Genomic DNA, 54336 nt, shown 5'->3' with positions numbered 1-54336 from the left:
GTCAGGGGGCGCGTCAGCGGATGGAAGGCGTGCGCCGCCGCTCCCGCGAACAGTGCCCGGGCCTCCTCGCCGCGCCAGCGCCGGGCCACCACCGTGGCCGGCTGCAGCGCCCGCACCCCGAACCGGCCGAGGCGGACCGGATGCGCCGGCAGGTGTAGCACCGGCCGCAGGACGTCCTCGAGCAGCGCGTCGAACCCCGCGGTCAGCGGCGCGAACAACCGCTCCCAGGCCGGGCCGTCCGCGCCGAGCCCACGAGACTGCAGAAAAAAAAAGATCGCGAAGGACGAGCCGGCCGGCGCCGCCTGGATGGCCTTGACGATGAAGTCCGTGGACCCGGAGGAGTCCGCGGCCTCCACCACGGGCAGGGGGCACTCGGGGTGGGCAGGAGGCGTGCGACGGCCGGGTCGGCGGGGGCCGAGCGCTGCGGCTCCGGGTCCTGGCCCAGGTGCAGCCCGGAGACCAGCCCCCAGAACGCGGCGTCGGACGCGTCCAGCCCGGCCACGGGGCGCCGCCGTCCGTGGTCCGCGCAGGTCCGCGAGTGCGACGAGGAGCGCGAGCGCCATGCACCCCGCCACCAGGGTGAAGGCGGCCATGAACGCCCCGTCCCAGTCGGCACCGGAGGCGACGCCCAGGAACACCCCCACGATCACGGCGGTGCCGACGGCCGTGCCGACGCGCTGGCCGGTCTGCAGGACGCCGCCGGCCGTGCCGGAGTGCCGCGGCGGGACCTCGGCCAGGCTGAGGGTCTGGTTGGGGGAGACCACCAGCCCCTGCCCGGCACCCAAGATGGCGAGGGTGAGCAGCAGCCACCACGGGCTCAGGCCGAACTCCCGGTTGGCCCACGCCACCCCGATGGAGCCCACGACGGCGAGCAGCGCCAGCGCGATGCCGAGGACGACGATCTTCCGGCCCGTGCGCAGCACCACGCGACCGGCCACGGTGGACATCACGCTCGACATGACCGCCGAGGGAAGGCCGATGAGTGCGGCGTGCAGCGCCGGGTAGCCCAGCCCGTTCTGCATGAACATGGCGATCACCACGAACATGCTGGTCGAGCCGGTGAAGTAGATGGCGATCAGCAGGGCGCCGCACGCGAAGCTGCGGGTCTGGAACAGGCGCAGGTCCACCATCGGGGCGCGGCCCCGTCGGGCGTAGCGGGCCTCCCAGCGTGTCCAGAGGGCGGCCAGGCCGATGCCGACGGGCACGAGCACGAACCGCCACGGCCCGAGCTCACGGTCCAGGAACGGGAGCATGACGGCCACGAGGGCGCCGGCCAGCAGGACGACGCCGACCGGGTCCAGGTCCGGACGCCGCGCCCGCTCGGGGGCGGTGCGCGGCAGCCACTGGCGGGCCACGATCAGGGCGCCGAGGGCGATGGGCACGTTCACCAGAAAGGTCGCGCGCCAGCCGAGGTCGCCGCCGAGCCACGCGATGAGCCCGCCGCTGAGCAGCGGCCCCACCGCCACGGACACCCCGACGACGGCGCCGAGCGCCCCGAACGCCCGGGCGCGGGAGGCGCCGGAGAACTCGCCCTGGATGAAGCCGGTGACCTGCGGGTTGAGCAGGCCCGCGCCCACGCCCATGACCAGGCGCGCGAGCACGAGCAGGACGCCCGTGGGCGCCAGGCCGGACAGGAGCGCACCGAGCGCGAACACGCCGAGGCCCACCAGGAACAGCCGGCGGCGGCCGAAGAGGTCACCCGCCCGGCCCGCCGGCACGAGCACCATGCCGAACACGAGGGTGTAGCCGGAGATGGCCCACTGCAGCTCCGCGTCGCTGGCGTCCAGGCCCCGCTGCAGGGCGGGCAGGGCCACGTTGATGCTGGACACGGCCAGCAGGGACATGAAGATCGGGATGAGGAGCACCGCGAGGATGCGCTGCTGGTGCGGGGTGAAGACCGAGGACGCGGCGCCGTCGGACGGACGCGGGGCGACGGGCATGCGGTCTCCTTCACAAGGGTGTCTCGGGCGCTCTCCAGGATCGGCCCTCGTCCCGCATCGTGCCAGGTCCGAGGGTCCTCGGCCCGGTGCGGCGCACGGAGGCCATGACCGCGACCGTCGCCCTGCCGCCCCGTCGCTCACTTCGCGTCCGCGTACGACCCCACGCTGGAGACGGTGAGCGGGAAGTCCACGGGGGCGGGACCGAACAGCAGGCGGCCGGCGGCGCTCGCGGACTCCGCCACGACCGTCCGCACGGCCTCGACCTCCGTGGCCGGGCCGTGCAGGACGACCTCGTCGTGGACGAAGAACACGAGTTCCGTGCGCATGCCGGCCGAGCGCAGTCGACGGCGGATCTCGCCCATCCAGCACAGCGCCCACTCGGCCGCGGTGCCCTGCACCACGAAGTTCCGGGTGAAGCGGCCCTGGGAGCGCCGCCGTCGCCGGGCCGCGGACTCGGCGGCCTGGGTGCCGACGTCGGACACGGACTCCTGCCACTTCCGCCCCGGCGCGGGGGACCAGCGGCCCAGCCACGTGGACACCTGGCCGCCTCCCTCGCCGACGGAGGCCGCCCGCTCGAGCAGGCCGATCGCTCGGGGGTAGAGCCGGCGCAGGTGCGGCATGAGCGCCGCGGAGTCGCCCGTCGTCGAGCCGTACATCGCACCCAGCAGGGCGATCTTCGCGCGCCCGCGGTCGGCCAGCGCGGTGCCGGCCGCCCGGCCCTGCTCCGCCACCTCCCGGTACAGGTCGGGCGTGGTCCCGGCACGGGCCAGCGCCTCGTCGGCGGCCATCGCGGCGAGGATGCGCGGCTCCACCTGGGAGGCGTCGGCCACGGTCAGCGTCCACCCGGGGTCTGCGCGGACGGCGTCGCGCACCCCGGCCGGGACCTGCATGGCCCCACCGCCGTGGGCGGCCCACCGCCCGGTCACCACGCCGCCGACCAGGTAGGCGGCGTGGAACCGGCCGTCGTCGCCGATCCACTGGTCCAGCCAGTGCCAGCCGTTGGCCGTCCACAGCCGGGCCAGGGCCTTGTACTCCAGCAGCGGCGCGAGCAGCGCGGCCCGCGCCTCGCGTTCCGCGCCGCCGGCGTCGATCCAGTGCTTCAGGTCCCACTGCCGCGTGGACTCCACGGCCACGCCCGTCGTCTGCAGCGCCCGCAGCAGGCTGGGCTGCGAGTCGGGGCTCAGCCCGGGGGAGCCCAGGACGTCGGCGATGCGTTCGGCCAGGGCCTGCAGGCGGGCGGGACGCTCGCCCGGTGCAGGCCGGGGGCCGAGCTGCTCGGCGAGGAGCGCCTCGTGCACGCCCCGGTCCCACGGCAGACCCGCCGCCCGGATCTCTGCGGCCACGAGTGCGCCCTGCGACTCCGCCGCCGCGAGCAGCCGCAGCCGGTGCGGGTGGGCCGAGCCCTCGACGGCCGCCCGCTGCGCGGCCAGCTCGGCCGCGAGCACGGTGACGTCCGGGGTGGGGCCGGACTCGTCCGGCAGGTCGAAGAAGGACTCCTGACCGGCGGGCACCCGCGCCGGGCGCTCGGGTTCCGTCGGGTCGGCGACCTCGAGCTGCGCCACGGGCGTGTAACGCACCCCGCTGCCCGGCGCCGTTGCCGCGTGCCGCAGGATCCGCTGGACGAGGGCCAGGTCCCAGCACCGATCCACCCGCACCCCCGCCACCAGCCAGGCGGCGTACTCCGTCCCGACGTCGGCGAGCACCCAGCGGACCGTGCTCGGGTCCACGCCCAGGCGGGCGGGCAGACCGGCCACGAGCCCGGCCACGGACCCGGCGGCGCAGGATCCCAGGGGAGAGGCGCCGTCGCCTTCCCCGTCCAGGGCCCACCAGGCGCCGGGGCTGCCGACGGAGGCGGGGGCGGGGCCCAGGACGACGAACATGGCCCTCATTCTGCCCCGTGACCCGAGGCGCCGTCTGCCGCAGCCCTGTGCGGCAGACCTCCCGGCACGGCGGCGACCACGGCGGGCGCAGCGGGCACGGTTCCCCCTGATGTCCCGCCGCCTCCTCGGGGGGCGGGGAGAAGGGCTGTGCGACTTGCACGCTCGCTGAGCGGAGAACACACTGTGCGGACGCACCGGCGCGCAGCGGGCCGTCGGGCGCCACCCAGAGAGGACCCACCATGACAGCGACCCGGTCCGGCGGCGCCGCGACGTCTCGCCTCAACGCCAAGGTGGTCGGCATCTCGGTCGCCGCCGCGCTCGGCGGCTTCCTGTTCGGCTTCGACACCTCGGTCATCAACGGTGCCGTGGACGCCCTCGCCGGGGAGTTCGGCCTCGGCGCCGGTCTCACGGGCTTCGCCGTCTCCTCGGCGCTGATCGGCTGCGCTCTCGGCGCCTGGTTCGCCGGGCCGATCGCCAACCGCCGCGGCCGCGTGCCCGTGATGGTAATCGCCGCGATCCTGTTCCTGGTCTCCGCCATCGGCTCGGGTCTGGCGTTCGGCGTGGTCGACCTGATCTTCTGGCGCATGGTCGGCGGCCTGGGCGTGGGCGCCGCGTCCGTGATCGCTCCGGCGTACATCGCGGAGGTCAGCCCGGCCCATGTGCGCGGTCGCCTCGGCTCGCTCCAGCAGCTGGCGATCGTCCTGGGCATCTTCGCCGCGCTCCTCACGGACGCGCTCTTCGCGACGATGGCCGGGGGAGCGGCGCAGCCGTTCTGGCTCGGCGTCGACGCCTGGCGCTGGATGTTCCTGGCCGAGGCCGTCCCGGCGGTGCTGTACGGCCTGTTCGCCCTGAAGCTGCCGGAGTCCCCGCGCTACCTGGTCGCCCGCGGCCGCACGGACGAGGCGGCCGAGGTCCTGCACGAGTTCACCGGTGTGGACCGGGTGAACCTGATGATCGAGGACATCCGGCGCTCGCTGGACTCGGAGCGCCGCGAGTCGTTGGCGGACCTGCGTGGACCGTCGGCGGGCCTGCAGCCGATCGTGTGGATCGGCATCCTGCTCTCCGTCTTCCAGCAGGCCGTGGGCATCAACGTGATCTTCTACTACTCCACCACCCTGTGGCGTTCGGTGGGCTTCGGGGAGTCGGACGCCCTCACGGTCACCGTGATCACCTCGGTCACGAACATCGCCGTCACCCTCATCGCGATCGCCCTGGTGGACCGCGTCGGCCGTCGCCCCATGCTGATCGCCGGCTCCGCCGGCATGACGGTCAGCCTCGGCCTGATGGCACTGGCCTTCTCCTTCGCGCAGACGGGCGGCGGCGAGTCCGTGTCCCTGCCGCAGCCGTGGTCCACGGTGGCGCTGGTGGCCGCGAACGCCTTCGTGGTGTTCTTCGGCGCCACCTGGGGGCCGCTGGTCTGGGTGCTGCTGGGCGAGATGTTCCCGAACCGCATCCGCGCCGGCGCGCTCGCCGTGGCCGCCGCCGCGCAGTGGGCGGCGAACTTCACCGTCTCCACCACGTTCCCGTGGTTGGCGGACATCGGACTGACCCTCGCCTACGGCCTGTACGCGGTCATGGCGGCGCTGTCCCTGGCCTTCGTGGCGGCCTTCGTGCCCGAGACCAAGGGCAAGACGCTCGAGGAGATGAGCGACGTCGTCGTGCGCTCCCCGGGGCAGCGGCGCGCGGTGCGCGCCGAGGCGGAGCGGGACCTGCGCGGCTGACACCGCCCGTCCCGACGACGGCCCCCTCCCTGAGCTGCGGACAGGGAGGGGGCCGTGGTGTGTGCGGGGCGGGTCAGCCGGCGTCGGCGCCGGTGGCGACCTCCTGGTCGTCGCGGCGCTCCAGGCCCTCGTCCGCGGAGTCCTCGATGAGACGGTCTCCGGCGATCTTGTCGACGATCATCGCGATGGCGGCGTCGCCGGTCACGTTGGTGGCGGTGCCGAAGGAGTCGATGGCGATGTACGTGGCGACCATGAGCGCGACCTGCGGCTCGGTGAAGCCGAGCATCGAGGTCAGCAGGCCCGAGGCCGCCACGATCGCGCCGCCGGGCACGCCGGGCGCCGCGACCATGGTGACGCCCAGCATGAAGATGAAGCCCACGAACACCGGGACGTCGATCGACTGGCCCGAGAGGAACAGCACCGCGATGGAGAACGAGACGATCTTCACGGTGGAGCCGGCCAGGTGGATCGTCGCGCACAGCGGCACGACGAACGAGGCGATCGGCCGGCGCACGCCGAGCAGCAGGGTCTGGCGCAGGGTCACCGGGATGGTCGCCGCCGAGGACGAGGTGCCCAGGGCCGTCGCGTAGGCCGGCAGCATCGTCTTCAGTGCCGTGAACGGGTTGCGGCCCGCGATCGCGCCCGCGACGACGTACTGGAGGAGCAGCAGCACCACGGTGAGGCCGAAGACCAGCAGGATCACGCCGAGGAACGTGGTGATGACCTTGAAGACCTCGCCGGCGGCGGTCATGTTCAGGAACACGCCGAAGATGTAGACGGGCAGCAGCGGCACGATCAGGCCCATGACGACCCGCTCGATGATCGATCGCAGCTGGTCGAAGCTCTCGTGCAGGGCGCCGCGCGGCAGCATCGTCAGGCCGATGCCGAGCACGAACGCGAGCAGCAGGGCCGTCATCACGCCGAAGGGCGGGTCCATCTGCACCTCGAACAGCGGGTCGAGCAGCGCGTCCTCGGGGTTGGCCATCCCCTCGAAGGACCCGGGCGTGAGGATCAGCGGGAAGACGAGCAGGCAGACCAGCAGGGCGCCGAAGCCGCCGACCAGGGTGGAGCCGTAGGCGATGCCGCCGGTCAGGGCCAGCAGCTTCCCCGCGCCCCGGCCGATGTCGCCGATGGCGGGGGCGACGAGCGCCAGGATCAGCACCGGGACGATGAAACCCAGGAAGTTCGAGAACAGCCCGTTGAAGGTGGCGAAGGCCTGCACGAGCCAGGTCGGCGCGACCAGGCCGACGAGGACGCCGGCCACGATCGCGACGAGGATGCGGGGCAGCAGGCCGAAGCGGCGGCGGGGCACGGCGACGGCGCCCCCGGAGTCGGGGCCGGACGCGTCGAGGGCGTCGGAGTGGGAGCGAGACATGGCCGACACGCTAGCGCAGGCCGTCCTGCCCGTCGCCCGGTCGGTAGGCCATCCTTGGCGGTGCCGGTGACCCCCTTCGTGGCGCAGAACACAGGGAGCGCCACCATCTCGGGGAGCGTGCAAGAGCACGCCCGACCCACCCGGACCGAAGGAGACGACGATGACGGTCCTGCCCCGCCCCGCAGACGCCCGGGCCGCCCAGGGGTGCGCTGCCGGCGTGGAGGCCGCATGAGCGAGTTCCTCGCCTCACGCTGGCCCGACATCCTCTTCCGGGCGTGGCAGCACGGGTGGCTCGTGCTGCAGGCGCTGGCCATCGCCACCGTGCTCGCCATCGCGCTGGCCGTGATCGCCACGCGGATCAAGGCCCTGACCCCGATCGCGAACGCCTTCACGGCCGTCGGGCTGACCCTGCCCTCCTTCGCGCTCATCGGCGTCCTGATCCCCCTGGTGGGCATCGGGACCGTCCCGGCCGTCGTGGTGGTGGTCTTCTATGCCCTGCTGCCCATCCTCCGCAACGCGCTCGTGGGTCTGCGCGGCGTGGACCCGGAGGTGCTGGAGGCCGCCCGGGGGATGGGCATGGGGCCGGTGGCGCTGTTCACCCGGGTGCGTCTCCCGCTGGCCTGGCCCGTGATCCTCACCGGCATCCGGGTCGCGGGCCAGCTCGGCATGGGCGTGGCCGCGGTCGCGGCCTACGTCCTGGGGCCCGGACTGGGCTCGTACATCTTCACGGGGCTGGTCTCCCTGGGCGGCGCCAACGCGTTGAACTACGCCCTCGTGGGCACCCTCGGCATCGTCGTCGTCGCCCTCGTCCTGGACGGGCTGCTCGTGCTGCTCGGCCGGCTCACCATCTCGAAGGGACTGCGCGCATGAGCACCGACCGTGACGCCGGGGCCGAGATCCGTCTCGAGTCCCTGACGAAGCTCTATCCGGGGCAGGACCGTCCCGCCGTGGACGCCCTGGACCTCATCATCCCCGCGGGGGAGACCGTGGTGTTCGTCGGCCCGTCCGGCTGCGGCAAGACCACCTCGTTGAAGATGATCAACCGCCTCATCGAGCCCACCTCCGGGCGGATCCTGATCGGTGGGGAGGACATCACACGCCGCGACCCCACCCGGCTGCGCCGTCAGATCGGCTACGTCGTGCAGGGTGGCGGGATGATGCCCCACCTGTCCGTCGCCGAGAACGTCGGCCTGGTGCCGCGCCTGCTCAAGTGGGACCGCCGGCGCATCGCCGACCGCGTGGACGAGCTGCTCGACCTGGTCGGCCTGGACCCGGCGATCTATCGAGACCGTTTCCCGCGCGAGCTGTCCGGCGGACAGCAGCAGCGCGTCGGCGTGGCGCGGGGCCTCGCGGCGGATCCACCCGTGCTGCTCATGGACGAGCCCTTCGGCGCCGTGGACACCCTCACCCGCCAGCGCCTGCAGAAGGAGATGCTCGACATCCAGGCCAGGGTGGGCAAGACCATCGTGATGGTCACCCACGACGTGGACGAGGCCGTGCTCCTGGGCGACCGGATCCTGGTGCTCGAACCCGGCGCGCACGTGGCCCAGTACGCCACCCCCGAAGAGGTCCTGGCGCGGCCGGCCACCGAGTTCGTGGCCGACTTCGTGGGGTCGGGGGCGGGGCTCAAGCGGCTGGGGCTGCGGTCGGTCGACTCGCTGCCGCTGCGCCCGATCGCACAGCACCCGACGGGCACGCTGCCGGGCGGGCCCGTGCTCGACGCGGCCACCCCGATCAGCGAGGCCCTCGCCGCGCTGGTCATGGCCCCGGCGGAGGAGATCGCCGTGGTCCGTGATGGCACGGTCATCGGTCTGCTCGACTATCCGACACTGCGCGCGCACGCCCGCGCCGGCGACGAGCAGGCTCGGCCATGATCGCCCGGCTGCGTGCGGCCTCCGCCGAGGACCGCCTGCTCCTGATCGGCCTGCCGCTGCTCGTGGCCACCCTGCTGATCGGGTGGACCGTCTGGGTGCGCGGAGCCGCCCTCGACGACGTCGAGGCCCGGCTGCTGACCTGGCCCACCGTCCTGCGCCTCACCGCCGAGCACCTGGCCCTCGTCGGCGTGTCCACCGTTCTGGTCGTGGCGACGGCCGTCCCGCTCGGCGTGCTGCTGAGCCGCCCCGCCGCCCGGCGGTTCACCCCCGTCGCCATGGGGCTGGCCAACGCCGGCCAGGCCGCTCCCGTGATCGGTGTGATCGTCCTGCTCGCCATGGCGTGGGGGTTCGGCTTCCGGGTCGCGGTCCTGGCCCTGTCCCTCTACGCGTTCCTGCCCGTGCTGGCCAACACCCTGGCCGGGCTGCGGGGCGTCGACCCCACCGTCGTCGAGGCGGCCCGCGGCATGGGCATGTCGCCGCTGCAGACCCTGCTCCGGGTGGAGCTCCCCTTGGCCCTGCCCGTGATCATGGCGGGTCTGCGGACCGCCCTGGTGCTGCTGGTGGGCACCGGGGCGTTCGCGACGTTCATCGACGCCGGCGGCCTCGGCCTGCTCATCCAGACCGGGATCGTCCTGTTCCGCTTCCCGCTGCTCGTCTCGGGGGCGATCCTCGTGGCCGCCCTCGCCCTGATGATCGAGTGGATCGGCCGCCTCGTCGAGACGCTGGCCACCCCGAGGGGGCTCGCATGACCACCCCGCGCGCGACCATCCCATCTCGCCGCCGCGGCCGGACCCCCGCTCGCGCCGTGCTCGCCGTGCTCGGCCTGGCGGCCTCCCTGGTCCTGTCCGGGTGCGGGCTGAGCACCGCCGGCGGCTACCTGCCCTCGGGCACGCCCGCCGGCGACGTCGCCGGGATCGACCTCGAGGGCGCCCACGTGGCGGTGGGGTCCAAGAACTTCAACGAGGGCGTCGTGCTCGGCAAGATCACCGCGATCCTGCTGCGCTCCGCGGGGGCCGACGTCGAGGATCTGACCAACATGCCGGGTTCGCTCAGTGCGCGCCAGGCCCAGGTCGCGGACGTCGTGGACGTCGAGTGGGACTACACGGGGACGGCCTGGATCACGTACCTGGGCCACACCGATCCGATCCCGGACCCCCAGGCGCAGTGGGCCGCGGTCCGGGACGAGGACGCGCAGCAGGGCCTGGTGTGGCTGCCGCCGGCCGAACTCGACAACACCTACACCTTCTCCGTGCGCCAGGACCGGGCGGAGGCGCTCGGCCTGGAGACGCTCGCGGACATCAAGGACCTCCCCACCCAGGACCAGTCCTTCTGCGTGAGCGCCGAGTTCGCCGCCCGCAACGACGGGTTCCTGCCCATGCTCGAGGCCTACGGGATCGAACGGCCCACCGGATCCCGGCTGCGCCAGATGGACATCGGGGCGGTGTTCGCCGCGGTGGCGGACGGGTCGTGCACCTTCGGGGAGGCGTACGCCACGGACGGGCGGATCGCCGCGCTGGACCTGACGACCCTGCAGGACCCGCTGAGCTTCTTCCCGAAGTACAACGCGGCCCCCATCGTGCGCGAGGAGGTCCTGGCCCAGCACCCCGAGATCGCCGACCTGCTGGCGCCCGTGACCGCGCGCCTGGACAACGCGACGGCCGCGCGCCTGAACGCGCGGGTGGACGTCGACGGCGAGGAGCCCACCCAGGTCGCGTGGGACTGGCTCCGCGAGGAGGGCCTGATCACCGACTGACGGTCCGCCGACGCCGCCGACGCCGCCGACGCCGCGGGGGACGCCCCGTTGGGGGTGCGTCACCCGCCGCGTGGCACGGCGGATCAGGCCGCCGTCAGCGTGCGCGAGTAGACCGTCCGGCCGGCGGCGTTGATCAGACGCACCCGGAACTCGCGGCCGTCCTCGGGGATCTCGACGTGGCCGAAGTACTGGTGCTCGCCGGAGCGAGGCGAGCCCATGACCGGTCCGTGCGCCTCGAAGTCCAGGCGCGGGCCGAAGGTGCCGTCCAGCGTGTTCGGGCCGAACGATCCGGCGTTGATGGGGCCGGCCACGAACTCCCAGAACGACTCGAAGTCGGTGAACGCCGCGCGGTCGGGGGAGTAGTGGTGCGCCGCGCAGTAGTGGACGTCGCCGGTGAGGAACACGACGTTCTTCACGCCGTGGTCCTTGATCGCCTTCAGGAGGCGGGCGATCTCCAGCTCGCGGCCCAGCGGGGCGCCGTCGTCGCCGTTGGACAGGGACTCCTGCCCCGTGCCGTCGGGCTGACCCTCGGGTGAACCTCCGACGCCGGCCCCCGGCGGCATCGGGGTCGACCGGTCCGGGCCGCTCAGCGCAGGGCGCTGACCGTCCGGACGGCGTCGACGATCGCGTTCGCGGCGGCGTCGAGCAGCGGGGCGTCGGCGTCCGGGCCGAACGTGCAGCGCAGGGCCGTGCGGGCCTCGTCCTCGCTGAGGCCCAGCGCGAGCAGGGCCGGGGACGGCTCGGCGTCGTGGGCCGAGCACGCGGACCCCGCCGAGGCCAGCACGCCCCGGCGGGCCGCCTCCTCCAGCACCGACTCGCCGTTCACACCGGGCAGCACGAACGAGGCGTGACGCGGCAGCCGACGCGCGGGATGGCCGGTCAGCCGCGCGTCGGGCACGAGCTCCCGGACGCCGTCGAGCACGCGTGCCGCGAACCGGTCCCGCAGCCCGGACCACGCGTCCGCGGCCGCGGCGCGCTCCGCCTCGGCCTCCTCGAAGGCCGCCGCGAACCCGGCGGCACCGGCCACGTTCTGCGTCCCGGACCGCCGGCCCCGCTCCTGGCCGCCACCGGGCACGAGCGGTTCCAGGGCGTGACCCGGGCGCACCCACAGCGCGCCGACCCCCTTGGGCCCGCCCACCTTGTGCCCGGACAGCGCCACGAGATCCGCCCCGAGGGCGCGCACGTCCACCGGGATCTGCCCCGCGGCCTGCACCGCGTCCACGTGCAGCGGCACGCCCGCCTCCCGGGCGACGGCGGCCAGCTCGGCCACCGGCTGCACCGTGCCCACCTCGTTGTGGGCCAGGTGCACGCTGACCAGCGCGGTGTCCGGGCGCAGGCGGGCGGCGAGGTCGTCCGCCGAGGTCAGGCCGTCACGGTCCAGCGCGAGGTGCTCGACCTCGACGCCGTGCAGCCGGGCCAGCTGGTCGCAGGACTGCCGCACCGCGCTGTGCTCGATCCCCGTGGTCAGCACGTGGTTCGCCGGGCGGCCGGCGAGGATCCGGGCGCGCACCGTGCCGAGCACGGCGAGCGCGTCGGCCTCCGTGCCGCCCGAGGTGAACACGACCTGCCCGGCCCGGGCGCCGATCGCGCGGGCCACCCGCGCGCGGGCGTCCTCGAGCAGGGCCGCCGCCGCCCGGCCGGCCTCGTGCGCCGAGGACGGGTTGCCGTAGACGCCGGTGAGCGCGGGCCACATCGCCTCGAGCGCGCTGCGTCGGACGGGGGCGGTGGCCGCGTGGTCCAGGTCGAGGGTGGTGCTCATCGGCGCGCCGAGACCTCCTCGACCACGGCGTCCAGGCCCAGGTCCAGGGACCGGACGGTATGCGTCAGCGCCCCCACCGAGATCACGTCCACGCCCGTGGCCGCGATCGCCCCGATCGTCTCGAGGCTCACCCCGCCGGAGGCCTCGACGACGGCGCGGCCCGCCACGAGCTCGACGCCGGCCCGCAGCTCGGCCGGCGAGAAGTTGTCCAGCATGATCGTGTCGACCCCGGCGGCGAGCACCGCCGGGATCTGCTCGAGCCGGTCGACCTCCACCTCCACGTGGGTGGTGTGCGGCAGGCGTGCCATCCCGGCGCGCAGGGCCGCGGTGAGGGCCTCGCCCGGGTCGCCGGCGCCGCCGAACCCCAGCGCGGCCAGGTGGTTGTCCTTGAGCATCACGGCATCCGAGAGGCTGGAGCGGTGGTTGTGCCCGCCTCCGTCCCGCACGGCCTGCCGTTCGAGCACGCGCAGACCCGGGGTGGTCTTGCGGGTGTCCACCACCCGCGCGTGCCCGCCGCCGGCGCGCACGGCGGCCACGTGGGCGGCCGTCGTCGTGGCGATCCCGGACAGCCGCTGGACGAGGTTCAGCGCCACGCGTTCGGCGCGCAGCACCGAGCGGGCGGGGCCGGCGACCTCGGCGACGACGGCGCCGGGGGACAGGTCGGCGCCGTCGGCCAGGTGCAGGGTGACGGACACGGCCGGGTCGACGAGCCGGAAGGCGGCCTCGAGGGCGTTCGTGCCGGAGAGCACCCCGGCCTCGCGGGCCACCACGCGCGCGGTGATCCGGGCCTGCTCCGGGACGAAGGCCTCCGAGGAGACGTCACCCCAGGGCGCGTCCTCGGCGAGCGCTGCGGCCACGATCCGCTCCACGTCCGGCCGCGGGGCCGGTGTCGTCGGGGCGCGGTCGGCCGGGGTCACGTCCCAGCCCCGGCGGACTGCGCGGCCGACTGCTTCGGCGCGACGGCCAGCATTCGCTCGAGCGCGGTGCGGGCCGGGTCGGCGACGGACGCGGGCACGGTGATCCGGTTGACCACGCGGCCGGCCACGAGCTCCTCGAGCACCCACGCGAGGTAGCCGGGGTGGATGCGGTACATGGTGGAGCACGGGCAGATCACGGGGTCGAGGCAGAAGATCGTGTGCTCGGGGTGCTGGGCGGCCAGGCGCTGCACGAGGTTGATCTCGGTGCCGATCGCGAAGGTCGAGCCGGCCGGCGCCGCCTGGATCGCCTTGACGATGAAGTCGGTGGACCCGGAGGAGTCCGCGGCCTCCACCACGGGCAGGGGGCACTCGGGGTGCACGATCACCTGGACGTCCGGGTGCTCGGCGCGGGCCTGCTCGATCTGCGCCACGGTGAAGCGGCGGTGCACCGAGCAGAAGCCGTGCCACAGCAGGACCTTCGCGTCCCGCAGGGCGTCCTCGGAGTTCCCGCCCAGCGGCAGGCGGGGGTTCCACGTCGGCATCTGCTCGAGTGGGATCCCCCGGGCGCGGCCCGTGTTCCGGCCCAGGTGCTGGTCCGGGAAGAACAGGACGCGTTGGGCACGCTCGAACGCCCAGTCCAGGACGGCCGAGGCGTTGGAGGACGTGCACACGATGCCGCCGCGCTCGCCGACGAAGCCCTTGAGGGCCGCGGAGGAGTTCATGTAGGTCACGGGCAGCAGGGGCACGCGCCCGTCGTCGTCCGGTTCGGTGCCGTAGACCGCCTCGAGCTGCTCCCACGCGTCCTCGACCGAGTCCAGGTCGGCCATGTCCGCCATGGAGCAGCCGGCGGCGAGGTTGGGCAGGATGACGGCCTGGCCCGGGGTGGAGAGAAGGTCCGCGGTCTCCGCCATGAAGTGCACGCCGCAGAACACGATCGCCTCCGCCTCGGGCCGGCCCTGGGAGGCCCGCGCGAGCTGGAAGGAGTCGCCCACGAAGTCGGCGTGCTGGACGACCTCGTCGCGCTGGTAGAAGTGGCCCAGCACGACGACGCGTTCGCCGAGCGTCTGCCGCGCCGCGCTGATCCGGGCGTGGAGCTCCTCGTCCGAGGCCCGCTGGTACTCCTCGGGGATGCGGCCCTGCACGGGGGCGTCGGCCGGGACGGCGTCGTCCTGCGATGCGCCGGGGCCGTAGGCGGGCAGGCCGGCGTCGAACGCCCAGGGGCCGCGGGTCAGGTCGGGGGAACACGAGGAGCCGCGCGCGGCGTCCTTGTCGATCAGGGTCAGGGTGCGGGCCACCGAGGCGGTGGTCCCGGTCGGGGTGGTCATGGGTGACTCCTGGGTCGGGGCTGGTGGGTCAGCGGCGGGCGTCCGGCCCGGCGGGATCGGGGTCGGTCCCGGGCCCGGCGGGCCGGTACCGGTAGAGCTTGGGCGGGCGGTGCGGGGTGCCGCCGCGGACCTCGCCGGTCTCCTCGAGGGTGGCGCGGCGGAAGTTGGCGGCGTCGAGGCCGCGGCCGAGGACGGCCTCGTGCACGGCGCGCAGCTCGGCGAGGGTGAAGGAGGGCCCCAGCAGCGCGTGCCCGACGCCGGTTCGCGGCAGGTCCGCGCGCAGGCGCGCCACGGCCGCCGCCAGGATCTGCGCGTGGTCGAACGCCAGCGCGGGCGGCGCGTCGGCCCGGTGCCAGCGCACATGGACCCCGATGGGCAGCCCGGCCACGTCCGGGTCCGGGCTGGACGCCGGGGCGGCGCCGTCGTCGTCCAGGGCGGGGCTGAGCGCCCAGTGGGCCACCGTGAGGACGCGTCCGGTGGGGGAACGGTCCACGGCGCCGAACGCCGCCAGCTGCTCGAGGCGACGGACGGGACCGGGCACGCACTCGGCGGCCACGCGTGCGGCGACGTCGGCCAGCTCCTCGTCCGCGCCGAGCCACGCGCCCGGCAGCGCCCACCGGTCCAGGAACGGTTCGCGCATTCGCGGGACGAGGGCGACGCAGAGGCGGGGCACGCCGTGCGGATCCGGGCGCACGCCGAAGACGGCCGTGGACACGGCGACGCTGACGCGGGCCTCAGCGACCGGCATGGGACCTCCCGGGGCGGACTGGCGGGGCTGTTCGGGTCAGTATGACACTGTTCGCGCCCATCTCAGAGAGTCGAGATGACTGTAAGGCGGGGGAGGCGCCGGCGCGGTCCCGCGCTAGCCTGAGTCGAGTGAACACGACCGCCGCCGCCTCCGCCCCGTCCGACGCCCCCCTGGCCTCCACCCGCATCGGGGAGGGCTCGCGCCGCGTCGCGTTCCTGCACGGCCTCATGGGCCGCGGCCGGAACTTCACCGGCCCGGCCAAGGAGCTGGGGGACGACTTCACGGTGGAGCTGATCGATCTGCCGGACCACGGCGCCTCGCCCTGGACGGACCGGGTGGACTACCGCGAGATCGCAGACCGGGTGGCCGCCCACCTGCGCACCGGCCTCGCCGCCGACGGGCCGGTCCACCTGCTGGGCCACTCGATGGGCGGCAAGGTCGCGATGGTGCTCGCCCTGCGGCACCCGGAGCTCGTGGACCGGCTGATCGTGGAGGACATCTCCCCGCGGCTCTCACCGCAGGCCACGGACGAGTTCGTGCACCTGCTGGGCACCATGCTGCGCATGGACCTGGACGCGTACGACTCGCGGGCCGAGGCCGACGCGGCCATGGCCGAGCACGTCCACGACGCGCGGGTGCGCGGCTTCCTGCTGCAGAACCTGCGGCGCACGGCCGGCCACTTCGCATGGCAGCCCAACGTGGCCATGCTCTTCGAGCACCTGCGGGAGATCGGCTCGTTCCCGGACCCGGTGGTCCCCGAGGATCCGGAGCGCGTGTTCGACCATCCGGTCCTGTGGCTGGCCGGCGCCGAGTCGGACTACGTCCAGGACGAGGACGTGCCGCGGATGAAGGAGCTGTTCCCGCGCGTCGTGCGCGTGACCGTCCGTGACGCCGGCCACTGGCTGCACGCCGACCAGCCCGAGGCCTTCGTCTCCGCGGTGCGCACCTTCCTCACCGCCGACTGACGGGGCCCGTCGGGAGACGGAGCCAGCGCCGAGGCCCGCAGACGCGCCGCTACGTTCCGTGCGTAGCGGCGCGTCTGCGGGCCTCAGCGTCGGGCGCTGGTGGGGGCGGACCCGTCAGCCGCCGCATCAGTGGGCGGGCGCGGCCTTCTTTCCGCGCAGGCGTCCGACGAGCAGGACCACCCCGAGCGCGACCGAGCCCCAGAGCAGGCCCCACACAGCCGACGTCGCGGTCTCCGTGAGCCAGCCGAGGAACGCGCCGGCGGCGTGCGTGACGGGCTCGACGATCCCGTGCTGCACGGCGTAGGGCCACGGCACGCCCAGCGCGTCCAGCTCCACGAGGGCGATGTGGCCGCCCACCCAGAGCATCGCCACGGTGCCGATGACGGTCACCACGCGCAGCACGTGCGGCATGGCCTTGACCAGCCCGGCGCCGAACGAGCGGCCGCCGGAGGTGGAGGCGTTCTGGTGCAGGTGCAGGCCGACGTCGTCCATCTTCACGATCAGCCCCACCACCCCGTACACGCCCGCGGTGATGACGACGGCCACCACCGCCAGGATCGCCGCCTGCATCCAGAAGCCCAGGTCGGCCACCTCGTTCATGGAGATGACCATGATCTCCAGGGACAGGATGAAGTCCGTGGTGATGGCCCCGCGCACCACGGTGTCCTCGGCCTCCGGACCCCGCTCGACGGCGGGCTCCTCGTCGTCGGCATGCCCGTGGCCGGTGAGCTTGCCCCACACCTTGTGCGCGCCCTCATAGGACAGGTAGGTGCCGCCGGCCAGCAGCAGCCACGGCAGGATCCAGGGGGCGAGCCAGTCGAGCAGCAGCAGCGCGGGCAGGATGAACACGAGCTTGTTGCGCAGGGAGCCCTTGGTGATCCGCCAGATCATCGGCAGCTCGCGGGCCGCGGCCGCGCCGGCCATGTACTGCGGGGTCACCGCGGCGTCGTCGACCACCACGCCCGCCGCCTTGGCCGCGGCTCGTCCCGCTCCGGCGGCCACGTCGTCCACGCTCGCGGCGGCGAGGCGGGCGAGGGCGGCGACGTCGTCGAGCAGGGCTACGAGTCCGACCATGGTTCCTCCTGGGGTGGGTCCGACGGGCGCGCCGGTGCGCGGGCAGGGCGCAGGTTGAGCATAGCGGCGAGGACGGACACGCACCGGCCCGGCCCCGTGGGGGACCGGGCCGGTGCGCGCGCGGCCGACGAGGCCGCCGGTGGGCTCAGGCGTCGTTCTCGGTGGTCTCCACAGGACGGGAGCCCAGGCGGCCGTCGATGCGGAGCAGGCCCGAGCCGTCGTCGCCGACGAGCTCGAGCTGGCCCACGATCTCGGAGACGGTGGCCTCCTCCTCGATCTGCTCGTCCAGGAACCAGTTCAGCAGCGGGCGCGAGTTGAGGTCGCCCGCGGACTCGGTGGCCCGGTACAGCTCGCGGATCGCCTCGGAGACCTTCTGCTCGTGCGCGAGCGCGGCCCGGAAGATCTCCAGGGCCGACAGGCCGGCCTGCACGGGCGGGGCCGGGATGGCGCCGATCGTCGGGAAGCTGTCCCGGTCGGCGACGTGGTCGATGAACTTGTTCGCGTGGACGATCTCCTCGTCCGCCTGGTGCCGCAGCCACGCGGCCATCCCGGACAGGTCCAGGTCGTCGGCGGCGATCGCGAGCTGGCGGTAGACCATGGACGCCTCGAACTCGAGGGTGATCTGGTCGTTGAACTTCTGCAGCAGGTCATCGGTGAGCTTCATGCCTCGAACTCTAGGCAGGCGGCCGGGGCGCGGTGAAGGCGCGCCCGCCCCGTGGCCGAGGCACGACGACGGCGGGCGGCCGGTTCCGCCGGATTCGGCGCCCTGCGGTGCCAGCCCTAGGCTGGGCGCCGTGTCCGAGACCCGCCGCGCCCGCCCGGGCGTCGACCCCGCGTCGACGCCGCCCTCCGACGTGCCGCGGGGCCCGGGAGGCCGGGACGCGCTCGTGCGCCGCCGCGTGTTCCGGACGCCCCTGCTGCGCCGCGTGGTCTACGCGGTGGTCTTCGAGCTGCTCGCCATCCTCTTCACCACCGTGATCCTGGCGGCGCTCGGCAACGGCGGCGGGCCCTCGCTCGCCGTGGCGGTCGTGTCCTCGACCGTGGCCCTGCTGTGGAACATCGTGTTCAACTCGGTGTTCGAGACCCTCGAACGCCGCCTCGGCATCACGGGCCGGCCCTGGTGGGTGCGCGTGGCCCACGCCGTCGGCTTCGAGGGCGGTCTGATCGTGTTCCTCGTGCCCGCGGTGGCGCTGATCCTCGGCGTCGGGCTGGGGGAGGCGTTCCTCATCGAGGCTGGCCTGCTCGTGTTCTTCCTCGTCTACGCCGCGGTGTACGCCTACGCGTTCGACTCGGTGTTCGGCCTGCCGGACTCGGCCGCCCGCGCCGAGGCCTGACCCGCCGATCGGATCAGGCGCGGCTCAGCGGGACGCCGGCAGCCCCAGGAACGCGCGGATCGCCGGCATCTCGCGGCGCACCTGGTCCAGGCCGAGCTCGTGGGCGGCGGCCAGCTTGGCCACGGACCGCTCGCCGTTGGCGATGGGCATGGTCTCGGGCGCGAACAGATAGGCCCGTCCCTGCCGCTCCATCTCGAACAGGCGCTCGCGGGTCGCGTTGTACCGGCGCCAGCGCGTGAGCAGGGCGTCCGCGACGGCGGGGTAGCGCCGGAAGGTGCGCTGGTAGAACGAGGGGAACCGTTCGGGCCGTTTCACGTACCCGCGCTCCCGGGTCAGGACCACGAGGACCTTCTCGAACCCCGCGTCCTCCGCCGCGGTCAGCGGGATCCCACCGTCCACGCCGAGGGCGCCGTCCACGAACACGGTGCCCTCGGCGTGCACGGGGGGCATGAGGACCGGCATCGTGGACGACGCGCGGACGCGGACCATCAGGTCGGTCAGGGTGGTCATGTCGGAGCGGTCCCACCAGCGGGTCTCGCCGCTCGCGGCGTCGAACCCGCCCAGCACGAGCCGGGCGGGGTTCGCGCGGAACGTGGCGAAGTCGTAGGGCAGGTCCGCCTCGGGCAGGCCGGCGTGCTCGTAGATGTACTCGGCGTTGAACAGGCCCTTGCCGCGCAGGAAGCTCAGCCAGTTGCCGAACCGAGGATCGTCGGCGAAGTCCACGAACGAGCGCCGCGCACGGGCCGGGTCGCGGGACAGGTAGTTCACGGCGTTGGACGAGCCCGCCGAGATGCCGGCCACGAAGTCCACGTGGATCCGCTCGCGCAGCAGCTCCGCCACCACGGCCGAGGTGAGCGCGGCGCGCATCCCCCCGCCCTCGAACAGCAGCGCCGTGTCGGTGACGTTGGACGTCATGGGCTCGGTCATGGTCGGTCCCTCCGTGTTCGCCGTCCGCCGAGCAGGGCGCGGGGCGCTCCCGTCCGGCCGCGCCCATCCTAGGCTGTCCCCATGGCGACGACCCACATGAAGAGCACCCCCGTCCACACCGTCGGTGGGCTGCCCCAGGTGGGTGCCCCCGCCCCCGACTTCACCCTCACCGGGGCGGACCTGTCCCCGGTGACCCTGCGGGAGCTGCGCGGCCGTCGCGTGATCCTGAACATCTTCCCGTCCCTGGACACCGGCGTGTGCGCCGCCTCCGTCCGCGAGTTCGACTCCCGCGTCGCGGACCTCGGGGACACCACCGTCGTGGCCGTGTCCGCGGACCTGCCGTTCGCCGCCGCGCGCTTCTGCTCGGTCGAGGGCATCGACCACGTCCGCAGCGGCTCTGTGTTCCGCTCGTCGTTCGGCGACGACTACGGCGTGCGCATGACCGACGGTCCGCTCGAGGGCCTGCTGGCCCGCGCCGTCGTCGTGGTCGATGCCGACGGCGTGGTCCGTCATGCCCAGCTCGTCCCCGAGATCTCCGAGGAGCCGGACTACGAGGCCGCCCTGGCGGCCGCCCGGGGCTGAGCGTGACGCCGCCGGGCTGGCCGCCGCGCGCACGACGCTCGCCCCTGGCGTTCGTCATCGCGCTGTTCGGCGTGCTCGGGGCGCTGGTCCTGGCGGGGGGCCTCACCGCGCTCCTCGCCGGCCGAATGGTCGACGTCGCCGCGGACTCCGCCCCGACCGTGCCCGCCGCCGAGGCCCCCGCCCGGGAGGCGGGCGCGCTCGCGGCGGGCCTGACCCACATCCACGACGGCGTGACGGTGGACTGGTCCGCATCGGCCCACGACGGCTCGTCCCTGGACCCGGGCCAGCCGGTCGCGGACGCCCCGGGCATCCTCCTCGTGGAGACCGCCCTCGGCGCCCGCACCGGCACGGGGACCGGCATGGTGCTCTCCCCGGACGGGCTGGCGGTGACCAACTACCACGTAGTCGAGGACTCCTCCGAGGTGCACGTGGTGGTCGCGGACACCGGCGCGCGGCACACGGCCACGGTGCTCGGGCGCGATGCCGAGCACGACATCGCGGTGCTCGACGTCGAGGGCGTCTCAGACCTGCCGGTGGCCAGCGTCTCGCTGGACCCGGTGCGGCGCGGGGACCAGGTGGCCGCCGTCGGCAACGGCGGGGGCCAGGGCTATCTGACGGCCGTGCGCGGCACCGTGCTCGGCACGGACCGCTCGATCATGGCCGCGGCCGAGGGCACCGATCAGTACGCGCGCCTGTCCGGCCTGATCCAGACGGACGCGGACGTCGTGCCCGGCTACTCCGGCGGCCCGGTGGTGGACGACGCCGGCCAGGTGGTCGGCGTGACCGTGGCGGCCAGCGACGGGACCACCGCAGACGAGGTGGACGGCTTCGCGATCCCGCTGGAGGTGGCCTTCGACGTGGTGGACCAGGTCCTCTCGGGCGAGGAGACGGACACCGTGAGCATCGGCGCGGACGGCGCCCTGGGCATCATGGTCGGCGCGGATCCCGACGTCGGCGTCGTGGTCATGCAGGTGGACGCGGGCTCGGCGGCCGAGCAGATCGGCCTGGTCGAGGGCGATGTCATCCTCGAGATCGAGGGGCGGGCCGTCGGCGACGACGCCTCCCGGATGTCCCGCCTGGTCAACGACCACAACGTGGGGGACCGGATCACCGTCCAGTGGCGCACCGCCGACGGCGAGGTGCGCGAGGCCGAGGCGGTCCTGCAGCCGGCCCTCGTGAACTGACCGGCCCCCCGGCGCTCAGGAGAGCAGGTCCAGCGAGAGGGCCATCGCGGCCACGCCCAGCAGCACGCCGCCCAGCGCCGCGGCGCGGCCCCCGGCCGCCCGGGCGGCGGGCAGCAGCGCGTCGAGGCTCACGGTCACCATCACGCCCGCCACGGCCGCGAAGACGGCGGCCAGGAGCGCGGGTGTGAGGAACGGGGCCAGCAGCAGCCAGCCGATCAGCGCGCCCAGCGGCTCCGCGATCCCCGTGAACGCGGCCCACGCGAAGGCCTTGCGCCGCGATCCGGTGGCCTGCCGCACGGGCACGGCCACGGCCACGCCCTCGGGAACGTTGTGCACGGCCATCGCGACGGCCAGCGCGAGGCCCACCGACGGATCCTGCAGGGTGCCGGCGAAGGTGACGAAGCCCTCCGGCAGATTGTGCAGGCCGATCGCCAGGGCCGTCACCGTGCCCAGGCGCAGCATCCGCCGCCGGTCCAGGCCGGCCGGGTCGTCGACGTCGCCCGGCATCTCCGAGACGGGGTCGGGGACGGCGCGCTCGAGCAGCACGTAGGCGCCTGCGCCGAGGATCAGGGCGGCCACCGCGACGGCGGTCGCCGCGGGGCCGACCGCCCCGCCCAGCCCCTCGACGGAGGCCGGCAGCATCTCCAGGAAGGAGACCGCGAGCATGACGCCCGCGGCGAGGCCGAGGGCGGCCCCCAGCCCACGGCCCGAGGGCTCGCGTCCGACGATCGCCAGGACGCCGCCCAGCACCGTGGCCAGCCCGGCGAACGTCGTGAGAGCGAGCGCGGTCCAGAACGGGTCCACGGGGGAGTGCCTCCTGACGGGCGGCGGGCGGGGTGCGACCATCCTAGGGACCACAGGAGGAGACCATGACCGAAATCGCCGCCGGCCCCGGATTCGCCCTGCCCCGGGGCGTCGAGCCGGGCCGCGCCGTCATCGTGGGCGCCGGACCCAACGGCCTGACCGCCGCCGCCCTGCTGGCCCGCGAGGGCTGGGAGGTGGACGTGTTCGAGCGGGCCCCGGTGCCCGGCGGTGCGTGCGCGTCCGCGCCGGTGCTGGGGGAGGGGACCGTGGTGGACCTCGGGGCGGCGGGCCATCCGTTCGGCGTCGCCAGCCCCGTGTTCCGGGAGCTGGGGCTGACGGACCACGGGCTCGCCTGGCTGCACCCGGCCGTGCCGATGGGACATCCGCTGCCGGACGGGCCGGCCGCCCTCCTGCACCGGGACCTCGAGGCCACCGCCGCGGGTCTCGGCGTCGACGCGCGGGCCTGGCGGGCCGTGCACGGGGCCCTGGTCGAACACGTCGACGAGATCCTGGCGGGCGCGCTCGGCCCGGTGCTGCGACCCCCGCCCCATCCGGTGGCGATGGCCCGCTTCGGCCTGCGCGCCCCGTGGCCGGCCGATCTGCTGGGCCGGGCGATGTTCCGCACGGAGGCCGCCCGCGCCCTGTTCACGGGCTCGGCGGCCCACGCGATCCTGCCCTCGAGCCGGCCCCTGACGGCGGCGTTCGGTGCGCTTTTCGGCGCGCTCGGGATGAGCTCGGGCTGGCCGGTGGCGCGCGGCGGGTCGGGGGCGATCGTCGACGCGCTCGTGGCGGTGCTGCGGGCGCACGGCGGGCGCCTGCACCTGGGTCACGAGGTCACGGACCTGCGCGCGCTGCCCGCCGCGGACGCCGTCGTGCTGGACCTGACCCCGCGCCAGGTGCTGCGCCTGACCGGCACGGGCCTGCCGCCGCGCTACGCCGCCGCCCTGCGCCGGTGGCGCCCCGGGCCGTCCGTGTCCAAGGTCGACTTCCTGCTCGACGGGCCGATCCCGTGGCGCGACGCCCGGCTCGCGGGCGCGGGGACGGTGCACCTGGGCGGGACCGCCGCCGAGATCCGGCGGGCCGAGGACGACGTCGCGGCCGGCCGGATGTCGGCGCGGCCCTTCGTCATGCTCTGTCAGCAGCAGGCGGCGGACCCCACACGGGCCACCGGGCCCGCCCGGGGGCACACGGTCGTCTGGTCCTACGCCCATGTGCCCCACGGCCACCCCGGCGACGTCCGTCCGCTGATCGAGGCGGAGGTGGAGCGGCACGCACCCGGTTTCCGGGACCGGATCCAGGCCGCGGTCGCGATGCGCCCGGCCGATCTGGAGGCGTGGAACCCGAACCTCGTGGGCGGCGACATCGCGGGGGGATCGCTCGCGGGAGCGCGCGCGCTCCTGCGCCCCACTGCGTCGTCCCGGCCGCACCGGGCGGGCCGGGCCGGGCTGTATCTGGCCTCCGCCTCCACCCCGCCGGGCGCCGGCGTCCATGGCATGGGCGGGGCGTGGGCCGTGCGGACTCTGTTGGCGGACCGTCGTCGCTGACCGCGCCGCCGCCCGGGCGGAGCGGCGCCGTGCCGGGGTCTGCCGGGGTGTCGGCGACCGCTGTGCGACACGGCTGAGACGGATCCAGGTCCGGACTTTCGCGAATCGGAATGTGCCCGCTACAGTGTGGTCCATCTCACGGAACGTCCCGTCTCGGCGGAACGGCCCGGGGGTCGCCTCGCACCGCCAGATCCCTACAGGGATGGGGGCGCGCGACGTCCTTGCACCTCTCATGAACGGAAGCACCTTCCATGAAGTACACGAAGCTCTCCGCTGCCGCGGCCCTGGCCGCCGGCTCGGCCCTCATCCTCTCCGCGTGCGCCCCGGGCGGCGGCAACGCAGGCGACTCCAGCAGCAGCGGCTCCGGCGCCGGCCAGGGCGGCGACTCGGGCGCCGGCAACGTCATCGAAGGGGACAAGGGCCAGAAGCTCACCGCCGAGGCCTCCGGGCCGGAGCTGGCCGACCTGGGCGACGTCGAGACCCAGGACGGCTCCATCGCCTACTCGGTGGGCGCCGATGACTTCCTGTCCTACAACGGCCTGCAGTCGAACACGTACACCACGTACAACTCGGCCGTCGTGGACCGCCTGTTCTCCTCCTTCTGGTACTTCGGCACCGACGGCTCGATCATCCCGAACAAGGACTTCGGCACGTACGAGAAGACCTCGGACGACCCGCTGACCGTGAAGTACACCATCAGCGACGACGCCAAGTGGTCCGACGGCACCCCCGTCACCGCCGGCGACTTCATCTTCCACTGGGCCGCGAACAACGACACGGTCAAGGCGGAGGGTTCCGAGACCCCGCTGTTCGACTCGATCTCCTTCGAGCAGGGCAAGTACATCCCGGAGGCACCCGAGGGCGAGGCCGACGGCAAGGAGTTCACCGTCACCTACCCGGAGCCCTACGCGGACTGGGAGATCCTCATCAGCACCGCGCTGCCGGCGCACATCGTCGCCAAGGAGGCGGGCATGAGCTTCGAGGAGCTCGTCACCGCCGCGAAGGAGAAGGACGTCGAGGCGCTCACCCCGGCGGCCGAGTTCTGGAACGACGGCTGGGACTTCAGCCCCGGCGAGCTGCCGGACGCCTCGCTGGTGCCCTCCATGGGCCCCTACAAGTTCAAGGACGGCGGCTGGCAGGCCGGCCAGTCCATCACTCTCGAGGCCAACCCCGAGTACTGGGGCACCCCGCCGGCCACCAAGGAGCTCGTCCTCCGCTTCGCCGACCCGAAGACCCACGTGCAGGCCCTGCAGAACGGCGACCTCGACGTCATCGAGCCGCAGGCCACCGTGGACACCCTTCAGCAGCTCGAGGGCCTCGGCGAGGACGTCAACGTCCAGACCGGTGACCAGCTGACCTGGGAGCACGTGGACTACAACCGCGGCGAGGGCTCCGTCTTCGCGGACTCCCCGGAGCTGCGCGAGGCCTTCGCCCTCTGCCTGCCCCGCCAGCAGATCGTGGACAACCTGATCAAGCCGATCTATGCGGACGCCCAGGTCATGAACCTGCGTGAGGTCTTCCCCTTCCAGGACAAGTACCAGGAGGTCGTGGACGAGGCCTACCCGAAGGAGATGGACGAGCCGAACATCGAGAAGGCGAAGGAGCTCGTCGAGAAGTCGGGCGTCTCCAAGCCCACGGTCCGCCTCGGCTACCAGGCCGGCAACCAGCGTCGCACCGAGACCGTCGCGCTCATCAAGAGCTCCTGCGACCAGGCCGGCTTCGACGTGCAGGACACCAACTCGCCGGTGTTCTTCAAGGAGGTCATGCCGGCCGGTGACTACGACGCCGCCCTCTACGCCTGGGCCGGCTCGGGCCAGAAGGCCTCCGGCGCGAACATCTACCAGTCGGACGGCGCTCAGAACCAGCAGAGCTACAACAACCCCGAGGTGGACGCGGCCTGGGACAAGCTCGCCACCTCGCTGGACGAGGACGAGCAGCTGGAGCAGGTCAAGACCATCGAGAAGCTGCTCTGGGAGGACTTCCAGGCCATCCCGCTGTACGCTCACCCGGGTCTGGTCGGCCACAAGGCCGACGTCGCCAACGTGCGCGACACCGCCGCCCAGTCGGGTGCGCTGTGGAACGTGGAGCAGTGGGTCCGCGTCCAGGAGTGACGCCCCGCTGACCTCTGACCCGGCGGTCCGCCTCCCGCGGACCGCCGGCGTCGGGATCGAGGACAGAGCCCGGCCGGGCACCGGCCGGGCTCTGGCCGTGAACCGCGGCGAACCCGCACCCCTCCCTTTCCCTTGCACTCGCACGGAAGGTCACCCCCTGTTGTGCTGAAATTCATCCTCAAGCGCCTCGGCAGCTCCCTCCTGGTGCTGTTCGGCGCGTCGATCCTGCTCTTCTTCCTCGTGGCCCACTCGGGTGACCCCCTCCAGGACCTGCGAGAGTCACAGAACCCCAACCGCGAGACCCTCATCGCCGCCCGCACCGAATTCATGGGGCTGGACCAGCCCTGGTACGCCCGGTACTGGGACTGGCTCCAGGGCATCGGCGGCTGCGTCACCGGTCAGTGCGACCTCGGCCTCAGCCGGAACGGTCAGTCCGTCGGTGACCTGCTGAGCAACGCCGCGGCCTCCACGCTGCGCCTCGTGGTGCTCGCGACCGTCCTGGCGATCATCATCGGCATCGCGATCGGCATCATCACCGCGATCCGCCAGTACTCCGGTCTCGACTACGTGGTCACGTTCCTGATCTTCCTCTTCTTCTCGCTGCCCGTGTTCTGGGCGGCCGTGCTCCTGAAGGAGTACATGGGGATCCGGTTCAACGACTGGATCCGCAGCCCCGAGCTGAACTGGCCCCTCCTCATCGGGGTCGCCGTCCTCGCGGGCCTGGTCCTGCAGGCCGTCATGGCGGGCGACCTCAAGCGGCGCGCCTTCACGTTCGGCGCCACCGCCGCGTTCATCCTGCTCGCCGGCTGGGTGCTGTTCGCCGTCGACTTCTGGCGGCATCCGCAGATGGGCCCGGTCGTGCAGCTGGTCATCGGCCTGGCCGCCGCCGTCGGCGCCACCGCGGTGATCTCCGGTCTGCGCAACCGATCGGTCCTCAAGGCCGCCCTGGTCACGGCCGCGATCGGCCTCGTCGCCTACTACGCCACCTACGGCCTGCTGTGGCGGACGCCGTCCGCGCTGCTGCTGGCCGGCCTCGGCGTCATCCTCGTGCTGGTGGCCATCCTGGTGGGCCGCCTGCTCGGCGGCTTCTCCAAGGGCTCGGCCGTGTCCGCCTCGCTGGTGACCGCCCTGATCATGGGCGTGGCGATCGTGGCGGAGCACCTGATGAACTACTGGCCGACCTTCCTGAAGGTCAAGCCGCGCCCGATCTCCACGATCGGCTCGGGCACCCCGAACCTGGACGCCCACTTCTGGGTGGTGTTCCTGGACCGCGGTGCGCAGCTGCTGCTGCCCACCATCCTGCTGACCATCATCTCGGTGGCCACGTACTCGCGGTACACGCGCTCCTCCATGCTCGAGGTCTCGCGCCAGGACTACATCCGCACCGCGCGCGCCAAGGGCCTGCCGGAGCGCCAGGTGATCCTGAAGCATGCGTTCCGCAACTCCCTGATCCCCATCACCACGATCATGGCCTTCGACTTCGCCGGCCTGATCGGCGGCGCCGTGATCACGGAGCAGGTGTTCGGCTGGAAGGGGATGGGCGAGCTGTTCGCCACCGGCCTGCGCGACGTGGACCCCATGCCCGTGATGGCGTTCTTCCTCGTGACGGGCACCGCCGCCGTGCTGATGAACCTCGTGGCGGACGTGCTCTACGCCGTCCTCGACCCCCGGATTCGAGTGTGAGCCAGATGACCACCAACAACTCCTCGACGACGGGCGCGCAGCTCGACGAGAAGCAGATCTTCGACCTCGCGGAGGCGGAAGACGCCAAGCTCCGCGCCAAGGCCGGGAAGTCCTACTCCCAGGGTGCCCTGGTCCGCAAGCGGTTCTTCCGCCACAAGGCGGCGATGATCTCCCTGATCGTGCTGGTCTTCATCACGCTGATGGCGTTCTCCTCCATCGGCTTCGCCGGCATCCCCGGCTGGTGGGACAAGTCCTACACGGCCGCGGCCTCCGTAGTGAACGGCGGCCGCCCGACGCTCTCGGTCGTGCCGCAGGCCTTCGGGGGCGAGGGCATCCGCTGGGGCGAGCATCCCTTCGGCCAGGACACCACGGGCAAGGACTACTTCGCCCTCGTGATGCGCGGGACCCAGCAGTCCATGATCATCGCGGCCATCGTGGGTCTGCTCTCCACCGTGATCGGCGCGATCGTCGGCGCCGTGTCCGGCTACTTCGGCGGCTGGGTCGACTCCGTGCTGATGCGCCTGACCGACCTGATCATCGTCATCCCGCTGCTCGTGCTCGCCGCGGTGCTCGGCCAGATGGCCAGCGGCATGAAGATGGGCATCCTCCCGCTCGCGGTGGTGCTCGGCCTCGTTTCCTGGACGTCCCTGGCCCGTCTCGTGCGCGGCGAGGTCCTGTCCCTGCGCGAGAAGGAGTTCGTGGCGGCCGCCGTCGCCATGGGCGCCAAGCCGGGCCGCCTGATCTTCAAGCACCTGCTGCCCAACACGATCGGCGTGATCGTCGTGAACGCGACGTTCGCCATCGCGGGCGCGGTGCTGCTGGAGACCTCGCTGTCCTTCCTCGGCTTCGGCGTGAAGGCGCCGGACTCGTCCCTGGGCCTGCTCATCTCCGACTACCAGAACGCGTTCACCACCCGTCCGTGGCTGTTCTGGTGGCCCGGCATGATCATCCTCGCGATCGCCCTGTCCGTGAACTTCCTCGGCGACGGCCTGCGCGACGCCTTCGACCCGCGCCAGGGTGCGGGCGCCCACCGCAGGCCCCGCTTCTTCGGCCGCCGCGCGGCCGCCACCGAGGCCGGTGCGACGACGGCGGGCGGTCTGGCCGCGGCCCCGACGGCCGGTCGGATCGAGGCCCCCGTGGAGGAGGCCGGCGGATCCGCACGGATCTCCGACGCGGACGAGGACGGTCAGCGATGAGCGCGAACGACAAGAAAGGCCGATCCATGTTCGGCAAGAAGAACGAGAACGACGTGACCGCCGGCGGGCAGGGCTCGCACGCGGCGTCGTCGGCCGACCTCGAGGCGCGCGGCGCCGCCGTGCCCGGGTCCTCCGGCGACGGCGGCGTGCCCCCGGGCCCCGCGACGAGCGCGATGGGCGTCGTGGCCCGCCACGACGACCTGGGCGGCGAGCCGGTGCTGGCCTTCCGCGACGTGGACGTGAAGTTCGCGACCGAGTTCGGCGAGGTGCACGCGGTCAAGGGCGTGACGTTCGACGTCAAGCCCGGCGAGGTCGTCGCCCTCGTGGGCGAGTCCGGCTCCGGCAAGTCCGTCACGAGCGCCACCGCCATGGGCCTGCTCCCGGGCAATGCGGACATCACCGGCTCCGTGCAGCTGGCCGGCCGCGAGGTGCTCACCATGACCCCGGGGCAGCTGCGCGACATCCGCGGCGACGAGGTGGCGATGGTGTTCCAGGAGCCCATGACGGCCCTGAACCCCGTCCTCACCGTGGGCGACCAGCTCACGGAGGCCCTCGAGCTGCACGGCATCGCCTACGGCACCGAGGCGGACAAGCGCGCCGTCGAGCTGCTCACCATGGTGGGCATCCCCGACGCCGCCACCCGGCTCAAGCAGTACCCCCACCAGTTCTCGGGCGGCCAGCGCCAGCGCATCGTCATCGCGATGGCGATCAGCTGCTCGCCGAAGGTGATCATCGCGGACGAGCCCACCACGGCGCTCGACGTGACGGTCCAGGCCGAGATCCTGGAGCTGCTGCGCTCCCTGAAGAACAAGATGAACACCGGCATCCTGCTCATCACGCACAACATGGGCGTGGTGGCGGACATGGCGGACCGGGTGTGCGTGATGCTCCACGGCGAGCTCGTGGAGCAGGGCTCGGTGCACCAGGTGCTCCAGCACGCCCGGCACCCGTACACCCAGAAGCTGCTCTCGGCGGTGCCGCGCCTCGGCGAGCCCCTCGAGGTGGCGGAGCCGGAGCCGGTCACGGCCACGCAGACGCAGGCCCGGTACGCGATCGAGGCGGAGAACCTCCACCTCGAGTACGACCACCGCGGCAAGAAGAACCGCGTGGTCCACGACGTCAGCTTCCAGGTGGCCCCGGGCGAGATCCTGGGCCTGGTGGGCGAGTCCGGCTCGGGCAAGTCCACCATCGCCAAGTCGGTGCTCGGCCTGCTCACCATCGCGGAGGGCTCGCTGCGCATCCAGGGCCACGACCTGGCGACGATGCCCAAGGCCGAGCAGCGCGCCCTGCGCAAGAACATCGGCGTGGTCTTCCAGGACCCGGCGGCCTCGCTGGACCCGCGGTTCCCGATCGGCGACATCATCACCGAGCCGATGGTCGTGCACAAGGTGGGGGACCGGCGCTCGCGCCTGGCCCGCGCCGAGGAGCTGCTGGACGCGGTGCGTCTGCCGCGCTCCGTGGTGAACCGGTACCCGCACGAGCTCTCCGGCGGTCAGCGCCAGCGCATCTCCATCGCCCGCGCCCTGACCCTGGACCCCCAGGTGCTCATCGCGGACGAGCCGACCTCGGCCCTGGACGTGTCCGTCCAGGCCGCCGTGCTGGACATGTTCGCGGAGCTGCAGCAGCGCTACGAGTTCGCGTGCCTGTTCGTGTCCCACGACCTCGCGGTGGTGGACATGCTGGCCCACAAGGTGCTCGTCCTCAAGGACGGCCGCCAGGTGGAGCAGGGCCCCACGGAGGAGGTGCTCCACCGTCCGAAGGAGGAGTACACCCGTCGCCTCCTGGCGGCGGCGCCCGTGCCGGACCCGGACCAGCAGGCGGAGCGTCGCCAGGAGCGCCGCGAGTTCCTCGCCTCCCTCGGCGAGGGCGTCTACTGACCGCGCGGGTCGGCGGCGGGCGCGTCCCGCCGCCGACCCCGGGCCCACCGGCCCGCCTGTCCACGGCGGCCCCTGCGCGTACAATCGCACGGGGGCCGCCGTCGTCGTGTGCCTCCACCCCTTTGATGTCGAACCGGACAGGACGCCCATGACCTCGACCGAAACCCGCCGCTCCGATCTGCGCAACGTGGCCATCGTGGCCCACGTGGACCATGGCAAGACCACGATGGTGGACGCCATGCTGCGCCAGACCGGTGCCTTCAACACGCACGGCGACGTCGCCGAGCGGGTCATGGACTCCGGGGACCTGGAGAAGGAGAAGGGGATCACGATCCTCGCCAAGAACACCACGGTGTTCTACTCCGGCCCGTCCGCCCCCGAGGGCGAGACCGTCACCATCAACGTGATCGACACCCCCGGCCACGCCGACTTCGGCGGCGAGGTGGAGCGCGGCCTGTCCATGGTGGACGGCGTCGTGCTCCTCGTGGACTCCTCCGAGGGCCCGCTGCCCCAGACCCGCTTCGTGCTCCGCAAGGCCCTCGCGGCCAAGCTGCCCGTGATCCTTGTGGTCAACAAGACGGACCGCCCCGACGCGCGCATCGACGGGGTCGTCTCCGACTCCATGGACCTGCTGCTCGGCCTGGCCTCGGACCTGGCCGAGGAGGACCCGGACCTGGACCTCGACTCGGTGCTGGACGTCCCCGTCGTCTACGCCTCGGGCAAGGCCGGCCGCGCCTCCCTGACCCAGCCCGCCGACGGCGCCCTGCCGGAGGCCGAGGACCTCGAGGCCCTCTTCAACGTGATCATGGAGCACATCCCGGCCCCGTCCTACACCGAGGGCGAGGTCCTCCAGGCGCACGTCACCAACCTGGACGCCTCCCCGTTCCTCGGCCGCCTCGCGCTGCTGCGTATCTTCAACGGCACCCTCCGCAAGGGCCAGCAGGTCGCGTGGGCCCGCCAGGACGGCGCCCTGAAGACCGTGAAGATCACCGAGCTGCTGGCCACCAAGGGCCTCGAGCGCGTGCCCGCGGAGGAGGCCGGCCCGGGCGAGATCGTCGCCGTCGCCGGCATCGAGGACATCATGATCGGCGAGACCCTCACCGACGCGGAGAACCCGAAGCCGCTGCCGCTGATCACGGTGGACGACCCGGCCATCTCCATGACCGTGGGCATCAACACCTCCCCGCTGGCCGGCCGCGTCAAGGGCGCCAAGGTCACGGCCCGCCAGGTGAAGGACCGCCTGGACAAGGAGCTGATCGGCAACGTCTCGCTCAAGGTGCTCCCCACCGAGCGCCCGGATGCGTGGGAGGTGCAGGGCCGCGGCGAGCTCGCCCTGGCCATCCTCGTCGAGCAGATGCGCCGCGAGGGCTTCGAGCTCACCGTGGGCAAGCCGCAGGTGGTCACCCGGACCGTGGACGGCAAGGTCCACGAGCCGATGGAGCGCATGACCATCGACATCCCCGAGGAGTTCATGGGCGCGGTCACGCAGCTCATGGCCGCCCGCAAGGGCCGCATGCAGGAGATGTCCAACCACGGCACGGGCTGGATCCGCATGGAGTTCCTGGTCCCGGCCCGCGGCCTGATCGGCTTCCGCACCCGCTTCCTCACCGAGACCCGCGGCGCGGGCATCGCCTCCTCCTACGCGGCCGGCTACGAGCCGTGGACCGGTGAGATCGAGTACCGCACCAACGGCTCCCTCGTGGCCGACCGGGCGGGCTCCGCCACGCCGTTCGCCATGATCAACCTGCAGGAGCGCGGCACCTTCTTCGTGCAGCCCGGCGCCGAGGTGTACGAGGGCATGATCGTGGGCGAGAACTCGCGCGCTGACGACATGGACGTGAACATCACCAAGGAGAAGAAGCTCACCAACATGCGTGCGGCCTCCTCCGAGTCGTTCGAGGGCCTGACGCCCCCGCGCCGGCTCACCCTGGAGGAGTCCCTCGAGTTCGCCCGCGAGGACGAGTGCGTGGAGATCACCCCCGAGGACATCCGCATCCGCAAGGTCGTCCTGGACGCCAACGAGCGCCTGAAGGCCGCGCGCGCCCGCGCCCGTGCCTGATCGCCCCCGCCGCCGCGCCCGGCCCGCCGACGTGGTGGGCGGGACGCTGCTCGGCGTCGTCGCCGGCGCGCTCGGCACCGCCGTCCATCTGAACCTGGCCTCCCTGCCGGGCGGCTGGACCCTGCCCTGGGGTGCGGTGCTGGCGCTCGTGCTCGTCGGCTCGACACAGCGCTGGTGGATGGTCCGACGCGCGGGCCGCGGCGGGCGCGCCCTGCCGGCGGGGGCCGCGGTCGTCGTCGGCGCGTTCACCGCCGTCCTGGCCCTGCAGCGCCTGCCGCTGGACGATGCCCTGGGGGTGTCCTGGACGGCCGGCCTGTGGGCGGCGGCGCCGGGCGCCGTCGTCGCCTCCGTGGCCTGGAACGTCGGTCAGCCGGCGCTCGGCCTGGTCCTGCTGGCGGCGGGCCGGCGGCTGGACCGCCGACCCGCAGGGGTCGCCGCCGGTGCCACGCGTCCCCGCCGGGCGACTGTGACCGCCCGCGAAACGCGTCCGGGGGAGCGAGTACCCTGGACCGCAGCCCCGCAACCCCGTGCCCAGAGAGAGGTGGACGGTCAGTCATGACCTATGTGATCGCGTTGCCGTGTGTGGACGTCAAGGACAAGGCGTGCATCGACGAGTGCCCCGTGGACTGCATCTACGAGGGTGAGCGCATGCTCTACATCCACCCGGACGAGTGCGTCGACTGCGGTGCGTGCGAGCCGGTGTGCCCCGTCGAGGCCATCTACTACGAGGACGACACCCCCGACGAGTGGGCCGAGTACTACAAGGCCAACGTCGAGTTCTTCGACGACCTGGGCTCCCCGGGCGGCGCCGCCAAGCTGGGCATGATCGCCAAGGACCACCCGATCATCTCCGCCCTGCCCCTGCAGAACGCCGACGCCTGAGCCCCATGCTGACGCTGCCGGACTACCCGTGGGACACGCTCACCCCCTACCGCGAGCGTGCCGCCGCCCACCCGGACGGCGTCGCGGACCTGTCCATCGGCACGCCCGTGGATCCGACGCCGGCGCTGATCCGCCGGGCCCTGACCGAGGCCGCCGACGCGCACGGCTACCCGACGACGCACGGCACGGACGCCCTGCGCCGCGCGGCCGTCGACTGGTACGCCCGGCGCCGCGGGGTGTCCGGGCTGGACCCGGCGGCCGTGGTGCCCACGGTCGGGTCGAAGGAGTTCATCGCGTGGCTGCCCACGCTGCTCGGGCTGGGTGCAGGCGACGTCGTCGTCCACCCCGAGGCCGCCTACCCCACCTATGCGGTGGGCGCGCTGCTGGCCGGGGCGGAGGCCGTGGCCGCGGACGACCTCGACGCGCTGGCGCCCGAGGTGCGTGAGCGGGTGCGCCTCGTGTGGACCAACTCGCCGGCCAACCCCACCGGTGCCGTGCTGGACGCCGCGGCGCTGCGCCGCACGGTCGACGCCGCCCGTGGCGTGGGCGCCGTGGTGTGCGGGGACGAGTGCTACGCCGAGCTCGGCTGGGACGCGTGGGACGGGGCCGTCGTGCCCTGCATCCTGTCCGACGAGGTCTCCGGCGGCGACCTGACGGGCCTGCTGAGCGTCTACTCGCTGTCCAAGCAGTCCAACCTCGCCGGCTACCGCGCCGCGTTCGCCGCGGGGGATCCGGAGCTGGTGGCGACCCTGGTCAACACCCGCAAGCACGCGGGCATGATCGTGCCGGCCCCGGTGCAGCATGCGATGGCCGTGGCCCTGGCCGACGACGCGCACGTCGCGGAGCAGAAGGACCGCTACCGCCGCCGTCGGGACGCGCTGCGCACGGCGCTGGAGGCCTCCGGCCACACGGTGGACCACTCCGAGGCGGGGCTGTACCTGTGGACCCGGCGGGCGGACCTGGACCCGGCCGACGCCACGGCGCAGGACTCGTGGGACCTGCTGGGCGAACTGGCGGACCTGGGCATCATCGCCGGGCCCGGCGTGTTCTACGGTGCCGGCGGCGACGGCTACGTCCGCGTGGCGATCACCGCCACGGACGAGGCGGTCGCCCGGGCCGCGGCGAGACTCACCGCCCGCGGGCCGCGGACCGGCTGAGCCGGGGTCGGGGGCCGTCGTCGGGGGAAGCGACCGCGCGTCCCGGGCCGGTCCTTGATAGTTTGGAGCAGAGTCGTCCCCGTGTGGGCGCGCCCACATGGGCGTGCGAACCCGGGCCATCGAGAAGACAAGACGAGGGAGCACACCCGTGACCCATCACGAGTCCGTCCGGCTGACCGTCGGCGAGCAGAGCCTGGACCTGGGCGTCGAGCACGCCACAGAGGGCAACAACGGCATCAACATCGCCCCGCTCCTGAAGGAGACCGGCGACGTCACCTACGACCCGGGCTTCATGAACACAGCGAACGCCAAGTCGGCCGTCACGTACATCGACGGCGACCAGGGCATCCTGCGCTACCGCGGCTACGCCATCGAGGACCTCGCCGAGCACTCCTCCTTCATGGAGGTGGCCTACCTGCTGATCTACGGCGAGCTGCCCGAGTCCAAGGAGACCCTGGAGGCCTGGGAGACCAACATCCTGCGCCACAACATGGTGCACGAGGACCTCAAGCTGTTCTTCAACGGCTTCCCGCGGGACGCGCACCCCATGCCGGTGCTGTCCTCCTCCGTGTCCGGGCTGTCCACGTTCTACCCGGACTCCCTGGACCCGCACGATCCGGAGCAGGTCCACATCTCCACCGTGCGTCTGCTGGGCAAGCTGCCGGTGCTGGCCTCCTACGCGTTCAAGAAGTCGCTGGGCCAGCCGTTCATGTACCCGCACAACTCGCTGAACTACGTGGAGAACTTCCTCCGCCTGTGCTTCGGCGTGCCGGCCGAGGAATATGACATCGACCCGGACGTGGTCAAGGCCCTCGACCTGCTGCTCATGCTGCACGCCGACCACGAGCAGAACGCCTCCACCTCCACGGTGCGCCTGGTCGGCTCCACCCAGGCCAACCTGTTCGCCTCGGTGTCCGCCGGCATCAACGCCCTCTACGGCCCGCTGCACGGCGGCGCCAACGAGGCCGTGCTGAACATGCTCCGGAAGATCAAGTCGGAGGGCATCACGCCCGAGGACTTCATGGAGAAGGTGAAGAACAAGGAGGACGGCGTCCGCCTGATGGGCTTCGGCCACCGCGTGTACAAGAACTACGACCCGCGGGCCAAGATCATCAAGAAGACCGCCGAGGACATCCTGGGCAAGATGGGCGGCAACGACGAGCTGCTCGAGATCGCCCAGCGCCTCGAGGAGAAGGCCCTCGCCGACGACTACTTCGTGGAGCGCAAGCTCTACCCGAACGTCGACTTCTACACGGGCGTGATCTACAAGGCCATGGGCTTCCCGGAGAAGATGTTCACCGTCCTCTTCGCCCTGGGCCGCCTGCCCGGCTGGATCGCCCAGTGGCGCGAGCTCATGGAGGACCCGGCCACCAAGATCGGCCGCCCGCGCCAGATCTACGTGGGCGAGCAGCTGCGCCAGTACCCGCAGCGCTGATCCGGGGGCGCCGACCCTGCGTTGGGGGCGGTTTCGGGTGGTATTCCGACGGAATACCACCCGAAACCGCCCCCAATGCGTTCGCCGGAGCGTGCTCACGTCGAGGCGGAGGGGCTGAGGCGGCGTCGGACCACCGCGACGACGCCACGGAAGTCCTCGCGCCCATCCGCCCAGGTGACGCGGAGCGTCGTCCAGCCGCGCGCCTGCCCATAGCGGTCCCGGCGGGCGTCGCGCGCCTGCTGCTCCCGCGTGCGGTGCCCCGCGCCGTCGTACTGCAGGGCCAGGCGCACGCGGCGGTAGGCCAGGTCGGCCACGGGGGAGAAGGGGTCCCCGGGCTCGAGCGCGGCCTGCAGCTCCGGCTCCGGCAGCCCGCCGGCCACGAGGGCCAGGCGCAGGCGGGTCTCGGGCGGCGAGTCCGCCCCGACGCGAACGGAATCCAGCGCCTTCCGCGCGGCCGGGCGGCCATGGAAGCGTCCGGACGCGTGCAGCGCCGACCGCAGCGCGGCGATCGTGGTGGCCGGATCCGTCCGGCCCGCGGGCGTCCACGGGTGCCGGACGGCGTGGTCGCCGGCGGCCACGAGGTCCTCGAACGTCCACGGGGGAGTCAGGGAGCACAGGTCCAGCCAGGTGCGATCGACGGTGGTGACGCGCAGGCCGTGCACGAGCGTGACGAACTCGGGCGCCAGCGGCCTGCGGTGGTCCATCAGCCCGGCCCGCCGGACGCGTCGCGTCCCCCGGGCCACGGTGAGGTGCACCGGCGGGTCGGCCTCGAGTTCGCCCGTCGCCGGGTCGCTCTGTCAAGGGCCATTGAGTTCTGCCCATAGGCGGCCAGTGTTTCTTCCCGCTGGTGGCCATCAGAACTGCCCACTGGTGGCCAGCTGGTTTGCCCGTTTGGGTGGTGGTGCTGGCCACCGTGATGGGAGGGGCCGGGTGCGCCGGGTCAGTTCGCGTGCAGCGCCGCGTTCAGTTCGACGGTCCGGCCGGCGCGGGGGAGGGCCTCGACCCCGCCCGTGGTGGAGTTGCGGCGGAACAGCAGGTTCGGCACGCCGGAGAGGTCCACGGCCTTCACAGTCCGCGCCGCCTCGCCGTCCTGCAGCACGCTCACGCGCGTGCCCGCGGTGACGTACAGACCGGCCTCGACCACGCAGTCGTCGCCGACGGAGATGCCCACGCCGGAGTTCGCGCCGAGCAGCACGTGCTCGCCGATCACGATCCGCTGGGTGCCGCCGCCGGAGAGCGTGCCCATGATGGACGCGCCGCCTCCGACGTCGGACCCGTCGCCCACCACGACGCCGGCCGAGATCCGGCCCTCGACCATCGAGTGCCCCAGGGTGCCCGCGTTGAAGTTCACGAAGCCCTCGTGCATCACGGTCGTCCCCTCGGCCAGGTGGGCGCCCAGGCGCACCCGGTCCGCGTCGCCGATGCGCACCCCGGAGGGCACGACGTAGTCCGTCATGCGCGGGAACTTGTCCACGCCGTACACCTGCACGGCGCCGCGGGCACGCAGCTTCGCCCGCGTCAGCTCGAAGTCGGCGACCGCGCAGGGACCGTGGTTCGTCCACACCACGTTGGTGAGCAGCCCGAAGACGCCGTCGAGGTTGAGCTCGTTCGGCCGCGCCAGGCGGTGCGAGAGGGCGTGCAGGCGCAGCCACGCGTCCGCGGTGGAGGCCGGGGCGGCGTCCAGGTCGACCTCCAGCTCGACGACGGCCTGCGTGGTCCCGCGGTCCGCGTCGTCCGCGGCGAGGGCGCGCAGGGTGTCGCGCAGCGAGGCGTCCGCAGCGGAGAGCGGACCGGCCACGGGGGCGGGGAACCACACGTCCAGGACGGCGCCTTCGGCGGCCGTGGTGGCCAGGCCGTGGCCGGAGACGAGACGGGGGGAGGGCTGCTGTGCAGCGGTCTGGGTCATGCGCCTCAGCCTAATGAGCGGCCGGGGCACGCTGCAGGGCGGTGGGAGGCGCGTCCGTAGACTGGACACATGAGTCTCACCCCCGTGCCCCTGCCCGACCTCGCCGATCCGGACCTCGACGTCGCGGCGCTCACCGCCACGCTGCTGGACGTGCGCTCCGTCTCGGGGGAGGAGGGGCCGCTGGCCGACGCCGTCGAGCAGGCCCTGCGCGCCCTCGGCGGCCTCGAGGTGCGGCGGTTCGGGGACGCCGTCGTCGCCCGCACCGCTCTGGGGCGGCCGACCCGCGTGATCCTCGCCGGGCACCTGGACACGGTGCCCCTGCCCACCGTGCCGGGCTCGCGCGGGACCGTGCCCTCGGCGTGGGACGGGGACGTGCTGTACGGCCGCGGAGCCGTGGACATGAAGTCCGGCGTCGCCGTGCAGCTGGCCCTGGCCGGCCGCTTCGGCCGCGCGGACGGCCCGACCCCCGTGCACGACGTCACGTGGGTGTTCTACGACCACGAAGAGGTCTCCTCGGACCTCTCGGGCCTCGCCCGCGTGGCCCGCCAGGCCCCCGAGCTGCTGGAGGGCGACTTCGCGGTGCTGCTCGAGCCGACCGACGGCGTCGTGGAGGGCGGCTGCAACGGCACGTGTCGGTATCGCGTCACCTTCCCCGGTGTCGCGGCGCACTCGGGCCGCGCCTGGCGCGGCGACAACGCGATCCACAAGCTGGCCCCCGTGCTCACCGCCCTGGCGGCGTACGAGCCGGCCACGGTCACGGTGGAGGGCCTGGAGTACCGGGAGGGGCTGCACGCGATCCGCGTGGCCGGCGGCGTCGCGGGCAACGTCATCCCGGACGAGGCGTCCGTGGACCTGAACTACCGGTTCGCTCCGGACAAGACCCTCGACCAGGCCCACGCGCACGTCCGCGCGGTGCTGGAGGGGGCCGGTGTGGACTGGGACGCCCAGGTGCGGATCGACGACGCCTCGCCCGCCGCCCGCCCCGGTCTGGACCGGCCGGCCGCCGCCGCGTTCGTCGCCGCCGTCGGGGGAGAGCCCCAGCCCAAGTACGGGTGGACGGACGTGGCGCGGTTCTCGCAGCTGGGCGTGCCCGCGGTCAACTTCGGCCCCGGCGACGCCCTCCTGGCCCACACGGACGACGAGCACGTGCCCCGCGAGGCGGTCCACGCGTGCCTCGCGGCGCTCGCGGCCTGGCTGGCCGGCTGACCCGACGACGTCGGCCGCCCCCGTCGGCCGCCGCCACCCGCCGGACCCGCGGGCCCGCCGCGGCTCCGCCGGGTCAGGCCGCCGTGGCCGTGGACGCCCCGACGAGCGGGGTCGTGGGGGTGCTGGCGTCGCCGGCCGTCCGCGACGACAGCCGGCGCGAGAGCCGGGTGGCCGCCCAGGTGAGGAGGAAGTTGATGACGATGAAGATCACCGCGGCCACCACGAGGGACTGCAGGATGTTGCCGTTGCCGGAGCCGAGCTGGCGGGCGTACTGCAGGAGTTCGAAGAAGCCGATGAGGTAGCCCAGCGCCGAGTCCTTGAGGATCACCACGAACTGGCTCAGCAGTGAGGGCAGCATGGCGATGAGGGCCTGGGGCACCTCCACGAGCCGCAGGGACTGCATGCTCGTCATGCCCACCGCCGCGGCCGCCTCGCGCTGGCCGCGCGGCAGCGAGCGCACCCCGGAGCGCACCAGCTCCGCGATCACGGACCCGTTGTACAGGGTCAGCGCCGCGATCACCGCGTAGTACGGGCCGTCCTGGGGCTGGATCGCCCCGGTGCGCGCGACCTGCGCGAACAGCTGGTAGAAGAACACCATCATCACGAGCACCGGCACGGCCCGGAAGAACTCGACGACGACGGCGGCCAGCCAGCGCATCGGGCCGAACGGGGCCAGCCGCAGGAAGCCGAACACCAGGCCGAACACCACGGAGGTGACCACGGCGATGCCCGCGGACTGCAGGGTGAACTGCAGGCCCGGCAGGTAGTAGTTCCGCCACGCGTCGCCGTCGACGGCGGCCAGCCAGCGGCGGCCGGAGAGCTGGCCGGTGGCGTTCATCTGGATCAGGACGAGCACCGCCACGGCCAGGACCGCGGCGAGGGCGACGAGGTTGGCGAGGAGGATCCGCCGGCGGGCGATGGGTCCCGGGGCGTCGAAGAGGACGGAGGCCTGGGCGCTCATCGGGCCACCGCCCATTTCTCCGAGGCCCACGTGGTCAGCAGGCCGATGGGGATGACGATCAGGCAGAAGCCGATCGCGAAGGTCAGGAAGATCGCCACCATCACGTCCGGGCTGAACTCGATCATGCGCTTCATCAGGCCCGAGGCCTCCGCCACCGACGCCGCGGCGGCGACGGTGGTGTTCTTGGTCAGCGCGATCACGGTGTTGCCCAGCGGGGTGATGGCCCCGCGCAACGCCTGGGGCAGGATCACGTGGCGGGCCGCGGGCAGGAAGCCCAGGCCGATGGAGCGGGCGGCCTCGGCCTGCCCGAGCGGGACGGTGTTGACGCCGGAGCGGATCGCCTCGCACATGAACGCCGCGTGGTAGAGCGAGAGCGCGATCACGGCGTAGATGAAGAAGTTCAGCGTGAAGTCGGACGAGAAGCTGACCTTCAGCTGCCCCCAGACGGCGAGCACGCCGAGCAGCATGATGATCGTCAGCGGGGTGTTGCGGACCACGTTGACGTAGCCGGTGCCGAGGGCGCGCAGCGAGGGGACGGGCGAGATGCGGAACAGGGCGAGCACCACGCCGAGGGCGAACGAGCCGAGGGTCGCGAGGAACGCGAGCCTGATGTTCGTCCAGAACGCGAGCGGGATGTCCGCGCCGTAGTCCGCGAGGAGCGAGGAGATCGATTCCATGACTTCTCCGAGGGTCGGGACAGGGCTGACGGGCAGGGGAGCCGCCGGGCGGGCCGAGGGCGACGGTTCAGGTCACGTCCTCGGCCCGACCGGCGGCGGGGCCGTCAGACGCAGGGCTCGAACTCGGCGTCCTCGCCGGAGTTCAGCGTTTCGTCGTAGGTGTAGCCCGTGCCCTCGGTGTTGGACTCGAGGGCCTTCTTCCACTCGCCGGAGTCCTTCATCTCCTTGATGGCCTCGTTGATGTCCTCGCAGCGCTCCGAGTCCTTCGGCAGGCCGACGCCGTAGCGCTCCGTGGTGAAGGTGTTGCCGACGACCTTGAACTTGCCCTTGTTGGCGTCGGCGGCGGCCAAGCCCGCGAGGATGATGTCGTCCGTGGTCACGGCGTCCACCTGGCCGGACTCGAGGTAGGTCACGCATTCGGCGTAGCCGCCCTGCTCCACCAGGTTCACGCCGGCGGCGAACTGGTCCTTGATCTTCTGGGCCGAGGTGGAGCCGGTGACGGAGCAGAGGTTCTTCCCGTCGAGGGCCTCGGGGCCGGTGATCGCGGTGTCGTCCGCGCGGACCAGCAGGTCCTGGCCGGCCACGAAGTACGGGCCCGCGAAGCCGACGCGCTCCTTGCGGGCGTCCGTGATGGAGTACGTCGCGAAGATCATGTCGACCTCGCCGTTCTCCAGGGCGTTCTCCCGGTTCGCGGACGGGGTCTGGACCCACTCGATGTCCTTCTCGGCCACGCCGAGCTTGTCCGCCACGTAGCGGGCCACGTCCGTGTCGAAGCCGGTGGGCTGGGCCGAGCCCTCGCGGTAGCCCAGGCCCGGCTGGTCGAACTTGATGCCGATGCGCAGGCTCTCGCCGGAGCCGGACGACGTCGACTCGCCGGCCGAGGACGAGCCGGCGGCGTCGCCACCGCCTCCCTGCGACGAGGAGGGGGCGCAGGCGGTGAGGGACAGCGCAGCCGCGGCGGTGACGGCGGACAGGGTCAGGAGCTTCGTGCGGAGCATGGTGCTCTCCTCTGGTTCGGTGCGGTGGGGTGCGACGGGGGACGGGGTCAGTGCGCGAGGATCTTGCCCAGGAAGTCCTGGGCGCGCTCGTGTCGAGGATTCGTGAAGAAGGTGTCGGGGTCGGCGTCCTCGAGGATGGCGCCGTCGGCCATGAAGACCACGCGGTCCCCGGCCTTGCGGGCGAAGCCCATCTCATGGGTGACCACGACCATGGTCATGCCGCCCTCGGCGAGCTGGACCATGACGTCGAGGACCTCCTGCACCATCTCGGGGTCGAGGGCGGAGGTCGGCTCGTCGAAGAGCAGGGCCTTCGGCTCCATCGCCAGGGCGCGGGCGATGGCCACGCGCTGCTGCTGCCCGCCGGAGAGCTGGGCCGGCATCTTCCTGGCCTGGGCGGCCACGCCCACGCGCTCGAGCAGCTCCATGGCGTGCTGCTCGGCGTCCGCTCGGCGCTTGCCCTTCACCTTGATGGGCCCGAGGGTGACGTTCTCCAGGATCGACTTGTGCGCGAAGAGGTTGAAGGACTGGAAGACCATGCCGATCTCGGCGCGCAGCTGGGCGAGCTGCCTGCCCTCGCTGGGGAGCGGCCGCCCGTCGATCAGGATGCGGCCGCCGTCGTCGTCGATGGTCTCGAGCCGGTTGATCGTGCGGCACAGCGTCGACTTGCCGGAGCCGGACGGGCCGAGGACGATCGCCACCTGGCCGCGTGGGATCCGCAGGTCGATCTGTCGGAGGGCGTGGAAGTCGCCGAAGTGCTTGTTGACGCCCTCGAGGACGATCAGGTCATCGCCCGCGGCACCGCGACGGCGCCGCACACCGGCCTCGTCGGGGAGGTGGGCGCCGTGGGGCTGCTCAGGCGTGATCTGCGTCATGCCAGTGGAATATAGCGCACGCCACACCCGGCGCGGTGCGGGACGCGACGCCGGCCCTGGCGGCCCGCCGGCTCGTTAGGCTGACGCCATGGCCCCACATGAGCACCCCTCGGGCGGCGACGTCGCCGCCGCGCCCCAGCGCGTCCGCCGCGGCGGGCAGGTCCTGCGCGGGGACGCGGCGCACACCCCCACGTTCGACCAGCTCCTCCTCGACGGCCGGCGGCCCGGCGACGCCGCACGCCCCGCCGCCGACGTCGCCTCGACGACGTCCGAGGCCTGGCGTGTCCTGCGCATCCAGGCCGAGTTCGTCGAGGGCTTCGGCACCCTCGCGGGGCTGGGTCCCGCGGTCTCCGTGTTCGGCTCCGCGCGCACGCCCGAGGGCAGCGCCGAGTACGCCCTGGCCCATGAGGTCGGGACCCGCCTGGCCCAGGCCGGGTACACGGTCATCACCGGCGGGGGGCCCGGCACCATGGAGGCCGCCAACCGTGGCGCCCACGAGGCCGGTGGAGAGTCCGTGGGCCTGGGCATCGAGCTGCCGTTCGAGACCGGCCTGAACCCCTGGGTGCACGTGGGCGTGGACTTCCGCTACTTCTTCGTCCGCAAGGTCATGTTCCTCAAGTACGCGCAGGGGTTCATCGTGCTGCCCGGCGGCCTCGGCACCCTGGACGAGCTCTTCGAGGCCCTCACCCTCGTGCAGACCGGCACCGTCACCCGCTTCCCCGTGGTCCTCGTGGACCGCGGCTTCTGGGGCCCGCTCGTAGACTGGATCCGCGGCACGCTCGTGGAGCGCGGCATGATCTCGCCCGAGGACCCGGACCTCGTCCAGCTCGTGGACACGGCCGAGGAGGCCGTCGCGTGCGTGCTCCGCTCGGCGGGGAGGGCCGACGCGTGAGCGGGCCGCAGGGGATCGTCCTGGTGGCCGTGCTCGTCGTCGTGCTGGGCGCCCTGGCCGCCGCCCTCGCGGGCCGGCTCACGCTCCGGGCCGACGACCCGGCCGGGAGGACGCCCGGGCACCCCGTCCTGCTGCCGGAGCGGCCGCGCGCGGCGGATGTCGACCTGCTGCGGCTGGCCGTCGCGGTGCCCGGCTACCAGCGGGACCAGGTGGACGCCGTCCTGCTGCGGCTGCGGGACGCCCTCGCGGAGCGCGAGGACGAGGCGACCGCACTGCGGGCCCGGGTGGCCGAGCTCGAGGCCGCCGACCCGTCCCGGAGCGATCCGGCGGGGCGCGCCTGAGTCGCGGGCCGGGCTCGGTGCGGGCCATCGTTTGGCGCGAGCACGCGGAATCCGCGATAATGGTGATGTGACCGGCCTCGCGCACGCCCGCGTGCGGGGGCGCCGGAGGCGTCCGGTCAGTGCCCGCTCCCGCGGTCACCGGACGCCGTGACGGGAACATCATCCAGAAGGGAAGTCGCAATGGCCGCCATGAAGCCCCGCACCGGGGACGGTCCCATGGAAGTGACCAAGGAGGGGCGCAGCCTGATCATGCGCGTGCCGATCGACGGCGGCGGCCGTCTCGTGCTGGAGATCAACGCGGACGAGGCCCGCGAGCTCAAGGAGTGCCTCGAGGGCGTCATCCAGGCCTGAGCCCGGACCCCTTCGACGCGGACGCCCCGCGCACCGTCGCGGTGCGCGGGGCGTCCGCGTCCCCGGCGCCGCCGCGGATCAGCGGCGCACCGCGATCAGCACGCCCGTGCCGGAGGGGACGACGGCGGACAGCCAGTGCTCGTCCTCCCGGATGAGACGGTCCACCGCCCGGGCGGACACGGTGGACTCGTCGCGCACGGCGGGCCGGGGAACGCGGTCGCCGTCGAGGGCGTCCACCACGACGAGCACGCCGCCGGGGGCGAGCATGCGCGCGGCCTGCTCGACGTCGAACTGACGCGCGGCCGGGTCCCCGTTCACCAGGACCATCTCATAGGCGCCGCTCGTGAGCCGGGGGAGGACGAGCCGGGAGCGCCCCGTGATCATGCGGGTGCGGCTCGTGGGCAGGCGGGCCTCCGAGAACGCCTCGCGGGCCGCGCGCTGGGCCTCCGCGTCCGGGTCCACGGTGGTGAGGACCGTGCGCTCGGGCAGACCGCGCATCAGGGCGAGCCCCGAGACGCCGGCGCCCGTGCCCACCTCCACGACCGCCGCGGGGGCACGTGTGGCCGCCAGCACCGTCAACAGGGCCGCCGTCCCCTCGCTCACCGGCGGCACGTCCAGCTCGGCGGCGCGCTCGCGGGCGCGCAGGACGACGTCGTCTTCGGTGGCCCGGCTCTCCGACCAGGCCCAGGACGCGTGCTTGACGGTGGGCTGGGGCTGCAGGGCGCTCATGGGTGACTCCGGGACGACGACGGCGGGACCTCGCCCGCGGCACGGGCGACGCGGGCCAGTGTACGGGCCGGCACGCGGCCGCGACCCAGTGTTCTCCCAGGAGGCGGGCCGATGATGGGACACGGCACGAACCGGCTCCCGCCGTGCGGGAGGCCGTTCGCCGGACCGAGGACGCGAGGACCGAGGAGGTGGCCGCATGGGACGTCGACACACCCAGCGCCACATGGACGCCTACCTCGAGGGCTCCCTCCCCGCCGCGTCCCGGGCGCGCATCGCCCGCCACCTGGACCGCTGCCCCGAGTGCCGCGCCACCGTCCAGGCCCGGGCCCGCGTGCTCGACGCCGCCCGCACGGTGCACCAGCGTCCGGCCGGCGCCGTCGTCGCCCCGGTGCTGCGCGCCCGCGGCGTCTCCGGCCGCCTTGTGGTGGGGCTGCTCACCTTCGTCGTCCTGCTCGGCGGGCTGTTCACCGCGGTCTGGGTGGCCGGCGCGCCCCGCACCGCGGCCGTGCGCACGGCCCCGACCCCGACGGACACCGTCGCCCTGCCGGCAGCCGGGACCGCGTCGACGGACCGGCGCGGCACCGTCGCGGAGCTGCGGGGTCAGGGCTGGACGGTGCCCTCCCTCGTGGGGGCCGGCCTGGAGCCGCTCACCGTCGACACCGCCCAGACGGCCGAGGACGTGGAGGTCGTCGTCGGCTGGGGCCGGGACGAGCCGACCGTGACCGTCCGTGAGTGCCGACCCCGGATCGTGGGAGCCACCCCGAAGGGCTGTGCCTCGACCGCGCCCTTGAGCACGGGGGCGCAGGAGCGTCGACTGGCCGGCGGCGGCGTCTACCGGATCGTCCCGGCGGGGGAGCAGGACGGCTGGACGGCCGAGCTGACCACGCCGCAGGCCTCCTACCGCGTGGAGGCCAGCCTGCCGGACGAGCGCGCCGACGCGGTCCTCACCCACCTGCTGGTCTCCGAGCGGGCACGGGTGCTCGAGCTGGGCGGCGGAGACGCCGTCGAGGAGCGCCTGGAGCGAGGCCTCGAACGCATCGCGGACGCCGTGCCGCGCCCCCGCGGCTGAGCCGCCCCGCCCCCGCGGCTCCGGGCTGTGGGGCGGTGCCGCTCTAGTAGAGTTCGGAGGGTGTTTGGTATCAACGGCAGCGAGTTCATCATCTTGGCGGTGCTCGCGATCGTCATCCTCGGGCCGGAGAAGCTCCCCGAGTACACGCGCGCCTTCACCGACTGGCTGCGCGTCATGCGCGACAAGGCCGAGGGTGCCAAGGCGCAGTTCAAGGAGGAGACCGGCACGGACTTCGACGAGGTGGACTGGCGCAAGTACGACCCCCGCCAGTACGACCCGCGCCGCATCATCCGCGACGCGCTCCGCGAGCCCGCCGGCGGCTCGTCCACGCCCGCGTCCCGCGCGGCGCAGGCGACGGGCATCAGCGCCGAGGACGTGCACGGCGGCCTCACCCGCCAAGACCTGACGGACATGGATCCGCGCACGCTCTTCCGCCGCCCCGCCGGGGCCGGCAGCACCGCCGCCGCGGAGTCCGGCGCCGCCGCCGCACAGACCCGGTCGACCGAGCCCGCCGCGGGGGCGGCAGCCGTGGGCGGTGCCGCCGCAGCCCTGATGGCCTCCGGCCGCGCCGAGGCCCTCACCGAGGAGCGCCCTGCCGCCGTCGAGACCGAACCGGACCCCCTCGAGCTGCTCGGGCTGGCACCCGCCCCCTTCGACGTCGACGCGACCTGACGCCGTCGCGCGCGCCGGCCGGGGCGCCGGCACCCGAGGTCAGCGCGGGGTGACCGGAAGGCGCCGCCCGGCCAGCCCGCGCGGTCGCACGGCCACCCGCTGCGCGATCTGCGTCAGCGCCCGGCCCGCGGGGCTCTCCGGCGCGGACACCACCACGGGTTCGCCGGCGTCGCCGCCCGCGCGCAGCGCCGGGTCCAGGGGAACGGTGCCCAGCAGCGGCACCTGCGTGTCCAGCACCCCGGACAGCCGCTCCGCCACCTCGGCGCCGCCGCCGGTCCCGAACACATCCAGGACGGTGCCGTCTGGCAGGGTCATCGGCCCCATGTTCTCCACGACGCCGGCCACGGTCTGGCCCGTCTGCTCCGCCAGCTGACCGGCGCGCGCGGCCACCTGCGCGGCGGCGTGCTGCGGCGTGGTCACCACGAGCAGCTCCGAGGCGGGCAGCAGCTGCGCCGTCGAGATCGCGATGTCCCCGGTGCCCGGGGGCAGGTCCACGAGCAGGACGTCCAGGTCGCCCCAGTGCACATCCGTGACGAACTGCTCGAGCGCGCGGTGCAGCATCGGCCCGCGCCAGGCCACCGGCCGGTCCGCGTCGAGGAACATGCCGATTGAGATGACCTTCACGTCCCGCACCACGGGGGGCAGGATCATCCGGTCCAGCTTCGTCGGGGTGCCGGTCACGCCCAGGAGCCCGGGGATGGAGTAGCCGTGCACGTCCGCGTCGATCAGGCCGACGGCGAGCCCGCGCGCGGCGAGCGCGACCGCGAGGTTGGCCGTGACCGAGGACTTGCCCACGCCGCCCTTGCCCGAGGCCACCGCGAGGACGCGCGTGAGCGTCCCCTCCCCGAACGGGTTCGTCGGCCGAGTCGCGCGCAGGGCGTCCTGCAGCGCCAGGCGGCGCTCGGGCTCCATGACCCCGACGCGAACGTCCACGGATTCACAGCCGGGCACGACGGCGACGGCGGCGGCCACGTCCGTCTGGATCGTCCCGCGCAGGGGGCACGCGGCGATCGTGAGCAGGACCGCGACCTCGACGACGCCCGGGGCGGTCTCCACGACCGACTCCACCATGCCGAGGTCGGTGATCGGGCGGCGGATCTCGGGGTCCTGGACCGTGGCGAGCCGTTCCAGCACCCGGCGCTCGAGGTCGGTGCGGACCTCGGGCACGGGCAGGCCCAGGGCGCTCATCGGCCGCCCCCGTCCACCGGGCCCGCACCGTCGGCGGGACCGGCCGCCGGACCGGACCCCCCGGCCTCGCGGGCCTCCTGGGCCGCGAGGGTGGCGAGCGTGGTGGTCGTGGGCTCGGCGCCGGCGTCGCCGCGCCGCGCATCCCGGCCGCGGCCCTTGGTCTTCTTGTTCTTGCGGGGCTGGGCCTCGGCGCCCGGGAGGCCGGCGCGCAGCTCCTCCCGGATCTCCTCCCGGATCTCCTCCCGCAGCTCGGCGCGCAGCGCCTCGCGGAGGTCGTCCCTGAGGTCGTCCTGGACGCCGCGCAGCTCGCCGCGCACGAAGTCGCGCGTGGCGACCTCCTGGACGGCCAGCCGCAGACCGGCGATCTCGCGGGTGAGGAACTCGGTGTCGGCGAGGTTGCGCTCGGCGCGGTCACGGTCCTCGCGCAGCGCGACCCTGTCCCGGTCGTCCTGGCGGTTCTGCGCCAGCAGGAGCAGGGGTGCGGCGTAGGACGCCTGGAGGGAGAGCATGAGCGTGAGCGCGGTGAAGCCGAGCTCGGCGGAGTCGAACCGCCACGCCATCGGGCCGAACGTGTTCCAGCCCAGCCAGGCGGCGCAGAACAGCGTCATCCAGACGAGGAACTGCGGGGTGCCCATGAAGCGGGCGATGCCCTCGGTGGCCTCGCCGAAGGCGTCCGGGTTCGGGGCCAGCCGGGGCACGCGGCGCCCGCTGGCGCTCAGCGGGGTGTCCAGGCCGGTGCCGCGGCCCGGGCGCAGGTCTCGCGCGGTCTGGGTCATGCTCACACCTCCGGTGTCGTGCGGCGGCGGGCCGCGGGGTCAGGTTGCGGGGCGGGTCTCGGCGTCGTCGAGGTCCATGGCCCGCCAGTCGTCGGGCAGGATGTGGTCGAGCAGGTCGTCCACGCTCACGGCCCCGACGACGCGGTCCTGCTCGTTCACCACGGGGATGCACGTGAGGTTGTAGGTCGCGAGCTCGCGGGTCACGTGGGCGATGGGGGCGAGGTCCGAGACGGCCTCGAGATCCTTGTCCATGATGTTGCCGATCGCCTCCGGCGGCGGGTACCGCAGCAGGCGCTGGAAGTGGACGACGCCGAGGAACCGGCCCGTCGGCGTCTCCAACGGCGGCCGGGCCACGATCACGAGCGAGGCCAACGCGGGGGAGATCTCCTGCTGTCGGATGGTCGCCATGGCCTCGGCCACGGTGGCCTCCGGGGGGAGGATGACCGGCACGGGGGTCATGAGCGAGCCCGCCGTGCCCTCCTCGTACTCGAGCAGGCGCCGGACGTCCTCGGCGTCCTCCGGCTCCATGCGTTCGAGCAGCAGCTCCTGCTGGGAGTCGGGCAGCTCGTGGAGCAGGTCCGCCGCGTCGTCCGGGTCCATCTCCTCCAGGACGTCGGCGGCGCGGTCGATGTCCAGCTGGGAGAGGATCTGCACCTGGTCGTCGTCGGGCAGCTCCTGGAGCACGTCCGCGAGGCGTTCGTTCTGCAGCTCCCTGGCGACCTCGACGCGGCGCTTCTCCGACATGTCGTGGAGCATGTCCGCCAGGTCGGCGGGCTTGAGGTCCTCGTGCGCGGCGAGGAAGCTCGTGGCCCCCTGCGGGTCGGCCTGCGCCGTCCAGCGGGCCTCGTCCCAGTTCAGCAGGAGGTGCTCGCCCCGCTGGGCGCGGCCGAAGGGGCCGCGGCCGACGATGCGGCGCACGTACAGGTCCGAGACCAGCCAGTCGCCGTTGCGCTGCTGCTCCAGCCCGATGTCCTCCAGGAAGGCCTCGCCCGACCCGTCGGAGAGGCGCACCTTCCGGTCGAAGAGGTCGGCGGCCACCATCTGCTCGGCGCCACGGCGGGAGAACCGGCGCAGGTTGATCAGCCCGGTCGTGATGATCCGGCCCGAGTCCATGGACGTCACCCGCGTCATCGGGACGAAGACGCGCTTCTTGCCGGGGACCTCGATCACGAGGCCGGTGGCGAACGGGGCTGCGGCGGGGCCGCGGTCCAGCACGACGACGTCGCGCAGCCGTCCCAGGCGGTCGCCGAGGGGGTCGAAGACGTCCAGGCCCAGCAGGCGGGCCACGAAGATCTTGGGGGAGCTCACCGACCCAGCCTACGGCGTGCCGGACCGCGGCTCCGTGTCCGCGTACGGCGGACCGCCGCCCGCCCGGGCGCCGGGCCGGGCACAATGGGTCCATGTCGTTCATGATGTCCAACCCTCAGCCCGGCGCCGAGCAGGGCCTGCCCCGCGGAGAGCTGCTGGCCACCTACGCCACCTACGCGCAGGCGCGCGAGCAGGTGGACCGCCTCGCCGCCACGGACTTCCCCGTGAGCGCCGTGTCGATCGTGGGCAAGGACCTGCGGGTCGTGGAGCGGGTGCGCGGCCGGCTGAACTACGCCCAGGTGGCGTTGTCCGCGGGTGTGCGCGGCGTGTTCTTCGGCGGACTGATCGGCATGTTCCTCTACCTGCTGGCCCCCGAGGCCGGCCCGGGGCAGATCCTCACCTCCATGCTGCTGGGCCTGGCGGTGTGGCTGATCTTCGGCGTGATCGGCTTCGCGATGCGTCGGGGCCAGCACGGCTTCGCGTCCTCGCAGGCCGTCGTGCCGACGGCCTTCGACCTCGTGGTCGCGTTCGACCACGCCGCCCGCGCCCGCCAGGAGCTGGGCCTGGGCGGTGCCGCGGCCCCGACGCCGCAGCCGGCCCCGCAGCCGGCGCCCGCCCCCGCCGCGGAGGAGGCCGGGGGCGGGTCCGTGCAGGCCACCCCGGCCGCCGCGCCGTCGTCGGGCGGGTCCCACGCGGCGCCCGCTCCCGGCGGACCCGAGGCGCCGGCCCGGCCCGTCCCGGAGGCGGACCCCGCGCCCACCGGCCTGGACCGCTCCTACGGCGTGACCCTGCCCCCGGAGGAGGTCGCCAAGCTCATCGAGGCGCGCGGCGGCCACCCGCCCCGGCCCCAGGACGAGCCGCGCGGCTGAGCCCCGTCAGAGGGACCAGGACTCGAGCCGCCGGAGCATGTCGCGCTTCTTGCTCGCATGACCGTGCATCCGGCCCAGGATGTCGCCGAGGACGGTGACGGCGCGGTCGATGTACGGGCCCTTGTTCAGCATCGCGGCCTCGGCCCGCTGCGCCATCGCGGCGTCCGTGATCTCCGCCCGTGAGGGCAGGCCGGTCTTGGCGAGGGACTCGAGGACCTGGGTGGCCCAGATCGCGGGCACGTGCGCCGCCTCGCACAGCCACAGGATCTCCTCCTGCAGCTCGGCCATCCGTGCGAAGCCGGCCTCCACCGCCAGGTCGCCACGGGCGATCATCACCCCGACGTCCCGCCAGCGCATCGCCTCGAGCAGCATCCGCGGCAGCTGCCGGAAGGCCTCCACCGTCTCGATCTTCAGCGTGATGTCCACGTCCGGTGCGTCCTCGGCCTCGAGCGCGTCGATCAGCTGGGCCACGTCCTCGGCCGAGCGGACGAAGGACATGTTCACCATGTCCGCGTGGCGGGCCGCGAACGGGATGTGGGCGAGGTCCTCGTCCGTGAGGGCCGGGATGTCCAGGTGCGTGTCCGGGAAGTTCACGCCCTTCTCCGCCTTGAGCTTCGCCCCGCGCGGGCCGGCCTGGGTCACCTCGAGGGTGATCTCGTCGTCGGACACCGCCGTGATCCGCGTGCCGATCCGTCCGTCGTCGAGGGAGACCCGGTCGCCGACCGCCGCGTCCGCGAACGCCTGCGCCAGGGTGAGGCCGATCCGGTAGGGCGGCGTGTCGACCGCGGGAACCGGTTCGAGCGAGCGGGTCAGCACGATCTGCTCGCCCTCGTGCACGCGCATCGACTGCTCGAGCGGGGGCAGCGGTCCCACCTCGAGCGGACCGTGCGGCGTCGTCAGTGCCGTGCCCGTCGCCCAGTAGACCGTCTTCTCCGCCCGCACGAGCACCCCCTGGCCGTCCACCTGCTCGACCTCGAGCCTGCGGTGTGCGCCACGCGCGTCGGTCAGCTCGATCTCGTCGCCGCGCTGCAGGACCGCCAGGGTCGTCCCCTCCGGGTCCGCGAGCGGCACGACGACGGCGCCGTCCGGCCGGTCCGCTGTGGCCACGGCGTCGTGGGGCCCGGCGGCGAGCCACACGCGGGAGGGCTCGGTGACGATCCCGGAGGGGTCCCGGGCGGGCTTCACCTTCACGACGCGCGGTCCCGGCTCGATGGGGCCGGTGCGCACCTTCGGCCCGGCCAGGTCCATCGCGACCAGGGGTGCGGGCCGGCCCGCACCGGCACACCGGCGGACCGCCGCGATCATGGCGGCCCACGCCTGCTCGTCGTCGTGGGCGCAGTTCACGCGCGCCAGGTCCATGCCGGCCTCGGCGATCCGGGCCACGAGCTCTGGGTCCGTGGCGGCCTCGGAGGGCATGGTCACCATGATGCGCGCGTCCCGGTCGCCGCGGGCCGGACCGAGCAGGCTCGCCGCGTTGCGGGCGAGGATGGCGCGGCCCTCGGCGGAGGTCAGGGCGTCGTCCTCGGGCGCGGGGGCGGGGTCGCCGTCGAGCGCGCGGGCGGCGGCCAGCACCGCGTCCACGTGGCCCAGCACGCCGGCCTCCATGCGGCCCAGAGAGGACAGTCCGGCGTCGCTCAGCGCCTCCTGCAGGGGCCGCAGGTCGGTGCCGCGCAGGGCGACGTAGTGCACGAGGTTCCGGGCCGAGGCCCGGTGGCGCTCCCGGACGCGGGAGATGAGGTCGGCGTGCTCCGCCTCGGCGGAGAGGAGGCGGTCGCGGAGGGCGGTGAGCTCGGTGGTCAGGTCGATACCCATGGTCCGAACCCTAGGGGCGCCCTCCGCGCCGGATCACGCCTGGAGCCGCGCCATCCAGGCCTCGATCTCGTCCGGGGTGCGGGGGAGGACCGCGGAGAGGTTCTCGGCCCCGTCCTCGGTCACGAGGATGTCGTCCTCGATGCGCACGCCGATGCCGCGGTACTCCTCGGGGACGGCCAGGTCCTCCTCCTTGAAGTACAGACCCGGCTCGATCGTGAAGACCATGCCCGGCTCGAGCACGCCGTCCAGGTAGAGCTCCCGCTTGGCCTGCGCGCAGTCGTGCACGTCGAGGCCGAGGTGGTGCGAGGTGCCGTGGGGCATCCAGCGCCGGTGGTGCTGGCCCTCGTCCGATAGCGCGACCTCGGCCGAGACCGGCAGCAGGCCCCAGCCGTCGAGGCGGTCGACGAGCACCCGCATGGCCTCGGCGTGGAGCTCGCGGAACCGGATGCCGGGGCGCACGATCGCGAAGGCGGCGTCCGCGGCGTCGAGGACCGCCTGGTAGATGCGGCGCTGCACGTCCTTGAACGTGCCGGACACGGGCAGGGTGCGGGTGATGTCCGCGGTGTAGAGGGAGTCGTCCTCGACGCCGGCGTCGAGCAGCAGCAGCTCACCCGGGCGCACGGCGCCCGTGTTGCGGATCCAGTGCAGGATCGTGGCGTTGTTGCCGGAGGCCGCGATCGTGTCGTAGCCCAGGTCGTTGCCCTCGAGGCGGGCGCGGGCGAAGAAGGCGCCCTCGACCACGCGCTCGCCGCGGTCGTGGCCCACGGCGCGCGGCAGGGCCCGCACGACGTCCTCGAAGCCCGCGATCGTGGCGGCCACCGAGGCGCGCATCCGCTCGATCTCCCACGCGTCCTTGACCAGGCGCAGCTCGGAGAGGAACTCGGCGGTCTGGGCGTCGGCCTCGGCCGCGGCGGCCAGGTCCACGCCGGCCTCGGTCCGGACGGCGGCCAGCAGGGCGTCCACGTCCTGGTCGGTCTCGGCCAGCAGCCGCACCGCGGTGCCGTCCGCGGCCACGTTCTTGGTGACGGCGGACTCGAGCTCCTCGAGCCCCGCCGTGCGCAGACCCGTGCGGGCGGCCAGGCCGGCCAGGGTCGGACGGGGGCCGATCCAGAACTCGCCCGAGCGCGAGTCCGCGTAGAACTGCTCGGTGTCCCGGCCGGCCAGGGGACGGAAGTACAGGGTGGCGGTGTGGTCCGTGCCGTCGTCGCCGGCGCCCGGGTCCGTGGGCTCGAGCACGAGCACGGCGTCCGGCTCGTGGTCCACGCCGAGGCCCGTCAGGTGGGCGAACGCGGAGTGCGCGCGGAAGCGGTAGTCGGTGTCGTTCGAGCGGACCTTGAGGCGGCCGGCCGGCACCACGATCCGCTCGCCCGGGAAGCGCGCGGAGACGGCGGCCCGCCGCCGGGCGGCGTACGGGGCAGAGGCGTCGGGATCGGGCAGGGCCTGCGACGAGGGCGCCCAGCCGGAGGCCATGAAGTCGCGGAAGGCGTTCGAGGCGGGGCGCTGCGAGCGGTTGTCGACGCGCTCGGCCAGCGGCTGGGGGTTCACCGCGCCGGTGCCGTCGGCGCCCGCCTCGGGGGTGGCGGCGGGCTGGTCGGGGGCGGTC

49 protein-coding genes and 1 pseudogene are annotated in these 54336 nt (G+C 73.5%); 26 read left to right on the top strand and 24 right to left on the bottom strand.

Annotated features, from left to right (window positions below; translation table 11 throughout):
* The coding region (locus tag J1M41_RS03590) for an MFS transporter (protein WP_241247692.1) at nucleotides 1-1940 on the bottom strand (1940 nt) is incomplete at its 3' end.
* Nucleotides 1941-2077: 137 nt separating this feature from the next.
* Nucleotides 2078-3820 carry a bifunctional 3'-5' exonuclease/DNA polymerase gene (locus tag J1M41_RS03585; RefSeq protein WP_206451166.1) on the bottom strand — a complete coding sequence of 581 codons (1743 nt, stop codon included), beginning with the start codon at nucleotides 3818-3820 and terminating at the stop codon, nucleotides 2078-2080.
* A gap of 239 nt (nucleotides 3821-4059) precedes the next feature.
* On the opposite strand from J1M41_RS03585, the gene J1M41_RS03580 reads away from it, so the two are divergent.
* On the top strand, nucleotides 4060-5541 hold the full coding sequence (locus tag J1M41_RS03580) for a sugar porter family MFS transporter (protein WP_206451165.1): 1482 nt from the start codon (nucleotides 4060-4062) through the stop codon (nucleotides 5539-5541).
* Between the two features lie 73 nt (nucleotides 5542-5614).
* Here J1M41_RS03580 and J1M41_RS03575 read toward each other — a convergent pair whose 3' ends face one another.
* Nucleotides 5615-6916: a dicarboxylate/amino acid:cation symporter gene (locus tag J1M41_RS03575; protein ID WP_206451164.1), complete on the bottom strand. Its 1302-nt coding sequence runs from the start codon at nucleotides 6914-6916 to the stop codon at nucleotides 5615-5617.
* 228 nt (nucleotides 6917-7144) lie between these two features.
* Here J1M41_RS03575 and J1M41_RS03570 point away from each other — a divergent pair, with 228 nt between their 5' ends.
* The 4 genes from J1M41_RS03570 to J1M41_RS03555 are packed head-to-tail and all read left to right on the top strand — an operon-like array spanning nucleotide 7145 to nucleotide 10543.
* Nucleotides 7145-7786, top strand: a complete 642-nt coding sequence (locus tag J1M41_RS03570; protein WP_002855197.1) for an ABC transporter permease — start codon at nucleotides 7145-7147, stop codon at nucleotides 7784-7786.
* Nucleotides 7783-8790 (top strand): ABC transporter ATP-binding protein, encoded by a 1008-nt coding sequence (locus tag J1M41_RS03565; protein ID WP_206451163.1) that lies wholly within the window; start codon nucleotides 7783-7785, stop codon nucleotides 8788-8790. The genes J1M41_RS03570 and J1M41_RS03565 overlap by 4 nt, the downstream gene beginning before the upstream one ends.
* Nucleotides 8787-9539, top strand: coding sequence for an ABC transporter permease (locus tag J1M41_RS03560; protein WP_119217181.1), 753 nt, complete (start codon nucleotides 8787-8789; stop codon nucleotides 9537-9539). Before J1M41_RS03565 ends, J1M41_RS03560 begins: the two co-directional genes overlap by 4 nt.
* Nucleotides 9536-10543: a glycine betaine ABC transporter substrate-binding protein gene (locus J1M41_RS03555; RefSeq protein ID WP_206451162.1), complete on the top strand. Its 1008-nt coding sequence runs from the start codon at nucleotides 9536-9538 to the stop codon at nucleotides 10541-10543. The genes J1M41_RS03560 and J1M41_RS03555 overlap by 4 nt, the downstream gene beginning before the upstream one ends.
* An 83-nt stretch (nucleotides 10544-10626) precedes the next feature.
* On the opposite strand, the pseudogene J1M41_RS03550 reads toward J1M41_RS03555, so the two are convergent.
* The 5 genes and pseudogenes from J1M41_RS03550 to J1M41_RS03530 all read right to left on the bottom strand — a co-directional run.
* Nucleotides 10627-11064, bottom strand: a pseudogene (locus tag J1M41_RS03550) (alkaline phosphatase D family protein); the annotation flags it as partial.
* A 65-nt stretch (nucleotides 11065-11129) separates the two neighbouring features.
* Nucleotides 11130-12302 (bottom strand): cysteine desulfurase family protein, encoded by a 1173-nt coding sequence (locus tag J1M41_RS03545; RefSeq protein ID WP_206451161.1) that lies wholly within the window; start codon nucleotides 12300-12302, stop codon nucleotides 11130-11132.
* Nucleotides 12299-13219 carry a carboxylating nicotinate-nucleotide diphosphorylase gene (gene nadC, locus J1M41_RS03540; RefSeq protein WP_206451160.1) on the bottom strand — a complete coding sequence of 307 codons (921 nt, stop codon included), beginning with the start codon at nucleotides 13217-13219 and terminating at the stop codon, nucleotides 12299-12301. Before nadC ends, J1M41_RS03545 begins: the two co-directional genes overlap by 4 nt.
* Complete coding sequence (nadA, locus tag J1M41_RS03535; RefSeq protein ID WP_206451159.1) at nucleotides 13216-14544, bottom strand: quinolinate synthase NadA; 1329 nt, start codon at nucleotides 14542-14544, stop codon at nucleotides 13216-13218. The genes nadC and nadA overlap by 4 nt, the downstream gene beginning before the upstream one ends.
* Nucleotides 14545-14572: 28 nt before the next feature.
* Nucleotides 14573-15292: an NUDIX hydrolase gene (locus J1M41_RS03530; protein WP_206451158.1), complete on the bottom strand. Its 720-nt coding sequence runs from the start codon at nucleotides 15290-15292 to the stop codon at nucleotides 14573-14575.
* Nucleotides 15293-15420: 128 nt separating this feature from the next.
* Here J1M41_RS03530 and J1M41_RS03525 point away from each other — a divergent pair, with 128 nt between their 5' ends.
* On the top strand, nucleotides 15421-16257 hold the full coding sequence (locus J1M41_RS03525) for an alpha/beta fold hydrolase (protein WP_098092247.1): 837 nt from the start codon (nucleotides 15421-15423) through the stop codon (nucleotides 16255-16257).
* Between the two features lie 126 nt (nucleotides 16258-16383).
* On the opposite strand, the gene J1M41_RS03520 is transcribed toward J1M41_RS03525, so the two are convergent.
* Nucleotides 16384-17331, bottom strand: coding sequence for a DUF808 domain-containing protein (locus J1M41_RS03520; RefSeq protein ID WP_049147473.1), 948 nt, complete (start codon nucleotides 17329-17331; stop codon nucleotides 16384-16386).
* 145 nt (nucleotides 17332-17476) lie between these two features.
* A complete protein-coding gene (locus J1M41_RS03515; RefSeq protein ID WP_020626453.1) occupies nucleotides 17477-17995 on the bottom strand; it encodes a ferritin in 519 nt (172 codons plus the stop codon).
* Between the two features lie 130 nt (nucleotides 17996-18125).
* On the opposite strand from J1M41_RS03515, the gene J1M41_RS03510 reads away from it, so the two are divergent.
* On the top strand, nucleotides 18126-18665 hold the full coding sequence (locus tag J1M41_RS03510) for a PACE efflux transporter (RefSeq protein WP_078025867.1): 540 nt from the start codon (nucleotides 18126-18128) through the stop codon (nucleotides 18663-18665).
* Between the two features lie 24 nt (nucleotides 18666-18689).
* Here J1M41_RS03510 and J1M41_RS03505 read toward each other — a convergent pair whose 3' ends face one another.
* Nucleotides 18690-19592: a patatin family protein gene (locus J1M41_RS03505; protein WP_095353682.1), complete on the bottom strand. Its 903-nt coding sequence runs from the start codon at nucleotides 19590-19592 to the stop codon at nucleotides 18690-18692.
* Between the two features lie 81 nt (nucleotides 19593-19673).
* On the opposite strand from J1M41_RS03505, the gene tpx reads away from it, so the two are divergent.
* Both tpx and J1M41_RS03495 read left to right on the top strand, forming a co-directional pair.
* Entirely contained in the window at nucleotides 19674-20174 is a 501-nt protein-coding gene (gene tpx, locus J1M41_RS03500; RefSeq protein ID WP_049147477.1) for a thiol peroxidase, read from the top strand.
* Nucleotides 20175-20176: 2 nt separating this feature from the next.
* On the top strand, nucleotides 20177-21358 hold the full coding sequence (locus J1M41_RS03495; RefSeq protein WP_206451157.1) for a trypsin-like peptidase domain-containing protein: 1182 nt from the start codon (nucleotides 20177-20179) through the stop codon (nucleotides 21356-21358).
* Nucleotides 21359-21373: 15 nt separating this feature from the next.
* On the opposite strand, the gene zupT is transcribed toward J1M41_RS03495, so the two are convergent.
* The gene (gene zupT, locus J1M41_RS03490) at nucleotides 21374-22162 is read right to left on the bottom strand and encodes a zinc transporter ZupT (RefSeq protein WP_145951347.1); all 789 of its coding nucleotides are present in this window, start codon (nucleotides 22160-22162) and stop codon (nucleotides 21374-21376) included.
* Nucleotides 22163-22227: 65 nt separating this feature from the next.
* On the opposite strand from zupT, the gene J1M41_RS03485 reads away from it, so the two are divergent.
* The 10 genes from J1M41_RS03485 (at nucleotide 22228) to J1M41_RS03440 (ending at nucleotide 36106) form a co-directional block, all read left to right on the top strand.
* A complete protein-coding gene (locus tag J1M41_RS03485; protein WP_206451156.1) occupies nucleotides 22228-23706 on the top strand; it encodes an NAD(P)/FAD-dependent oxidoreductase in 1479 nt (492 codons plus the stop codon).
* 251 nt (nucleotides 23707-23957) lie between these two features.
* Nucleotides 23958-25817: an ABC transporter family substrate-binding protein gene (locus J1M41_RS03480; protein WP_206451155.1), complete on the top strand. Its 1860-nt coding sequence runs from the start codon at nucleotides 23958-23960 to the stop codon at nucleotides 25815-25817.
* 162 nt (nucleotides 25818-25979) lie between these two features.
* Nucleotides 25980-27500 carry an ABC transporter permease gene (locus tag J1M41_RS03475; RefSeq protein WP_206451154.1) on the top strand — a complete coding sequence of 507 codons (1521 nt, stop codon included), beginning with the start codon at nucleotides 25980-25982 and terminating at the stop codon, nucleotides 27498-27500.
* 5 nt (nucleotides 27501-27505) lie between these two features.
* Nucleotides 27506-28696 carry an ABC transporter permease gene (locus tag J1M41_RS03470; RefSeq protein ID WP_036316460.1) on the top strand — a complete coding sequence of 397 codons (1191 nt, stop codon included), beginning with the start codon at nucleotides 27506-27508 and terminating at the stop codon, nucleotides 28694-28696.
* Complete coding sequence (locus J1M41_RS03465) at nucleotides 28693-30573, top strand: ABC transporter ATP-binding protein (protein ID WP_170747754.1); 1881 nt, start codon at nucleotides 28693-28695, stop codon at nucleotides 30571-30573. Before J1M41_RS03470 ends, J1M41_RS03465 begins: the two co-directional genes overlap by 4 nt.
* 148 nt (nucleotides 30574-30721) lie before the next feature.
* Nucleotides 30722-32632, top strand: a complete 1911-nt coding sequence (typA, locus tag J1M41_RS03460; RefSeq protein WP_002855163.1) for a translational GTPase TypA — start codon at nucleotides 30722-30724, stop codon at nucleotides 32630-32632.
* Entirely contained in the window at nucleotides 32625-33191 is a 567-nt protein-coding gene (locus J1M41_RS03455; protein WP_206451153.1) for a hypothetical protein, read from the top strand. The genes typA and J1M41_RS03455 overlap by 8 nt, the downstream gene beginning before the upstream one ends.
* Entirely contained in the window at nucleotides 33188-33514 is a 327-nt protein-coding gene (gene fdxA, locus J1M41_RS03450; RefSeq protein ID WP_002855160.1) for a ferredoxin, read from the top strand. Before J1M41_RS03455 ends, fdxA begins: the two co-directional genes overlap by 4 nt.
* Nucleotides 33515-33519: 5 nt before the next feature.
* On the top strand, nucleotides 33520-34671 hold the full coding sequence (gene dapC / locus J1M41_RS03445; protein WP_206451152.1) for a succinyldiaminopimelate transaminase: 1152 nt from the start codon (nucleotides 33520-33522) through the stop codon (nucleotides 34669-34671).
* Between the two features lie 148 nt (nucleotides 34672-34819).
* On the top strand, nucleotides 34820-36106 hold the full coding sequence (locus J1M41_RS03440) for a citrate synthase (protein WP_206451151.1): 1287 nt from the start codon (nucleotides 34820-34822) through the stop codon (nucleotides 36104-36106).
* A 95-nt stretch (nucleotides 36107-36201) separates the two neighbouring features.
* Here J1M41_RS03440 and J1M41_RS03435 read toward each other — a convergent pair whose 3' ends face one another.
* Entirely contained in the window at nucleotides 36202-36810 is a 609-nt protein-coding gene (locus tag J1M41_RS03435) for an endonuclease domain-containing protein (protein ID WP_241247690.1), read from the bottom strand.
* Nucleotides 36811-37046: 236 nt separating this feature from the next.
* Nucleotides 37047-38012 carry a 2,3,4,5-tetrahydropyridine-2,6-dicarboxylate N-succinyltransferase gene (dapD, locus tag J1M41_RS03430; RefSeq protein WP_206451150.1) on the bottom strand — a complete coding sequence of 322 codons (966 nt, stop codon included), beginning with the start codon at nucleotides 38010-38012 and terminating at the stop codon, nucleotides 37047-37049.
* 69 nt (nucleotides 38013-38081) lie between these two features.
* Between dapD and dapE the strand changes: the two genes are divergently transcribed.
* Entirely contained in the window at nucleotides 38082-39218 is a 1137-nt protein-coding gene (dapE, locus tag J1M41_RS03425; RefSeq protein WP_098092273.1) for a succinyl-diaminopimelate desuccinylase, read from the top strand.
* A 73-nt stretch (nucleotides 39219-39291) separates the two neighbouring features.
* Here the strand turns inward: dapE and J1M41_RS03420 are convergent, their stop codons facing one another.
* The 4 genes from J1M41_RS03420 to J1M41_RS03405 all read right to left on the bottom strand — a co-directional run bounded on the left by J1M41_RS03420 (nucleotide 39292) and on the right by J1M41_RS03405 (nucleotide 42636).
* On the bottom strand, nucleotides 39292-40179 hold the full coding sequence (locus J1M41_RS03420; protein WP_206451149.1) for an amino acid ABC transporter permease: 888 nt from the start codon (nucleotides 40177-40179) through the stop codon (nucleotides 39292-39294).
* Nucleotides 40176-40856: an amino acid ABC transporter permease gene (locus J1M41_RS03415; protein ID WP_036316476.1), complete on the bottom strand. Its 681-nt coding sequence runs from the start codon at nucleotides 40854-40856 to the stop codon at nucleotides 40176-40178. The genes J1M41_RS03420 and J1M41_RS03415 overlap by 4 nt, the downstream gene beginning before the upstream one ends.
* Before the next feature lie 104 nt (nucleotides 40857-40960).
* Entirely contained in the window at nucleotides 40961-41854 is an 894-nt protein-coding gene (locus J1M41_RS03410) for a glutamate ABC transporter substrate-binding protein (RefSeq protein WP_098092277.1), read from the bottom strand.
* Nucleotides 41855-41901: 47 nt separating this feature from the next.
* A complete protein-coding gene (locus J1M41_RS03405) occupies nucleotides 41902-42636 on the bottom strand; it encodes an amino acid ABC transporter ATP-binding protein (protein WP_144081982.1) in 735 nt (244 codons plus the stop codon).
* Nucleotides 42637-42814: 178 nt separating this feature from the next.
* On the opposite strand from J1M41_RS03405, the gene J1M41_RS03400 reads away from it, so the two are divergent.
* The 3 genes from J1M41_RS03400 (at nucleotide 42815) to J1M41_RS03390 (ending at nucleotide 44310) form a co-directional block, all read left to right on the top strand.
* A complete protein-coding gene (locus J1M41_RS03400) occupies nucleotides 42815-43618 on the top strand; it encodes a TIGR00730 family Rossman fold protein (RefSeq protein WP_098092278.1) in 804 nt (267 codons plus the stop codon).
* Complete coding sequence (locus J1M41_RS03395) at nucleotides 43615-43959, top strand: cell division protein DivIVA (RefSeq protein ID WP_206451148.1); 345 nt, start codon at nucleotides 43615-43617, stop codon at nucleotides 43957-43959. The genes J1M41_RS03400 and J1M41_RS03395 overlap by 4 nt, the downstream gene beginning before the upstream one ends.
* Before the next feature lie 180 nt (nucleotides 43960-44139).
* Nucleotides 44140-44310, top strand: coding sequence for a DUF3117 domain-containing protein (locus tag J1M41_RS03390; RefSeq protein ID WP_002855133.1), 171 nt, complete (start codon nucleotides 44140-44142; stop codon nucleotides 44308-44310).
* A 78-nt stretch (nucleotides 44311-44388) separates the two neighbouring features.
* Here the strand turns inward: J1M41_RS03390 and J1M41_RS03385 are convergent, their stop codons facing one another.
* Nucleotides 44389-45039: an O-methyltransferase gene (locus J1M41_RS03385; protein ID WP_206451147.1), complete on the bottom strand. Its 651-nt coding sequence runs from the start codon at nucleotides 45037-45039 to the stop codon at nucleotides 44389-44391.
* Between the two features lie 196 nt (nucleotides 45040-45235).
* Between J1M41_RS03385 and J1M41_RS03380 the strand changes: the two genes are divergently transcribed.
* Nucleotides 45236-46108, top strand: a complete 873-nt coding sequence (locus J1M41_RS03380) for an anti-sigma factor (RefSeq protein WP_135039539.1) — start codon at nucleotides 45236-45238, stop codon at nucleotides 46106-46108.
* Between the two features lie 60 nt (nucleotides 46109-46168).
* The gene (locus J1M41_RS03375; RefSeq protein WP_069941887.1) at nucleotides 46169-46780 is read left to right on the top strand and encodes a preprotein translocase subunit TatA; all 612 of its coding nucleotides are present in this window, start codon (nucleotides 46169-46171) and stop codon (nucleotides 46778-46780) included.
* A 39-nt stretch (nucleotides 46781-46819) separates the two neighbouring features.
* Here J1M41_RS03375 and J1M41_RS03370 read toward each other — a convergent pair whose 3' ends face one another.
* Genes J1M41_RS03370 through J1M41_RS03360 form a run of 3 tightly spaced genes read right to left on the bottom strand, consistent with a single transcriptional unit; the run spans nucleotide 46820 to nucleotide 50052 of the window.
* Entirely contained in the window at nucleotides 46820-47968 is a 1149-nt protein-coding gene (locus tag J1M41_RS03370) for an Mrp/NBP35 family ATP-binding protein (protein ID WP_060973497.1), read from the bottom strand.
* Nucleotides 47965-48744, bottom strand: coding sequence for a DUF1003 domain-containing protein (locus J1M41_RS03365; protein ID WP_206451146.1), 780 nt, complete (start codon nucleotides 48742-48744; stop codon nucleotides 47965-47967). The genes J1M41_RS03370 and J1M41_RS03365 overlap by 4 nt, the downstream gene beginning before the upstream one ends.
* A 39-nt stretch (nucleotides 48745-48783) precedes the next feature.
* Nucleotides 48784-50052 (bottom strand): CBS domain-containing protein, encoded by a 1269-nt coding sequence (locus tag J1M41_RS03360; RefSeq protein ID WP_010080556.1) that lies wholly within the window; start codon nucleotides 50050-50052, stop codon nucleotides 48784-48786.
* Nucleotides 50053-50144: 92 nt separating this feature from the next.
* Here J1M41_RS03360 and J1M41_RS03355 point away from each other — a divergent pair, with 92 nt between their 5' ends.
* The gene (locus J1M41_RS03355; RefSeq protein WP_010080557.1) at nucleotides 50145-50921 is read left to right on the top strand and encodes a general stress protein; all 777 of its coding nucleotides are present in this window, start codon (nucleotides 50145-50147) and stop codon (nucleotides 50919-50921) included.
* Nucleotides 50922-50927: 6 nt separating this feature from the next.
* Here the strand turns inward: J1M41_RS03355 and J1M41_RS03350 are convergent, their stop codons facing one another.
* Together J1M41_RS03350 and J1M41_RS03345 are read right to left on the bottom strand one after the other, a co-directional pair.
* On the bottom strand, nucleotides 50928-52733 hold the full coding sequence (locus J1M41_RS03350; protein ID WP_036382693.1) for a pyruvate kinase: 1806 nt from the start codon (nucleotides 52731-52733) through the stop codon (nucleotides 50928-50930).
* Nucleotides 52734-52766: 33 nt separating this feature from the next.
* A partial coding sequence (locus J1M41_RS03345) for an aminopeptidase P family protein (RefSeq protein ID WP_342214059.1) occupies nucleotides 52767-54336 on the bottom strand: 1570 nt, incomplete at its 5' end.

It is taken from the genome of Micrococcus sp. KRD096 (assembly GCF_017168495.1).
In the GTDB taxonomy this organism is placed as follows: domain Bacteria; phylum Actinomycetota; class Actinomycetes; order Actinomycetales; family Micrococcaceae; genus Micrococcus; species Micrococcus luteus.
This window is presented reverse-complemented; position numbering and strand designations above follow the sequence as displayed.

Coding starts and splice junctions, on each gene's coding strand:
- J1M41_RS03585 (WP_206451166.1), bottom strand. CDS start 3,820: ATGTTCGTCGTCCTGGGCCCCGCCCCCGCCTCCGTCGGCAGCCCCGGC.
- J1M41_RS03580 (WP_206451165.1), top strand. CDS start 4,060: ATGACAGCGACCCGGTCCGGCGGCGCCGCGACGTCTCGCCTCAACGCC.
- J1M41_RS03575 (WP_206451164.1), bottom strand. CDS start 6,916: ATGTCTCGCTCCCACTCCGACGCCCTCGACGCGTCCGGCCCCGACTCC.
- J1M41_RS03570 (WP_002855197.1), top strand. CDS start 7,145: ATGAGCGAGTTCCTCGCCTCACGCTGGCCCGACATCCTCTTCCGGGCG.
- J1M41_RS03565 (WP_206451163.1), top strand. CDS start 7,783: ATGAGCACCGACCGTGACGCCGGGGCCGAGATCCGTCTCGAGTCCCTG.
- J1M41_RS03560 (WP_119217181.1), top strand. CDS start 8,787: ATGATCGCCCGGCTGCGTGCGGCCTCCGCCGAGGACCGCCTGCTCCTG.
- J1M41_RS03555 (WP_206451162.1), top strand. CDS start 9,536: ATGACCACCCCGCGCGCGACCATCCCATCTCGCCGCCGCGGCCGGACC.
- J1M41_RS03545 (WP_206451161.1), bottom strand. CDS start 12,302: ATGAGCACCACCCTCGACCTGGACCACGCGGCCACCGCCCCCGTCCGA.
- nadA (WP_206451159.1), bottom strand. CDS start 14,544: ATGACCACCCCGACCGGGACCACCGCCTCGGTGGCCCGCACCCTGACC.
- J1M41_RS03530 (WP_206451158.1), bottom strand. CDS start 15,292: ATGCCGGTCGCTGAGGCCCGCGTCAGCGTCGCCGTGTCCACGGCCGTC.
- J1M41_RS03520 (WP_049147473.1), bottom strand. CDS start 17,331: ATGGTCGGACTCGTAGCCCTGCTCGACGACGTCGCCGCCCTCGCCCGC.
- J1M41_RS03515 (WP_020626453.1), bottom strand. CDS start 17,995: ATGAAGCTCACCGATGACCTGCTGCAGAAGTTCAACGACCAGATCACC.
- J1M41_RS03505 (WP_095353682.1), bottom strand. CDS start 19,592: ATGACCGAGCCCATGACGTCCAACGTCACCGACACGGCGCTGCTGTTC.
- tpx (WP_049147477.1), top strand. CDS start 19,674: ATGGCGACGACCCACATGAAGAGCACCCCCGTCCACACCGTCGGTGGG.
- J1M41_RS03485 (WP_206451156.1), top strand. CDS start 22,228: ATGACCGAAATCGCCGCCGGCCCCGGATTCGCCCTGCCCCGGGGCGTC.
- J1M41_RS03480 (WP_206451155.1), top strand. CDS start 23,958: ATGAAGTACACGAAGCTCTCCGCTGCCGCGGCCCTGGCCGCCGGCTCG.
- J1M41_RS03470 (WP_036316460.1), top strand. CDS start 27,506: ATGACCACCAACAACTCCTCGACGACGGGCGCGCAGCTCGACGAGAAG.
- J1M41_RS03465 (WP_170747754.1), top strand. CDS start 28,693: ATGAGCGCGAACGACAAGAAAGGCCGATCCATGTTCGGCAAGAAGAAC.
- typA (WP_002855163.1), top strand. CDS start 30,722: ATGACCTCGACCGAAACCCGCCGCTCCGATCTGCGCAACGTGGCCATC.
- fdxA (WP_002855160.1), top strand. CDS start 33,188: ATGACCTATGTGATCGCGTTGCCGTGTGTGGACGTCAAGGACAAGGCG.
- dapC (WP_206451152.1), top strand. CDS start 33,520: ATGCTGACGCTGCCGGACTACCCGTGGGACACGCTCACCCCCTACCGC.
- J1M41_RS03435 (WP_241247690.1), bottom strand. CDS start 36,810: ATGGACCACCGCAGGCCGCTGGCGCCCGAGTTCGTCACGCTCGTGCAC.
- dapD (WP_206451150.1), bottom strand. CDS start 38,012: ATGACCCAGACCGCTGCACAGCAGCCCTCCCCCCGTCTCGTCTCCGGC.
- dapE (WP_098092273.1), top strand. CDS start 38,082: ATGAGTCTCACCCCCGTGCCCCTGCCCGACCTCGCCGATCCGGACCTC.
- J1M41_RS03420 (WP_206451149.1), bottom strand. CDS start 40,179: ATGAGCGCCCAGGCCTCCGTCCTCTTCGACGCCCCGGGACCCATCGCC.
- J1M41_RS03415 (WP_036316476.1), bottom strand. CDS start 40,856: ATGGAATCGATCTCCTCGCTCCTCGCGGACTACGGCGCGGACATCCCG.
- J1M41_RS03410 (WP_098092277.1), bottom strand. CDS start 41,854: ATGCTCCGCACGAAGCTCCTGACCCTGTCCGCCGTCACCGCCGCGGCT.
- J1M41_RS03400 (WP_098092278.1), top strand. CDS start 42,815: ATGGCCCCACATGAGCACCCCTCGGGCGGCGACGTCGCCGCCGCGCCC.
- J1M41_RS03390 (WP_002855133.1), top strand. CDS start 44,140: ATGGCCGCCATGAAGCCCCGCACCGGGGACGGTCCCATGGAAGTGACC.
- J1M41_RS03385 (WP_206451147.1), bottom strand. CDS start 45,039: ATGAGCGCCCTGCAGCCCCAGCCCACCGTCAAGCACGCGTCCTGGGCC.
- J1M41_RS03380 (WP_135039539.1), top strand. CDS start 45,236: ATGGGACGTCGACACACCCAGCGCCACATGGACGCCTACCTCGAGGGC.
- J1M41_RS03370 (WP_060973497.1), bottom strand. CDS start 47,968: ATGAGCGCCCTGGGCCTGCCCGTGCCCGAGGTCCGCACCGACCTCGAG.
- J1M41_RS03365 (WP_206451146.1), bottom strand. CDS start 48,744: ATGACCCAGACCGCGCGAGACCTGCGCCCGGGCCGCGGCACCGGCCTG.
- J1M41_RS03355 (WP_010080557.1), top strand. CDS start 50,145: ATGTCGTTCATGATGTCCAACCCTCAGCCCGGCGCCGAGCAGGGCCTG.
- J1M41_RS03350 (WP_036382693.1), bottom strand. CDS start 52,733: ATGGGTATCGACCTGACCACCGAGCTCACCGCCCTCCGCGACCGCCTC.